Raw genomic sequence first — 57,671 nt, forward strand, 5'->3', positions numbered from 1 at the left:
AGCTGGCAAACGAGCTTTGATCCGTAGATGTCCGAATGGGGAAACCCGGCCCTTTTGGGTCATCCATGACTGAATACATAGGTCATGAGAAGCGAACGCAGCGAACTGAAACATCTAAGTAGCTGCAGGAAAAGAAATCAACCGAGATTCCGGAAGTAGTGGCGAGCGAAACCGGAAGAGCCTGCATGTGATAGCAGTACTCTTAGTGGAACGGCATGGAAAGGCCGGCGACAGTGGGTGATAGCCCCGTACACGAAAAGAGAATTGTGGTACTGAGCATGCGACAAGTAAGGCGGGACACGAGAAATCCTGTCCGAAGACGGGGGGACCATCCTCCAAGGCTAAATACTCGTGATCGACCGATAGTGAACCAGTACCGTGAGGGAAAGGCGAAAAGAACCCCGGGAGGGGAGTGAAATAGAACCTGAAACCGGATGCATACAAACAGTGGGAGCCTCTGAAAATGGGGTGACTGCGTACCTTTTGTATAATGGGTCAGCGACTTACGTTCAGTAGCAAGCTTAACCGCATAGGGGAGGCGCAGGGAAACCGAGTCCGAACAGGGCGCACAGTTGCTGGGCGTAGACCCGAAACCAGGTGATCTATCCATGGCCAGGATGAAGGTGCGGTAACACGCACTGGAGGTCCGAACCCACTGATGTTGCAAAATCAGGGGATGAGCTGTGGATAGGGGTGAAAGGCTAAACAAACCTGGAAATAGCTGGTTCTCCCCGAAAACTATTTAGGTAGTGCCTCAGGTATTACTGACGGGGGTAAAGCACTGTTATGGCTAGGGGGTCATCGCGACTTACCAAACCATGGCAAACTCTGAATACCGTCAAGTATCAGCCTGGGAGACAGACAGCGGGTGCTAACGTCCGTTGTCAAGAGGGAAACAACCCAGACCGCCGTCTAAGGTCCCAAATGACATGTTAAGTGGAAAACGAGGTGGGAAGGCACAGACAGCCAGGATGTTGGCTTAGAAGCAGCCATCATTTAAAGAAAGCGTAATAGCTCACTGGTCGAGTCGTCCTGCGCGGAAGATGTAACGGGGCTCAAACATGTAACCGAAGACGCGGATGTGCAATTTATTGCACGTGGTAGGGGAGCGTTCCGTAGGCCTGTGAAGGTGCATTGTAAAGTGTGCTGGAGGTATCGGAAGTGCGAATGCTGACATGAGTAGCGTTAAAACGGGTGAAAAGCCCGTTCGCCGTAAGCCCAAGGTTTCCTGCGCAACGTTCATCGGCGCAGGGTGAGTCGGCCCCTAAGGCGAGGCTGAAAAGCGTAGTCGATGGGAAACAGGTTAATATTCCTGTACTTTGTATTGGTGCGATGTGGGGACGGAGAAGGGTAGGTCAGCCGGGTGTTGGATGTCCCGGTTCAAGCGTGTAGGTGTGGGGATTAGGCAAATCCGGTCCCCTTTAACACTGAGGCGTGATAACGAGGTCTTCGGACCGAAGTGATTGATCCCATGCTTCCAGGAAAAGCCACTAAGCTTCAGCCAATACGGAACCGTACCGCAAACCGACACTGGTGGGCAGGATGAGAATTCCAAGGCGCTTGAGAGAACTCAGGAGAAGGAACTCGGCAAATTGACACCGTAACTTCGGGAGAAGGTGTGCCTCTGTAGCGTGAAGCGACTTGCTCGTGGAGCGTGAAGAGGTTGCAGTGAAAAGGTGGCTGCGACTGTTTATCAAAAACACAGCACTCTGCCAAGACGAAAGTCGACGTATAGGGTGTGACGCCTGCCCGGTGCTGGAAGGTTAAGTGATGGGGTGCAAGCTCTTGATCGAAGCCCCAGTAAACGGCGGCCGTAACTATAACGGTCCTAAGGTAGCGAAATTCCTTGTCGGGTAAGTTCCGACCCGCACGAATGGCGTAACGATGGCCACACTGTCTCCTCCTGAGACTCAGCGAAGTTGAAGTGTTTGTGAAGATGCAATCTCCCCGCTGCTAGACGGAAAGACCCCGTGAACCTTTACTGTAGCTTTACATTGGACTTTGAAGTGGTTTGTGTAGGATAGGTGGGAGGCTATGAAGCATGGACGCTAGTTCGTGTGGAGCCAACCTTGAAATACCACCCTGACCCCTTTGAGGTTCTAACCTTGGTCCGTTATCCGGATCGGGGACCGTGTATGGTAGGCAGTTTGACTGGGGCGGTCTCCTCCCAAAGTGTAACGGAGGAGCTCGAAGGTCACCTAGGTACGGTCGGACATCGTACTGATAGTGTAATGGCACAAGGTGGCTTGACTGCGAGACTGACAAGTCGAGCAGGTGCGAAAGCAGGACATAGTGATCCGGTGGTTCTGAATGGAAGGGCCATCGCTCAACGGATAAAAGGTACTCCGGGGATAACAGGCTGATTCCGCCCAAGAGTTCACATCGACGGCGGAGTTTGGCACCTCGATGTCGGCTCATCACATCCTGGGGCTGTAGCCGGTCCCAAGGGTATGGCTGTTCGCCATTTAAAGTGGTACGTGAGCTGGGTTCAAAACGTCGTGAGACAGTTTGGTCCCTATCTGCAGTGGGCGCTGGAAATTTGAGGGGGGGCTGCTCCTAGTACGAGAGGACCGGAGTGGACGCATCTCTGGTGTACCGGTTATCACGCCAGTGGTATCGCCGGGTAGCTAAATGCGGAAGAGATAAGCGCTGAAAGCATCTAAGCGCGAAACTTGCCCCGAGATGAGATTTCCCTGGGAACTTGATTCCCCTGAAGGGTCGTTGGAGACCACAACGTTGATAGGTCAGGTGTGGAAGCGCAGTAATGCGTTAAGCTAACTGATACTAATTGCCCGTGAGGCTTGATCCTATAACCTGAGCGTTGTTTCGGGTTGTGTTGGTGACGAGCTCGAACAGAAGTACGAAAGTACGAATCAACCCCAAGTAATACGATACGAACGAATTGAGTCGGTGGTGGGTCAGGGTGAAAACCGGACCGGCCACGCTAAACAGCAGGCTTTGCCTGCAGCTTCTTCCAGAATCAGAGCAGCGACGAATAACAGTCGTGACTCTAACCAGTTACGTCTGGCGACCATAGCGAGTTGGCCCCACGCCTTCCCATCCCGAACAGGACCGTGAAACGACTTAGCGCCGATGATAGTGCGGATTACCCGTGTGAAAGTAGGTCATTGCCAGACACCCCTTTGAACGCCCGGACAGGAACCTGTACCGGGCGTTTTGCTTTGCACCGTCAGGCAGGGCAGGAGCCTGCAGGTCGATACGGCTACGCTGCCCGCCATCATGTTAAAATCGAACTCTTTCTCAAGTTTCAGACGGCGCGGTCCGATCTGAGCGCGCAGCTCCAGGAGTTACGATGTCCGGCAATTCGTTTGGTTTGCTCTTCAGCGTCAGTTCTTTTGGTGAATCACACGGCCCGGCAATTGGCTGCGTGATTGACGGGTGCCCTCCTGGGCTGGAGATATCCGAGGCTGATATCCAGCTTGAACTGGATCGCCGCAAACCCGGCACTTCCCGCCACGTAACCCAACGCAAAGAGCCGGATACCGTCGAGATCTTGTCGGGTGTGTTTGAGGGTAAAACCACCGGTACACCGATTGCCTTGCTGATCCGCAACCAGGACCAGCGCAGTCAGGATTACGGCAAGATCGTCGAAACCTTCCGCCCAGGTCACGCTGATTACACCTACTGGCACAAATACGGTATCCGCGATTATCGCGGTGGTGGCCGTTCTTCTGCGCGTGAAACTGCTGTGCGCGTTGCGGCAGGTGCAGTGGCCAAGAAGTGGCTGAAAGAGAAGTTTGGGGTGGTGATTCGTGGCTATATGAGCCAGCTGGGCGAAATCGAGATTCCGTTTGAAAGTTGGGATCAGGTGAGCGACAACACCTTCTTTGCGCCGAACAACGCCATTGTGCCGCAGCTCGAAGCTTATATGGACCAGATCCGTAGCGAACGTGATTCGGTCGGCGCCAAGATCACCGTGGTCGCTGAGCAAGTGCCGGTGGGATTGGGCGAGCCGGTATACGACCGCCTGGACGCCGATATTGCCTACGCCATGATGGGTATCAACGCGGTAAAGGGCGTGGAAGTCGGAGCTGGCTTTGATAGCGTGGCCCAGCGAGGGTCAGTCCACAGCGATGAGCTAACTCCCGAAGGGTTTGCCAGCAACCATGCAGGTGGCGTACTGGGCGGGATTTCCACCGGTCAGGACATCGTCGTCAATCTGGCCGTGAAGCCGACATCCAGCATCGCGCAAGAGCGTCGTTCGATTGATAAAGCGGGCAATCCGGTCATGATGGCAACAACTGGCCGCCACGATCCGTGCGTCGGTATCCGCGCCACGCCGATTGCCGAGGCAATGCTGGCTTTGGTGTTGATCGATCATGCCCTGCGTAATCGCGCGCAATGCGCCGATGTTGAAGTCAGCACTCCGCGTATTCCCGGCTCAATTGGTGGTGCCGCAACGCGTTAATCACCCTGCGAGAGGTGTATCAGATGAAACGCTATTCACTGATCTGGCTGGTACTGCTGTTGGGTGTGTTGGCAGGGTGCGCCACGCAGCCACCGCAGTTTGTGGCTCAGGTCACGGTCCGGCACACCCTCGCCAGTGATGTCGCTGGCAAACGCTTTGCGTTCTCACACACCGTTTCGCAATCGCAAAGCCTACTGGATAAAACTGCCGAACAGGACGTAGCCGATCAGTTGACGGTGGCAGGTCTGATTCCCGCCGACAACCCGCAACAGGCCGATTGGCTGGTTTCGCTAAGCTACGGTGTCGACAATGGACAGATTGTCGTTACTCAGGAGCCGGTCTGGGGCACCGTGGGTTATGGCGTGTTCTACGATTGGTATTCCACGCCAGGCGGGCGGGTTTACGTGCCCCGATATTATGATCAACCGGGCATCGTGGGTACGCAGTCGATCCAGAGCACGGTGTTTACACGCTTTTTGGCGGTAGATATCACGGATCGCAAATTGCTGGAGCAAGGGCGGTTTGCCAAGTTGTATGAAGGCAAGGCGGTAAATCGCTCGGCCAGTCAGGATCTGGATTGGGCGTTGCCTTGGTTATCGCGCTCGTTGTTTCAGAGCTTTCCCGGATTTTCTGGCACCACCAATACCGTGCGTTTGATATTGCCACCTGCGCAAAAATAAGCGCGCCAGCAAGGTTGGGCGCTTTTCGCTACAATTGCGCCAACTTTTGCCGGACATCAACTTGTGACGCCAGATCAGTATTGCGAAGATAAAGCGGCCCAGAGTGGCTCCAGTTTCTATTACAGCTTTCGCTTTTTGCCGTTGACCCAACGTCGCGCCATTACCGCGCTCTATGCGTTTTGCCGCGAAGTCGACGACGTGGTCGATGAAACCCACGACGAGGGTGTCGCTCGCACCACGCTGAATTGGTGGCGTAATGAAGTCGACAATCTTTATGCGGGTTCTCCGCAGCATCCAGTGACTCGCGCCTTGTTGCCAGCAATCAAAGAGTACGATCTGGCACGCGAGTTGTTTCTGGAAGTCATCGACGGTATGGAGATGGATCTCGATACCGCGCGTTATGCCTCTTTCAAAGATCTGCAACTCTACTGCTATCGCGTGGCGTCGGTCGTCGGCCAAATGGCTGCGCAGATTTTCGGTTACTCGGATCGCAAAACGCTCAAGTATGCACACGACTTGGGGCTGGCGTTTCAACTGACCAATATCATTCGCGATGTCGGTGAAGATGCCCGCCGCGGACGGATTTACCTGCCGGTAGATGAGCTGCAGAAATTCAACGTACCAGCCGCGGATATTCTCAACTTCCGCGAAACAGACGAGTTCCGTGCGTTGATGGAATTCCAGATTCAGCGTGCCGAACAATATTACGCCACCGCCATTGGCGAATTGCCGCCGGTGGATCGCAAGCGCCAGCGTACTGGCCTGGTGATGGCGGCAATTTATCGGGCCACGCTGGAAGAAATCAAACGCGACGGCGTCACCAAAGTGCTGAACCAGCGCCTGAGCCTGACACCGATTCGCAAATTGTGGCTGGCCTGGCGAACTTGGTGGATCGGTTGATCCGCATCGTTCTGAAATGACATCACTGAATATAGCGGTCATCGGCGGCGGATATGCGGGCATGGCGGCCGCAGTGGAACTGGCAGCGCAGGGCATGCAGGTTGCCGTGTTCGAGGCCGGCCCGGTACTGGGTGGCCGTGCGCGCAAAATAAATATCGATGGGCGTGATCTCGATAACGGTCAGCATCTATTGATTGGCGGCTATACCACCTTGCTCGGTCTGATGGACCAGGTGGGCGTGAACCGCAGCGCAGCGCTGTTGAGTACCGCGCTGGATTTGCGCGTGTTGCCAGACTTTCATTTGCGCTGCCCGGATTGGCCTGCTCCTCTGCACCTGCTTGGCGGTTTGCTCGGTGTGCAAGGGCTGGCTTGGCCGGCGCGGCTGGCATTGATACTGGCTATCACCAGAGTCCGGCTGGCGGGTTGGCGGCTAGCTAGTGATACCACCGTGCAGGACTGGCTGGTAAGCCAGAAGCAGCCCGCAGCATTAATCGAGCAATTCTGGAAGCCATTGACCGTTGCGGCGTTGAACACGCCGATTGAAGCGGCGTCAGCGCAGGTGTTGCTCAATACCCTTCGCGATAGCCTGGGCGGTGGGCGAGCGGCCTCCAGATTGCTGTTCCCGAAGGTGGATTTTTCGGCTCTTTTTCCTGAGCCAGCTGCCGAGTTCGTCCAGAACCGTGGTGGTTCGGTGCATGTGGCTTGCGCGGTAAACAGCCTGCAACAGCGCAATGGGCAATGGTGGCTTAATGACCAGACCACATCATTTGATGGCGTGGTGGTTGCGCTGCCACCGCACCGGCTGAGCATGATTGCGGGGCCGGGCGCGGATCACCCGCTGGCTGAATGGGCGAATGTTATTGCGGATTGGGAATTCCAGCCGATTGTGACGCTCTATTACCAATACCCGGCAGAAATTGCATTGCCGCAACCGATGGTGGGGTGCTCAGGTGGTTTGTGCCAATGGGTGTTTGATCGCAATCAAACCCACGGTGAAGCTGGTTTGATAGCGGTGGTGCTCTCGGCCAAAGGCATGCACAGTGGCTGGTCGCAGGCGGAGCTTGCCGACAAAGTTGCCGCCGAATTGACCGATAGTTTTGGCTGGCCGGCACCACAGTGGCAGCGCGTGATCAGCGAAAAACGCGCCACGTTTGCCTGCACTCCCGATCTGGTTCGCCCGCCGAATGCAACGAGTGATGCGTCACTTTGGCTGGCAGGGGATTACACGGTTTCAGATTATCCGGCCACGCTGGAAGGCGCGGTCAGAAGTGGTTTGCAAGCGGCGCGCGGTATTGCGGCTGCTTTGAAAAAAGGATCGTAAGAATGGATTGGAAAACCGCACAGCCCGCAGCGGGCGATTTCAAAGACCGCGTCATTCTGGTGACGGGAGCAGGGCAGGGTATCGGCCAGGCCGCAGCTTTGGCGTTGGCCCAGGCTGGTGCAACTGTGGTGCTGATGGGCCGCAATGAGAAAAAGCTGGCCAAGGTCTATGACGCGATCGAGGCGGCGGGCGGGCCACGTCCTGCCGCTGTGCCGATGGATTTGGCCAAGGCCGGGGAAGCCGAACTGACTCAGCTGGGTGTGGTGCTCAACAAGGAGTTCGGCCGTCTGGATGGCATCCTGCATGCTGCCAATGGCTTTGCGCATCTGTCGCCGCTGTCCAATCAAAAGCTGGATGAGTGGATGGAGCAGTTCCGAGTGAATGTGGCGGCCCCTTTTGCCATGACCCGCGCGCTACTGCCGCTGCTGGCGGCGGCGCCAGATGCGTCGGTACTGGTGTTGGGCGAAACCCACGGACTGGACCCTAAAGCCTATTGGGGTGGTTATGCCGTCTCCAAGGCCGGTCAGCAAACGTGGGTCAAAATTGCGGCGGATGAGTGGGACAATCAAGAGAACTTGCGCATTAATTTGCTGGTGCCAGGTCCGATCCATTCACCGTTCCGCACTAAAACCCATCCCGCAGAAGCCTGGTCTACCTTGCCAGAAATTGCCGCCATCGTGCCCTCGCTGTTGTATTGGCTCGGCCCGCAGAGTCGTGGGCAAAGCGGGAAGGTTTTGCGCTTCAATGAGCTTGCCTAAGCAAGTAACCTAATGTAAATATTTACAGTGTGGGAACTGTGCAACAATCTGGTACTCTCACTACCAGACTACTTGACATTAGTTGCCAAGGCAGTGCCGGTCCTCCAACCGGTTGGGGTGAGCACCCCACATAGCGTCTCCTTCTTATTTGGCTGATGGGCCCCGGTAAAACGGGGCTTTTTTTTGCCTGCTGATCCCGCGATTTTTTTGATGCCCCTGGCGCGCGATAACCCGCCGCGACTGGTAAAATTGCGCGTTAACCCCACCGCAGACCTTCATGGACCTGGAATCTCTCTTTGCAACGGACGGCCCCTTTGCGCAAGCCTTCCCTGGCTACAAGCTGCGTCAGCAGCAGCTGGAGATGGCCCTCGCCGTGCAGTCAGCGATTGAGGAAAAAGGCCAGCTGATTGCGGAAGCGGGTACGGGCACAGGGAAGACCTTTGCCTATCTGGTGCCGGCGATTCTGGATGGTGGCAAAGTGATTGTCTCCACTGGCACCAAGACGCTGCAGGATCAGCTGTTTCAGCGCGATATCCCGCTGGTCCGCGACGTAATGCGCGTGCCGGTCACTGTGGCCTTGCTCAAGGGGCGCGCCAACTATGTTTGCCATTACCACCTTGAGCGCGCCAAACATGAAGGCCGTTTCCTGCGTAAAGAAGATATCGCGGATCTGCGGCTGGTCGAGCGCTATGCCAAGGTAACGCAGTCCGGCGACAAGGCGGGCTGCGCTGGCGTGCCGGAAGACGCGCCGATTTGGCCTTATGTAACGTCCACGCGTGATAACTGCCTGGGTAGTGATTGCCCCAATCACAAGGATTGTTTCGTCCTCAAGGCCCGCAAAGAGGCGCAGGAAGCCGATGTGGTGGTGGTTAATCACCACCTGTTCTTTGCGGATGTCTGGCTGCGCGATGAAGGGGCGGGCGAGTTACTCCCGGCCTGCAACACCGTTATTTTCGACGAGGCGCATCAATTGCCGGAAGTCGCAAGCCTGTTCTTTGGCGAGACGGTGACCAGCGGCCAATTGATTGAAATTGCCCGCGATGCGCGCAGCGAAGGGTTGGTGATTGCCAAGGACTTCGTCAAATTGCCGCAGGCGGCCGAAGCGCTGGAAAAATCCGTACGTGATTTCCGTCTGATATTCAAACCGGAACCGGGGCGTTTTCCCCTGCACCAGGTCAGCGAAATGCCGGGCTTTGCCGAGGCTCTGGCGATCATGCTCGAGTGCCTGACCACGCTGCAAACCCTGCTGGCCGCGCAGGCCGAGCGGGCCGAGTCGCTAGAGAATGCCGCCCGGCGTGCACACGAATTGCGTGAGACGCTGTTGCATTGGCAAGCTGGCGACGATGAAGAGGCCGTGCACTGGATCGATATCCTGTCGCATGGCTTTATGCTGCATGCCACGCCGTTGAATATCGCCAAGGTGTTCCAGAAGCAACTGCGTGCCAATCCACGCGCGTGGATTTTTGCCTCTGCCACATTGGCCGTAAATGGCAAATTCACTCATTACCAACATGAACTGGGTCTGTGGGATGCACAGACCGGGTCGTGGGATAGCCCGTTCGATTACAAAAATCAGGCGGTGCTTTACGTGCCGCCGAATATGCCTGATGCCAATACTCCCGGCTTTACCGCCAAGGTGGTCGAGCGGGCATGGCCGTTGCTGCAGTTGACCCAAGGGCACGCCTTCTTGCTGTTCACCTCGCTGCGGGCCATGCGTGAGGCGCATGAACTGGTTACCGCCTTACTGAAAGAGCACAACCTGGATTGGCCGGTGTTGCTGCAAGGTCAGGGATCACGCACCGAGCTGCTAGATCAGTTCCGCCGCGCCCCTAATGCCATCTTGGTGGCCAGCCAGACCTTCTGGGAAGGTATCGACGTCAAGGGTCAGCAGTTGTCGCTGGTCGTCATCGACAAATTGCCGTTCTCACCGCCGGATGACCCGGTACTGGCGGCGCGGATTGAACAAATGAACAAAGAAGGGCGCAGTGCCTTTGTCGACTACCAGATTCCGCATGCCGCAATTGCCCTGAAGCAGGGGGCAGGTCGCCTGATTCGTGACGAAACCGACACCGGTATCCTGATGATCTGCGACACGCGGCTGGTCGACAAGCCTTATGGCAAACTGCTGTGGAAAAGCCTGCCACCGATGTATCGCACCCGCGAGTTAGACACCGTTAAACGTTTCTTTGAAGCCAAACGCAACCATGCCACGCAGCAAGCCCAGCCGCTCGATCAAGACCAATAACAAGCCCGTTTCCCGTTCTGGCCGAGTGTTCGGGCTGATTTTGCTGCTTCTGCTCATCGGGGCAGTGCTGGCAGGGATTCTGGCCTACAACGTGGTCAGTGCGCCGCAACCGCAGCAAACGCCGCTGGACTTCGAACTGGAGCCCGGCAGTGGCCGCAAGGTGGCCGAGCAGTTGCAGGCGCAAGGGGTGATCGAGTCGCCGCTTGAGTTCCGGCTATTGGCTCGTTTGACCGGGGCCGAGCGCAAACTCAAGGCGGGCAGCTATACCTTGACCCAGCCGATCAGTCTGCTGGATCTGTTGCGCAAGCTCACGGACGGCGATACCGCCATGTTGTCGTTCACGCTGGTGGAAGGCGCGAATTGGCGCACGCTGCGCACCGCGCTGGATGCCAATCCGGACTTGCGCCACGAGACCCAAAATATGAGCGACAGCGACTTGCTGGCAGCGCTCAAGATTGATGCATCCAGTCCGGAAGGGCAGTTTTTCCCGGACACTTACCATGTGGATCGTGGTAGTTCTGACCTGAAACTGCTGGTTCGTGCGCACGAGCGGATGCAAAAGAAACTGGATGCGGCCTGGCAAAAGCGCGCGCCCGACTTGTCTTTGAAAAGCCCGTACGAAGCGCTGATCATGGCTTCGCTAGTTGAGAAAGAAACCGGGCATGCGCCGGACCGCCCCATGGTGGCGGGCGTCTTTCTGAACCGCCTCAAAACCGGCATGCGTCTGCAGACTGATCCGAGCGTGATTTATGGCTTGGGCACCAGTTACAACGGCAGTTTGCGCAAGTCCGATCTTGAGGCGGATACACCCTGGAATACCTACACTCGTGCTGGCCTGCCGCCCACGCCTATCGCCAATCCAGGCGAGGCTGCCTTGCTGGCAGCGGTGCAACCCGCCAACACTCGCGCGCTGTACTTTGTATCGCGCGGCGATGGCAGCTCGCAATTCTCGGAAAATCTGTCCGAGCATAATGCGGCAGTGCGAAAGTACATTCTGAGCGCTCCTGCCAAGCCCGCTGCGGCTTCGATCTCCCCTTAATCCATTCGGATTTTGCATTTGCGACCGCCTGCGGGATGGTTGCAAATGCGAATGTAGTTAAATTTTTCACACTACCAAAAAGTGCTTGCCTTTTTATCTGCGCCAGGCAAAAATCTCGTCCATGTTTTGCGTTGCAGCATCTGCCTTCGTAATCTTCGTTTTGCTTGTGCTGTACTGGATTACCACTATTGAAGTTTGTTGTCTGGTAGCTGAAACTGGCTCTGGCATTGACTCTCAAGCTGATGGTGGCGTGAGGTCCAGATGTGGATAGCCATATGGCATCCAGCGACGCGTGGTTTTTCGGTGTATGTCGGGTCGATTTAAGGCAAGTGGATTGTAGCTTTTAATTGTCGATCACAATGAAATGATCGATTTTTTTCGGCTTGCAGATGTAGCATCTTTATTTCTATTACAGATGGCGCTATTTGCCGCTGAAGATGCGATCGCATTGCATGGTTTGTTGAGTTATTTACCGGAGTAATTTGAGTACGCTACTTCGGGTTACTGGTTTACGCAGCAACGGGGTTGTCGACCGCGCTGGTAATGATGGAGCACGACTGTTTCCTGTCCTACCGATTTTGGCTTGGCACGGCCGAATCGGGAATTCGGAGCCACAACCTCAGGGTTGTGGCTTTTTTTTATCCAGCATCTGCCTGTGCCACATGAACCCCTTAAACAAAAAAACCTGCGAGTTGCAGGTTTTTTTGTTGGTACAACAAGAACAAGTCGTAGCCTTACTGGATGCCGCCACTTGCCAGGAAGCGCTTCTCCAACTTGTGCACGCCGGTGGCCATGACCATGGTCAGCACCAGATACACCAGCGAGATGGTGATATAAGGCTCCCAGAAGCGCGAGTAAACACCCGCAACGGTGCGCGCAGCGTAGGCTAGCTCGGCCAGACCGATGGCCGACACCAGCGAGCTATCCTTGAGCAGCATGATGGCTTCGTTGCCTAGTGGCGGCAGCATGCGACGAAACGCCTGTGGTACCACCACATGGCGCATGGTTTGCCAGTAATCCATACCCAGCGAGCGGGAAGCCTCGGTCTGCCCACGTGCGATGGATTGAATCCCGGCGCGAAAAATTTCGGTGATATAGGCGCCGGCATTCAGAGTCAGGGCCACCAGGCCAGACATGAATGCACCGTAATCCTGGCGCAGCATCATGGCGCGATCGCCGCTAATCAAAATGCCGTCGGTAGGGTGGACCAGCAGAGGCATGACCGCAAAGTGGATCAGCATGATCTGCACAAACAGGGGGGTGCCGCGAAAGAAGGTGACGTAGGCCGTGGCAGGCCAGCGCGCAAAAATTCGTAAAGGCCATTTCCATGGGCCGTGGGTCACATTGGACAGGCGGGCCATCCCGGCAAACAGCCCGATCAAAGTACCAAAAAACACCGCAAACACGGTGATCAACAGTGTCATCTGGGCGCCGTCGATAAACATCTGCCGGTATTCCCAGATCATCTGCAGACGAAAGTGTTCAAGCGGCGGCACTGCGTGTTGCACCTGTTCCCAGAATTGGTTGAAGTCCATGTTGTGTTATCCGGCTCAGGTGAAAAGGTTTGAAAAACAATAATTCATAAAGCACAAACGGGGCGAATCACATGTCTTGTGAGTGTATTCATAAAAAGAAGCGCAAACGGCAACCGCTTGCGCTTCTTGTTTTATAACGCCAAATCCGGGTTATGGCCGATTACTTCGCGCCAAAGTACTTTTTGTAGATCTTGTCGTAGGTGCCGTCAGCCTTAATGCCAGCGATACCCTTGTTCAGCTTGGCCTGCAGGTCTTTGTTGCCTTTCTTCACGGCAAAACCGTAGAACTCTTTTGCAAAAGCGGCATCGTCAATGGTCTTGAGCTTGGCGCCTTTGTTGTTGGTAACGTAGTTCACCACCACGCCGTTATCGGCCACTACAGCATCTACGCCACCAGACAGCAGTTCTTGAATGGCCAGTGGGGTGGATTCAAAGCGCTTGATGTTCGGGCTGGTTTTGCCTTGCAGTTTTTGCACGACTTCATCGCCGGTGGTACCGGTTTGCACGGCTACTTTCAGGTTCTTCAGGTCGGCGAACTTGGTCACCTTGCTGGTGCCGGAAACGGCAATCAGCTGCTTGGCTTCAAAGTATGGATCGGAGAAATCCATGGTTTGCTTGCGTTCATCAGTGATGGTCACTGCCGAGCTGACAATGTCGCGATCACCGGTGGAAAGCGTGGCAAAAATGCCTTCCCACGGAGTGTTGATGAATTTCACGTCAAAGCCGGCTTTGGCTGCAACAGCCTTGAGCACGTCAACGTCAAAACCGACCACTTCTTTCTTGTCGTTCATGGATTCAAACGGCGCGTACGAAGCGTCGGTGGCAACTTGGTAAGTCTTGCCTGCGGCAAAGACCGGGCTGGCCAGAACGACGGATGCGGTGAGAGCAGCAAACAGTTTGCCGAACTTGTTATGCATGGCGAAATACTCCTCGGATAGCCTGGTTGATTTTTTCAAGTCACATTATGAGATCAGGCCAGAACAGGCATAAGCCGCAACTGGTCCTGCGCGCTACTTGGTTTGCTCGCATGGCCTTCGAGCGTAAGTTTGCTGCCCCGCTACCGCAATCAGGAATATCCCCTGGCGCAGTAAGGTTGCTGGGCGGCATTGCCAATGGGCTTGATTAAAGCAATATTTTTACCAGCATGGTGGCTTCCGGGGCCAGGTGTGGCGCTATTGCTGTAAGTCATTTCCCTGGTGTGGCTGTATTAATGGCCTTCTTCAGCGACAGACGCATGCCAGTAGGGGTGATTTGCGCCATTTAGATGCGGATCATGTCGTCATGCAGAAGGCTTTCCGGCTGGTCGAAGAGATGATATTCACCAAAATGGTGCCCGTTACCAAGACCATATGCAGACATGCACCAGCGCCGTCATGCGATCTGTGAAGGGCGAGCCAACACGAGCGTAGCAGCGGGTCGCCCCTGGTTTGGTCTGGGCATAAAAAAACCGCCCGAAGGCGGTTTTTTTCAAGCTGCGAAATACAGCTTAGTTGTTGCGCGTCTCGATTTGCACCAAGGCTTCAGCTGTTTGAGCAGAAGGTGTCTCTGCGGTCGCTGCACGCCGGGTCCTGGTTTCTTCTGCAGTTGCAGTGACAGCCTGGACTGGAGCGGCTGCCGCAACGGTTTCCACTTGTTGCAGTGCTTCGCTCGTGCTGGTCGAGGTAGCGCCGCTGGCCTGGCTGTCGCGACGACGGCGGCGAGCAGGAGCTGCCGGGACTGCCACGGCAGGTTCTGCCGCAAAGTCCTGACGAGTTGCTACCAGAACCAGGCCTACTTCTTCAGGCGTGGCCACAACCAGAGTCGGCGCGGCCGGAGCTGGCTTGCTGGTGGTCACCGATGCGGCCTGTGAGTCATCAAACAAACCAGGTTGCAGTGCTGGCGACGCAGCAACTACCTCGGCGACGGTGGCTTGTACAGTCTCGGCAGCCGGTGCCGGTGCGGCAGGGGGCACTTCCGCTACAACTGCGGGTGCTGCCGGTGCTTCAACGACAGGCTTCGGTTCTGCTGCAACCGGTACCGCAACTGGCTCTGCAGCAACCACAGGGGCTGGAACTGCAGCCGCTGCTGCTGCGATTGGTGCGGTGTTGCTGGCTGCCGTCGCCAATACGGTAACTACTGTTTTCGCAGCACTTGCGGCAACTTCCGGCGCGGCAACTGCCACTGGTGCGGCTGCTACAACTGGTGCTGGTGCGGCTTCAACGACAACCGGAGCTACCGGTGCAACGACTTCCGGAGCAGGTGCGCTTGCCACTGGCTCGGCAATCACTGGAGCAACCGCTTCTGCAGCCACAACTTGTGCTGGAGCAGGTGCTACCGTTGCTGCACTGATTGCTGCAGCCCAGTCGTTTTGCACTGCATCGGGCGTTGCGGCAACGGCGGTTTCAACCACTGCAGGCGCTTGCACTGGGGCAGCGGCTTCGGTGCCCTCTACCTGGTCCGCGGCAATTGCGCCTTCCACATTGGTGGTTTCGGTGCGATCACGGCGATCACGGCGACCACGACGACGACGGCTGCGGCCTTCGCCTGCTTCCGCTGTAGCGGATTGCTCAACCGGCGCGCCTTCTGCTGCGACGGTGCCGACTTGTGCGGTCAGAACTTCTTTCTCTTCCGTTACCGGCTTGGGCGCACGTTCTGGGCGAGGAGTGCGTTCGCCACGGGGTTGGCGTTGCTCTTGTGGCTGTTCAGCGCGTTCGGTTTGCTGACGATCGCCCCGTTCTGCCCGTTCACCGCGTTCGCCACGGTTACGGTCATTGCGCTGCTCCTGGCGAGCGGCGCGGGCGTTCATGTCTTCTTCAATGCGCGGCTTGCCACCACCGGCCGGACGACGCTCGTTCTGACGCTCCGGACGATCGCCAGCCGCGCGGTCTTCACGCTCGGCGCGGGGACCACGGTCATTGCGTTGTTCAGCATTGCGCTCACCACCGCGATCATTACGATCACGACGGCCGCCTTGACGGTTTTCGCCGCCACGGTCATTGCGGTCGTTACGGCCGCCATTGCGCTGACCGTTGGCTTGTTGTAGGCGCTTGGCCGGTTGTGCGGCTGGTTCTGCTGCAGCTGGTTCGCCACGGAAGAAGTTGACGATGCGGCTCCACAGGCTCGCGCTGGCAGGTGCTGCCGCAGCGGCGGGCGCTGTTTCGCGCTGCACCGAAACCGGCGCAGGTTGCGCTGGCGTGATGCCCTTGACCGCAGCTTCCTGGCGCTTGGCCATTTCCTGCTTGGCTTGACCTGGTTGATAGCCTTCTTCCGGCGGTGTTTCCACCATGCGGTAAGACGGCAGTGCTTCGTCGGTCTGGTTCAGGTCATCGTGACGCAGGCGCACCACGGTGTAGTTCGGCGTTTCCAGGTTGATGTTCGGGATCAGCACCACGTTCACTTTCAGGCGCGATTCAACCGTAAACAACTCCGTACGTTTTTCGTTCAGCAAGAAGGTGGCGACATCCACCGGCACCTGCGCATGGATCGCGCCGGTGTTTTCCTTCATCGCTTCTTCCTGGATGATGCGCAGGATGTTCAGGGCGGACGATTCGGTACCGCGAATGAAACCCGTGCCATGGCAGCGCGGGCAAGCAATGTGGGTGGTTTCTTCCAGCGAAGGTTGCAGACGCTGGCGAGAGAGTTCCATCAAACCAAAGCGGCTGATCTTGCCGGTCTGCACGCGGGCACGGTCAAAGTGCAACGCTTCACGCAGGCGGTTTTCAACTTCGCGCTGGTTCTTCGGGTTTTCCATGTCGATGAAGTCGATGACGATCAGGCCGCCGACGTCGCGCAGACGCAACTGGCGGGCGATTTCATCAGCCGCTTCCAGGTTGGTGCGAGCAGCAGTTTCTTCGATGTCCGAACCCTTGGTGGCACGAGCCGAGTTCACATCGATGGAATACAGCGCTTCGGTCTTGTCGATCACGATGGCGCCGCCGGAAGGCAGGTTCACTTCACGGGCAAACGCGGTTTCAATCTGGTGTTCGATCTGGAAACGCGAGAACAGTGGTACGTCGTCTTGATACAGCTTCACGCGATTGACGTTGCCCGGCATCACGTGGCTCATGAACTGACGAGCTTGTTCGTAGATGTCGACCTTGTCGATCAGCAACTCGCCGATATCGGGCTGGAAGTAATCGCGAATGGCGCGGATAACCAGGCTGGATTCCTGATAGATCAGGAAAGCGCCGGTCTGGCCACCTGCAGCACCTTCAACAGCGCGCCACAGTTGCAAGAGGTAGTTCAGATCCCACTGCAGTTCTTCGGCGCTGCGGCCAATGGCGGCAGTACGCGCGATCAGGCTCATGCCTTGCGGGGTTTCAAGCTGGTCGAGCACGGCGCGCAGTTCCTGACGCTCATCACCCTCAATGCGGCGCGATACGCCACCGCCACGCGGGTTGTTCGGCATCAAGACCAGGTAACGACCGGCCAGACTGATATAGGTGGTGAGGGCAGCGCCCTTGTTGCCGCGTTCGTCCTTTTCAACCTGGACGATCAGCTCCTGGCCTTCGCGCAGGGCGTCGCCTGGGCGAACCCGGCCGCCTTCGCTGGCGTCAGCATAGTAGGAGCGGGCAATTTCCTTGAAGGGAAGAAAGCCGTGGCGCTCGCAGCCATAGTCTACAAAGCAGGCTTCGAGACTGGGCTCGATGCGGGTAATGACACCCTTGTAGATGTTGGACTTGCGTTGTTCTTTGCCAACGGTTTCGATGTCGAGGTCAATCAGTTTCTGACCATCAACAATGGCAACGCGCAGCTCTTCAGCTTGCGTTGCATTGAACAGCATACGTTTCATTTATTCTGGCTCCCGCACGCACTCGCACGGCGGAAACCCGGGGCAACAACGCCCGCAGTCCGTCAGTCAGGACGCCACTATTCAATAACCACCGGTTGTAAGGCGGGGGCAGGGCGGTAAAAGAACGGAACAGGGTGAGGGCGTGTGTGCAATCTCCTTGCTACGCGCCCGCTTCTGGCGGACGTCGGAAAAAACCGGGTGTGGGTATAGCGCAAGCTTTGGTGGAGCTGGCGGATAATAACCTTGTGAGTGCGTGAATCTGTTAAATGCGTTTTCGTCGCTGCTTGGGTCCAGTTGCGGACTCGGTCAGCAGGCAGATGTCACAAGCGCCTCGAAATCCACAGTCGTAAGCTGTACACTTCGTCTCTTTGCCAATGGCATCGCCGCCTGCATCAGCATCCAGTCAACATAAAATGAAATTGTTGAATTGGCTGCGTTCATTGCGGTGAGCGAGATTAACCGCTTCCCAAATCCGGGGTTCGAAGCGAGCACGTCAGGCGATTCCCGCGCTACATTCCGTGCCTTCGACCAGTGTCGATACAGCGGAAACGGTACGATGAAGTACGGCGGGAAGGCGATCGCCAGCGTATGCAGGGCGTTGAACCAAAGAACGGGAAATTGCGTTGCAGCGGGCTTCGCGGGCAGTTGGCCGGCGAATGTCACATCAATGTCATGCTGCAACGTGTCACAGAGTATAAGTCAATATGTCTCAGACTAGCAAAGCGTCTGTCAACTTTATCGAAATCACCGAAGAACAAGCCGGACAGCGGCTTGATAACTTCTTGTTGCGTGAGCTCAAAGGTGTTCCGAAAAGCCGCGTTTACAAGATCATTCGCGGCGGTGAGGTGCGCATCAACAAGGGTCGGGTAGACGTGACTTATCGGCTGGAAGCAGGCGATATTTTGCGCGTGCCGCCAGTGCGTGTGGCCGATGCGCCTGATACTGCGCCAGCGCAAGCGGCCAGCCATCGCGTGCATCTGGATATCCTGTTTGAAGACGACGCCATTCTGGCCATCGACAAGCCGGCTGGTCTGGCTGTGCATGGCGGTTCTGGCGTGAGCTTTGGCTTGATCGAATTGCTGCGCGCGCAGCGTCCGGACGCGAAATTCCTGGAACTGGTGCACCGGCTGGATCGCGAGACCTCCGGCATTTTGCTGGTCGCCAAAAAGCGCAGCGCGCTGGTCAAGCTGCATGACATGCTGCGTGACAATCATCGTATCGATAAGCGCTATCTGGCGATGGTCGCTGGTGTCTGGCCTGATGACAAACGCCATCTGCGCTACAAACTCTTCAAATATACGACGCCCGCTGGCGAGCGCCGGGTACGGGTGACGCCGGATGGTCAGGAATCACACACGGTGGTGTATCGCCGCCGGGTGGGGCAGCAATATTCGCTGGTGGAATGCGAGCTGAAAACCGGCCGCACGCACCAGATTCGCGTGCATCTGGCCACGGCAGGTTTTCCAATTCTGGGTGATGAAAAGTACGGCGATTTCACGCTCAACAAGCAATTGCCGCGCGAAGGCCTCAAGCGGATGTTCCTGCACTCCTGGCAACTGACGCTGGAACACCCACTCACTGGCGAAACCATGAAGCTTGAAGCACCGGTTCCCATTGAGCTGGCGAAATTCGTTGACGACAACACCGCACCGGCTGCTGTTAAAAAAGAAGCTGCGGTTGCGCCCAAACCCAAAACGTCTCCTGCCAAACCTAAAGCAGCCAAGTGAGCCAGCGCATGCCCCAACGTTTTGATTTGCTGGTGTTCGACTGGGACGGCACGTTGATGGACTCAACCGGGACCATCACTCAGGCCATCCAGAGCGCTTTTGGTGATGTGGGTCTGGACGTGCCATCACACGAACAAGCCAGTTATGTCATCGGCTACGGCTTGAAAGAGGCCATGCAGTACCTCGCACCGGGCGTGGATGATGCAATGGTGGCGCGGATTGTCGACGCTTATAAACATTACTATCTGGCGCGCGACCAGCACCTGGTGTTGTTCGAGGGTGTGGCCGAAGCATTGCCCAGGTTTCGCGAAGCGGGCTTCATGCTGGCGGTGGCGACAGGTAAATCGCGGGCCGGGCTGGATCGTGTGCTCAAAGCCACTGGCCTGGCGCATTTGTTTGAAGTAACCCGCACTGCCGACGAGGCTTTTTCCAAGCCGCATCCGGCCATGCTTGAATATATTCTGGACTTCACCGGCGTCATGCCCAATCGCGCCGTAATGATTGGTGACACCACGCACGATCTGCAATTGGGCAAGAACGCGGGGACGGCCAGTATCGCCCTGAGTTGCGGCGCGCATCCAACCCCGGCGTTGCTGGTTGAACAACCGCTGGCGCACTTTGATCGTTTCTCCGAGCTTGCTACATGGATATTGAACGAAGCCTGAGCACCCAGGAAATTTGCGACAGTACGGCCTTGGTCGAGCGCGGATTGGGTCAGCGTTTTACCGTGACACTGTATGGTGAGCCGCGCGAAGCCTTTGCTGTGCGCTATCGCGGCCACGTGTATGCCTATCTGAATTCCTGTGCGCACATTCCGATTGAACTGGATTACCAGCCCGGCGAGTTTTTTGATCTGAGCCACAACTATCTTGTGTGCGCCACGCACGGTGCCTACTATGCGCCGGAGACCGGCGTTTGCCTGGGTGGGCCATGTCCGGGCCGCCGATTGCAACCGGTGGCGGTGAACGAGACCGGCGGCAAGGTATACTGGCTTGCCAATGTCATTGAATGACCATTGTTCCGGCCTGAACCGCAGCCGCCAGCCGGCTGTGCAACGATTGAATCCAACAGAGACTTGAAACCATGCAGGAACAACAACCCTGGGAACGCCAGGTACTGACCGATCTGTTGCAGGCCGGTCTGAAAGAACAACGTCGGGCGCGTCGCTGGAACATTTTCTTTCGCCTGCTGGGCTTTGGTCTGCTGATTGTGATCATCGGCCTGTTTATGGGCTGGTTTGGCAACAAGGAGCTGGAAAGCGTCAGCACCGGCCCGCATACCGCCATGGTTTCCATGAACGGCGAAATTGCTGCCGATGGCGAGGCCAATGTCGAGAACGTACTTGATGGCCTTACTCAGGCCTATGACGATAAAAATACCAAAGCAGTGATTCTGAGCGTCAATAGCCCGGGTGGCAGCCCGGTGCAGGCGGGTCAGCTGCATGACGAAATGGTGCGGCTCAAGCAAAAGTACCCGAACATCCCCTTGTATGTGGTTATCGGCGATATCTGCGCGTCTGGCTGCTATTACGCGGCAGTGGCGGCTGATCGTATCTACGCTGATAAAGCGTCGATGGTCGGGTCGATCGGCGTGTTGATGGATGGCTTTGGCTTTACCGGCACCATGGAAAAACTCGGCGTCGAGCGCCGTTTGCTGACCGCTGGCGTGAACAAGGGTTTTCTTGATCCGTATTCGCCGCTGAGCCCAGAACAAAAAGGCAAGGCACAAGCCATGCTGGACGAGATTCATCAGCAGTTTATTGATACCGTCAAAGCCGGGCGCGGCAAAAAGCTCGCGCTGGATAACCCGGACCTGTTCTCCGGTCTGGTATGGACTGGCACGACCGGCATCAAACTGGGTCTGGTCGACGCGCTGGGCTCGGTTGATAGCGTAGCGCGCGAGGTAATCAAAGTGCCGGACGTGGTCGATTTCACGCCGCAACCAGGCTATTTCGACCGCTTTGCCCGTCGTATTGGTGTGGCGGCGGCGACGCAACTGGGTAGCCAGTTGAAAGTATCGATCCATTAAAAGGTTTGATTGTTTTATCTTTGATTCATTCACTTGTTGAGTTGGTTAACCAAGGCAGAGCGCGATGGCACGCAGAAAGCGGGAGGAAGAGCATGAAAATCATGAACGCTGGCTGGTTTCCTACGCCGACTTCATGACCCTGCTGTTTGCCTTTTTTGTGGTGATGTACGCGATCTCCTCGGTGAATCAGGGCAAGTACCGGGTGTTATCCAACTCGCTGATCAATGCTTTTCAGAACACCAACAAACCATTAATCCGGGTAGCGTCACAGGCAAGCTCGCAGATCGCCATCGCCCGGCCGATCCCGGATAACAAAGCATCCGATGTTCATCTGGAAGAGCAAACCCGGCAGATGCGGGGAATGGCCTCGGACTTGCGCACCTTGCTGGAGCCGCTGATCCAGCAAGGCAAAGTGCGCGTCACCCAGTCCCGGCGCGGCATCGCGGTAGAAATCAGTAACAGCGTACTGTTTGATACCGCCAAAGCCGTGTTGCAGCCGGATTCTGTTGCGGCACTCAAAGCCGTGGCCCAACGGATTGCCAGTACCAGCAACCTGATTCAGGTAGAAGGCAATACCGACAACCAGCCGATCAAATCTACCCAGTATCCGTCGAACTGGGAGTTATCCTCCGCGCGCGCCGCGTCGGTGGTGCGTTTGTTTGTCGATACCGGCATCACCCCCGAACGTATGGTGGCAATTGGTTATGGCGAGTATCGACCGGTCGAATCCAACGACTCGGTCGATGGCCGCGCTCGCAATCGTCGGGTGACCATCAATATCCTGGCCGACAGCCGCGATGATGTGGCCGTGCTGCCGGGGCCATCGCCTACCGCTGCACCGGCTCCGGCGCCTTAGCCGTTTATGGCTTCAGTCTTTTTGCGCGATCCCCATGTGGTCTGGCGGACCACACAACTGTTATTTCGCAATGCCCGGCTGGCGCAGGTTACCAGTCTGATCAATGCCAGCTGCCTGGCGTTTGCCTTGCGTAATGACATTGCACCAGCAGTGCTGTTCAGTTGGTGGGCGGTTATGGCGCTGATCCTGCTGAGCCGTTTGTGGCTGGCCGAACGCTATCGCCAATTGCAGCCTGGCCCGGAGCAAGCGCGCTATTGGCAAGGACGATTCTTTGTTGGCGTGATGCTCGGAGGTGTGGGCTGGTTTGTTGGCTGCTTGTGGTTTGGCATGCAGGTTTCCGAAACGGCCCGCTTTTTTATCGCCTTGTTACTGGCCGGAATGGCCGCCGGCTCCTTGCCTATTCTGGCACCATCGCGTTGGGCGTTGCGGGTCTACGTGGCTTTGCTGATCTCGCCGATGTTGGTGTTTGCAGTAGTGCATCCGGGTCGTTTTGGTACGATGTTTGGTGTGCTGCTGCTGATGTTTATCTTCACCCTGCTGCGCAGCGCCAGTGAATACCATCATGTCTTGATCGAAACCATTGGCCTGGATCAGGAAAAAGGCCGACTGGTGGCCGACCTTAAAGCCGCAACCGAAGAGCTGGAACGAGTAGGGCGGGCCAAGGATGAGTTCCTCGCCGCGATCAGTCATGAAATCCGCACTCCCATGAACGGCATCCTGGGCATGGCGCAGTTGCTGGCCAGCCAGCCATTGCCGGTATCGCAGCGCGAACAGGTGGAGGTGATCCGGGCCTCTACCGACGCGCTGCTGGCGCAAATCAATGGCGTGCTGGATTACTCCCGCATTGAAGCCGGGCACCTGGAACTGGCTCCCGCACCGTTTGCGCCGCAGCAAGTGCTGGACGATCTACAGCGCATGTTTTTGCCGCAAGCCCAAGCTCAGGGTTTGCAGTTTATTTGCCACATGCATGACGATGTCCCGGCCGTATTGCTCGGCGACGCGACTCGCCTCAAACAGATTCTGGTGAACCTGGTCGGCAATGCCCTTAAATTCACCCGGCACGGACAAGTGGTAATCAACCTTGCGGTGCGCGAACGCTGGGAAGGACATGTCATGCTGGTCGGCACCGTCAGCGACACCGGTCCGGGGATACCGCCGGAAAAGCGCGAATCGATTTTTCTGCCGTTCACCCAGGCAGATAGTGGTGTCGCGCACAAATACGGCGGCAGTGGATTGGGGTTGAGTATTTCGCGGCGTCTGGTGGGATTGATGGGCGGACGCTTGTGGGTGCAAGACAATCCGGCTGGTGGCAGTGTCTTTGGCTTTACCGCTCAACTGGGCGTTAGCGGTGAGCCACTGCCGCACGATCCTGTCACTCTGCCCGGACACGCGCTGGACGTACTGGTGGTGGACGATAACGCCGTGAACTGCCTGGTGGCGCGGCGCTTTCTGGAAAAACTCGGGCATCGCGTCACCGTGGCTCACGATGGCGATGCGGCGCTGGCGCTGGTCATCGATCAGCCATTTGATCTGGTGCTGATGGATGTGCAGATGCCGGTTATGGATGGCCTTACCGCGGCCTGGCATATCCGGCAACTGGAACGCGAGATTGGTGCCAAGCCGGTGCGCATCGTAGCGCTCAGCGCCAATACTTCCGAGGCTGATCGCGAAGCGTGCATGGTGGCGGGGATGGATGACTTTCTCGAAAAACCAATGCGGCAGGTAGAACTGGCGGCGCTGCTCGGGCGGTTGTAAATCCGCTTTGGACGGAAAGGCTCAACGTCACGGCTGAATTGCGCCACCACCCAGTGCTTGCAGCAACGCAGCAGAATCAGTCAACCGGTCGGCCTGGGCCCCCAGCAGATCCATGCGCGTTTGCAGCTGCTGGCGCTGGCTATCAAGCAATTGCAAATGACTGACGCCACCGGCGGCATAAAGCTGATGCGTAGTGGCAAGGCTGAGATCACTGGCCTGAGCCGCCTGATCGTGGGCCGCGAGCGCCGTACTATCCAGTTCCAGCGCCCGCAAGGCATCAGCCACTTGCTGCAAAGCTTGCAGCACGGTTTGCTGATAAGCCGCGCTGGCTTCATCCCATGCGGCTTGCGCTCCACGTTTGCGGGCCTGCAGTTCTCCGCCATGAAACACTGGCTGCATCAGGTTTAGCCCGATATTCCACACGTTCAGACTATTGGCCAGATCACCGGCGCTGCTGCGTTCCGAGCCCGCGCTGCCCGACAAAGTGAATTGCGGATAAAGATTGGCCGTCGCCACGCCCACGTTGGCGCTGGCCTGATGCATGAGCGCTTCCGCCGCACGGATATCCGGTCGCTGGCGCGCCATGGCCGAGGGCAAGGTAAGTGGCAGATGCGCGGGCAAAGTGAGTTGCTGCAAGTCGATGCTGGTTTGGCTCATGTCCGCCGGAGCCAGACCCAGATACACCGCCAACTGATGATTGAGTTGAGCCAGTTGTTTTTGCAGCGGCGGCAGCGTAGCCGTACTTTGTGCCACCAATTCACGCTGTTTCTGCAAATCCAGATTAGAAATGCCGCCCGCCGCATAACGGGCTTGCATGATCTCCAGTTGCTGCTGTTGGGCGGCCAGCAATTCTTGGGTCGTGGCAATCTGCGATCGCAAGGTGGCTTGGCGAATCGCCGCCGTTACCACATTTCCGGCCAGGCTCAGCCGTGCGGCGGCCAGTTCAAATGCCTGGTAATCGACCGTTGCACTGAGCGCTTCCAGTTGGCGCTGATTGGCGCCAAACAAATCGAATGTATAAGAAACGTTCACCGAGGCGTTGTACAGATTGAACGGCGGCGGGTTGGGGATGTTGGAAATCCCGAATGCTTCCAGATTCACCTGCTGGCGCTGGGCTCCGGCTTTCAGGTCCACCTGCGGATATCGCGTGGCGCCGGTCTGAGCCGTCAGATTCTCTTGTGCCTGAAGCAAGCGCGCTTTGGCCTGGTCCAACTGCAGATTGTTTGCCAGCGCTTGTTCAACCCAGACATTAAGTTGCGCCGATCCAAACAGCGTCCACCACTGGGCGTCGATGTTATCTGCCGGGTCCAGTTGCTGGCTGTTCCCCTGAGCCCCTGGTGTTTGTGAAGCTTGCTCACCCGCCACGTAATGCGGATTGGCCGGTGCGGCCGGAGTGACAAAATCCGGGCCGACTGCGCAGCCAGCGAGGGTAAGCACCAGGCTTAGCGCAATACGGCGAGAGGATACGGCTGCTTTGGTCATGGTTTCAATCCAGCGTGTTGCGATAGAACTTCACGGCGATGGCCATGACCACTGCGGTGAACAACATCAGCGGCCAGAGGCTGGGCCACAGGTCATTCCAGCCATTGCCTTTGAGCAAAATCCCGCGAATCAGCCGGTTGAAATACGTCAGCGGCAAGACATTGCCAATGTATTGGGCCCAGACCGGCATACCCTGAAAGGGGAACATAAAACCAGAGAGCAGAATATTGGGCAGAAAATAGAACACGGTGAGTTGCATGGCCTGCAGCTGATTCTGCGCGAGGGACGAGAGCGTAATCCCCACCATCAGGCTGGCGGCAATGAACAGCAACGCAGCGCAATACACCGCAATAAGGCTGCCGACGATAGGGACGTGGAATACAAAATATGCGCCCAGCAAGATGATGGTGGCCTGCAGCAGCCCGATCACAATGTAGGGCACGATCTTGCCGGTGATCACTTCAATCGGGCGCACCGGCGTGGCGAGCAGGTTTTCCATGGTGCCGCGCTCGCGCTCGCGGGTCATGGCAAGGCCAGTCATCATGACCAGCGTCATGGAGAGCACCACGCCCATCAGGCCCGGTACCACGTTGTATTGGGTAATGCCTTCCGGGTTGTAGAAACGGTGCACATCAACCGAAAAAGCGGGTGCCGTGTTATTCAGCCGTGCCAGCGGACCTTTCAGGTCTTTGCTGGCGACGGATTGCACCAGTTGCGAAAGGGCGGCCAGAGCGGCGGACATGGCAGTCGGGTCGGTGGCGTCGGCTTCAATCAACAGCGAGGGTTTATCGCCGCGTACCAGGCTGCGAGTGAAGTCGGGCGGAATATTCAGCACAAACAGTACTTTGCCTTGTGCCAATGCGGCTCGCCCGGCGCTTTCATCAGGTAATTCGCCAACAATGTGGAAGTAGTCCGAGTTGCGCAGCGCCGCCACAAAACTGCGAGTGAACTCGCTGTTGTCCTGGGCAATGATGGCCGTGGGCATGTGATGCGGATCGGTATTGATGGCAAAGCCGAATAGCAGCATCTGCATGATGGGTACGCCGACAATCATGCCGAAGGTGACGCGGTCGCGCTTCAGCTGCAAGAACTCCTTGAGCACGATGCTCCACCAGCGCGCCAGCGAGAAAGCATGAGATGAGCGACTCATTGCTGCTTGTCCCCGAAGTTATCGGTGGAGCGCTTCATCATGTAGATGAAGACGTCTTCCAGGCTGGTGGACGCGGCTCCCAGTTGCAAGTGCTCGCGCTGTGCCACGTCGCGTAATGTGCGTTCCAGTAGTTCTGCCTGTTGGCCGCTGACATGCAAGGTGCTGCCAAAAGCCACGGTTTGATCTACGCCTGGTTGGTCACGCAGGGTTTGCGAGAGATGGACCAGGTTTTCGCCATGCAAAGACCATGTATGGAGTTGTTGGCTATCAATAATCTCTTGCGCCGTACCTTGTGCCAGCAGGCTGCCATAAGCCAGGTAGGCCAGTTTGTGGCAGCGCTCGGCTTCATCCATGTAATGCGTGCTGACCAACACGCTGATGCCTTTTGCGGCCAGCCGATGCAATTCTTCCCAGAAGTCGCGGCGGGCGGTGGGATCGACCCCGGCGGTGGGTTCGTCCAGCAGCAACAGTTGCGGTTCGTGCAACATGCAGGCGGCCAGTGCCAGCCGTTGTTTCCAGCCGCCAGACAGCGAGCCCGTCATTTGTTTGGCGCGTGACGCCAGCCCTAGGTTTTCCAGTGCTTTATCTACGGCCTCTTTGCGATTGGGCATTTCGTACATGCGGGCGATGAAATCCAGGTTCTCACGGATGGTCAGATCATCCCAGTACGAGAATTTCTGCGTCATGTAGCCGACATGGCGCTTGATCTCGTTACTTTGCTTGAGAATGTCATAACTCAGGCAGGTGCCGCTGCCTGAGTCGGGCGTCAAAAGCCCGCACATCATGCGAATCGAGGTGGTTTTGCCACTGCCATTGGGCCCCAGAAAACCGTAGATCTCGCCACGCCACACCTGCATGTCGAGGTCTTTCACCACGTGCTTGTTGCCAAAGTGCTTGTTCAGGCCACGCACGTCGATCACCAGTGTGTCGTCGGGTGACTCAGCCATGCCAGCGCACCTCAACCGGTTGGCCCGGGTGTAAAGCCGGGGCATCGTGTACGGCAGGGTGGGCTTCGATCAAAAAGACCAGCTTGTTGCGATTTTCATTGCTGTAGATCACCGGCGGCGTGTACTCCGCCTCGGTAGCGATGTAGCTGATGCGGGCGGTTATATCCGCTTTGCAGCCATCGCAATGTATGGTCACCGCTTGCCCGGTTTTCAGGCTGCCCAAGCTGGTTTCAGGCACAAAGAAGCGCACTTTGACGTTCTCTGGCGGCAACATGCGCACAATCGGATTACCGGCAGCGACCCATTCGCCTGGCTGATACAGCGTGTCGAATACGAGTCCGCTGCGGGTGGCGGCCACCGTTTTCTGCCCCAGTTTCCAGTTGGCCTGATCCAGCGCGGCTTGCGCGGCGGCGACTTGCGCGCTCTGCGCAGTCAATTGCTGCTCGCGGCCCGGCAAGCTATCCACCTGCAACTGGCTCTGCAACTGCTGTACCTGGGCGGTGGTGGAATCTACATTGGCGCGGGAATCATCCAGTTGCTGACGCGCAATCCCGCCAGCCTGAAACTGCGTTTCGTCGCGCGCCAACTGGATTACTGCACGTTTCTGCGCGGCCTGGGCTTGCGCCAGTTGCGCTCGGGTGACGCTGACTTCTGCCGGGCGTTTGCCGGTACGGATATCGGCCAGTTGGGCGGTCGCCGTTTTCAGTTGTTGCACCGCCTGTTGTTGCGCGGCGGCTTCGTTCTGGGCTTCGAGTGCAAATAACAGCTGCCCACTTTCAATGTTTTGCCCGCGCTGGACTGATAGTTGATCCAGTCGCCCCGCTTGCGATGAGGAGACGTAAACAAACTCACCCTCAACATAACCTTGCCACGATCCGGGATCGGGCTTGCTGCAGGCACTGAGCACGGTGAATGCCGCTAAAACGAGTAACAAACGAGGAGATTGCGCAAAAGGCATGGTTACTCCGGATGCGACGTGGGTTGAACGGCGAGCCCGTGGGCCAGTAATGCGGTGACGTGGCGGATCAACACTGAGTTATCAATGCTTTGCATGCCCGGTAGCTGGCGCCAGATACCAGCCGTGGCGAGCGGCATCATGGTCATGGCCAGTGTTGAAATAAAAAGCAGGCGCGGTTCAATGTCTGGATTGACGCTGCCGTTTTGCTGCCCGGCGCGCACGATTTGCGCCAGTTGGGCCACTTTGCCGAAAGGCAGTCGCTGCAACATGCGTTCACGCAGCAGACCACCATCGCTGAGCACCTCGCGTACCCACAACGGGGGCATCCATGGCATTGCCTGCGCACCCAGCACCACCCGTTCGACCATGCCACTGACAATTTCCAGGGGCGTAGCGGATGCCGCAACAGGCTGCCAGACCAGTTCGACGAATTGCAGAATTCGTTCTTCTACCAGTGCATCCAGTAGCTGATCGCGATTCTTGAAGTAGTAATGGACCATGGCCGATGTCACACCCGCTTCGCGTGCAACCTGGGCTAGCGTGCTGGCGGCGATGCCTTGCCGGGCAAATAGCCGCGTCGCCGCATCGAGCAAGGCTGCGCGGGCGTTCTGGTCGGGGAGGGTGGCGGGGCGGCCACGCTGGCGAGGCGAGCTGGTCATGTAATCAATCTAATTAACTAGTTAGTTAATTACAAGAAATTTGCTCGCAAAAACTGGCGGCCATGCGAAGAGAAGTGGATTGATTGCGCTGACACAAAAAAGCCACGAAATATCGTGGCTTTGAAGTCATGCGATTGCCGGGCTGTTGGGGAGTTAGTCGTGCATCTTGCCGGCGCGCTGGCCGCGCTTGAAACGCAAGGTCAGCAACAGCATGACCACTGACACAAATAGTCCGAAGCCAATGATGATCAGGTGCATGGGTGGAATACCGCTGGCAGAAAACTGATCTTGCACCAGTTCGCTGGCATTGGCTGGTAACGCAGTGCTCAGATAGCGGACCATCAATGCGTGGATGCCCACCATGACCAGAATGCCGATGTTTTCATTGAAGTTTTGCACGGCAATTGAATGTCCGGCGCCCATCAACATATGACCGCGATGTTGCAGCATGGCGTTGAGCGGCACCACAAACCAGCCAGACAAAGCGCCGACGATAAACATCAAAACAGCTGAAACCAGTGGGCTGTGCACCACCAGCATGCTCATTACCGACACACCCATGAATATCCCGGCCGGCAACACAGAAAACGCACGTTTGAGCGGCACAAAACGTCCAGCCAGGATCGCGCCAAAGGCTGTGCCGAAGGCCACGACAGCGACCAGGCGCGTGGCTTGTTCCATGCTGTAATTGAGCCAGATGACCGCCCAGTTCAGCACTACCAGCCGCATCGTCGCCCCGGCGCCCCAGAACAGGGTGGTGACCGCCAGCGACAACTGGCCTTGCGGGTCTTTCCACAGACGGCGCACGCACCACCAGAACTCACGCACCAGGAATAATGGGTCCAGGTGCAGTGGTTTGAGGTGAACCTTCAGTTTGGGGATATACAGATTGAGCCAGCCTGCGGCCAGGTACATAAACATGATCGCGCACATGGCAAATTGCGACGGCGACAGATACTGGCCCAGCGTCAGTGTGTCGTACCAGTCACTGGCGCGGCTGCCGACCAGCACGCCGCCCAATACCGTGCCAAAGATGATGGCGCCAACGGTAGCGCCTTCGAGCCAGCCATTGGCTTCAACCAGTTTTTCATGCGGCAGGTATTCAGTGATCAGGCCATATTTGGCGGGGGAGTACGCTGCAGCGCCGAAGCCGACTATGGCATAAGCCACGATGGGCGGCGCGCCAATCAGCATGCACACGCAACCGAGGAGCTTGATGCCGTTGCAAATCATCATCGCGCGACCCTTGTGCATGGAGTCGGCGAACGAACCGGCGAACGGTGCCAGTACTACATATGAAACCGTGAAACTCCAGAGCAACATGGATAGATGCCACTCTGGCGCGCTGTTCTCGCGTAGCAGTGCCAGGGCCGCAATAAACAGGGCGTTGTCAGCTAGCGCAGAAAGGAATTGTGCGCCGAGGATGATGAAAAAACCGCGATTCATACCCGCTACGGAGCCTGTTTAGATGATCGGATTTATGGGTCTGGTAGCGCAAGCCCAGCGCCAGTGCGGGCTGCCGGGGCGGTCGTCACCATGTAACGACGGTCGGTTTTATATCATGTTTGACACAAAGGTGCCGACTTATTGCCAATGCCGTTGAGCCTGAAAAGCGAAACCTTTGCCTGTAGTGGGAATCTGATCCTGACAAACGTAGCGGCATCAGGCGTTGTTCTGGAATATCACGTGATATAGTGTGGACCATTACGACAAGGGGTAAACCCCTGAACGAGCCACAGGTCCTGATACACAAGATACATAAGCGACACAGCCTGGTCTGTATTTTAGTCGCTTCAAGTCCGCCGCCAGTGGCCCGATTGGAGTCATTGGCAAGGTCCAAGGTTCGGTCAATACGCATGGATATTCTGCAATATCTTCTTCCTGTTTTCACTGACTACGGCTACTTCGCCGTTTTTGGTGTTCTGCTGGTCTGCGGTTTCGGTGTTCCCATTCCCGAAGACATCACTCTGGTAGCGGGCGGGATCATTTCCGGTCTGGGCTATGCAGACGTGCACACCATGTTCTGCGTGGGCATGGCGGGCGTACTGGTGGGTGATTCGATCATGTTTTTTATCGGTCGCCACTTTGGTACTCGCGCCCTCAAATGGCGCTGGGTTGCGCATGTCCTGACCCCCGAGCGTTACGCCGCCGTCCAGGATAAATTTCGTCGTTATGGCAATCGCGTGTTGTTTGTAGCGCGTTTTCTGCCAGGTTTGCGCACCCCGATCTATCTTTCTGCCGGCATGTCCCAGTGTGTGCCGTTCTGGCGTTTTTTGCTGGCCGATGGTTTGGCGGCGCTGATCAGCGTGCCGGTATGGGTCTATCTCGGTTATTACGGGGCCTTCCAGCGCGACTGGCTGCACCACGCCATCAAGCAAGGGCAAACCGGCATGTGGTTGCTGTTAGCCGCACTGGCCACGCTGACTCTGATCTGGTACATCAGACACAAGCGCCATCAGCACCATTGCAAGGCACTGCCGAGCAAGATGCTGCGCGAGAAATAATCAGATCCGAACACGCCCAGACCAACAACGCGGTTTCCAAAATGACTCGCCCCATCCAGGCTCTCGTCCATACCCAGGCAATTTCCCACAATTATCAGGTCGTTAAACGCAATGCCCCGCACAGCCGGGCATTTGCAGTGGTCAAAGCCAATGCCTATGGGCATGGCTTGCAGCGCGCCGCTACTGCGCTGCAAGCGGCTGACGGATTTGGCATTCTGGAGTTCGATAACGCGCTGGCGTTGCGCCAATGGGGACTGCAACAGCCCATCTTGCTGCTGGAAGGGGTGTTCAGCCAGTCCGAGCTGATTGAAGCCGCTCGCCAGGACTTGCGTATCGCCATTCACGAGCCGGGTCATCTGGTCTGGCTGGAGCAAACCACGCTGTCCCGGCCTGTGCATGTCTTTCTCAAGCTCAATACCGGAATGAACCGGCTCGGTTTTCCGGCGGAACAAGCGCACGACCTTGTTGCCCGCCTGCAAAAACTGCCTAATGTGGCCAGCATCACGCTGATGGCCCACTTTGCGACCGCAGATGAGCCAGCCAAAGGCATAGAAAAACAACTGACTCGTTTTGCCAGCGCCACGTCCGGGCTTGATCTGCCGATCTCACTGGCTAATTCCGCCGCTACCCTCGCGTATCCGCAAGCGCAACACAATTGGGTGCGTCCGGGCATTGTGCTGTACGGTTCGACCCCGTTTGAGGATCGAACTGCCGAACAATTGGGTTTGCAAGCGGCAATGACACTGCAAGCGCAAATCATTGCTGAACAACATCTGCAAGCGGGCGATGCCGTCGGTTATGGGGCAACGTTTGTTGCTGATAAACCAATGCGGATTGGCGTTGTGGCCTGTGGTTATGCCGATGGTTATCCGCGTCATGCACCTACTGGAACGCCGGTGCTGGTCGATGGGCAGCGCACCCGCCTGATTGGGCGTGTTTCCATGGATATGCTTACCGTCGATATCACCGACCTGCCGCAGGCTCGCATTGGCAGCCCGGTTGAATTGTGGGGTAAGGGCTTGCCGATTGATGATGTCGCACGCGCTGCGGGCACCATTGGTTATGAGTTGATGTGTGCAGTTGCTCCTCGCGTGCGGGTGGTTGAGGGTTAAACGCGCAGGCAACGCGCGAATAAATAGTGCTTACAAGGTGGGCCTGTCATGAAACAGGCTCGAAAAGCGCGGCTTTCTTGATATAGAATGCTTCGCTTAGTCAAATAAACCGGATTTTTCCGTTTCCCAACCAGCAGGTTGCATATGGCATTGATTGTCCAGAAATACGGCGGCACTTCAGTTGGCACGCCGGAGCGTATCAAAAACGTGGCCAAACGCGTCGCCAGGTTCAAGGCACAAGGTCACGATCTGGTCGTGGTTTTGTCCGCAATGAGCGGCGAAACCAACCGCCTGATTGGGCTCGCCAAAGAAATGCAGGCTAATCCTGATCCGCGCGAACTGGATGTGATTGTATCGACCGGTGAGCAGGTCACCATTGGCCTTCTGGCCATGGCACTTAAAGAGATGGGTATTGATGCCCGCTCCTATACTGGGGCCCAGGTCAAGATTCTGACTGATAGCGCATTCACGAAAGCCCGCATCCAGTCGATTGACGACGAAAACATGCGTGCTGATCTGAACGCCGGTCGTGTAGTGATTGTCGCTGGCTTCCAGGGTGTAGATACCGAAGGCAATATCACCACGTTGGGTCGTGGCGGTTCGGATACCACCGGCGTGGCACTGGCCGCTGCGTTGCGCGCGGACGAATGCCAGATCTATACCGATGTCGATGGCGTTTACACCACTGACCCGCGTGTTGTACCCGAAGCGCGCAAGCTCAAGACAATTACCTTTGAAGAAATGCTGGAAATGGCCAGCCTGGGTTCAAAGGTGCTGCAAATCCGCTCGGTCGAATTTGCCGGCAAGTACAACGTGAAACTGCGCGTGCTTTCCTCGTTCCAGGACGAAGGCGAGGGCACGCTGATTACTTTCGAGGATGACTCCAACATGGAAAAACCCGTCGTTTCCGGCATCGCGTTCAATCGTGACGAAGCGCGTATCAACGTGACCGGCGTGCCTGACAAACCAGGCATTGCATACCAGATTCTGGGTCCGGTGGCTGACGCCAATATCGACGTGGATATGATCATCCAGAACGTGGGTCAGGAAGGCACGACCGACTTCAGCTTCACCGTTCCCAAGAACGACCTGCCACGTACCATCAAGGTGCTGGAAAGCGTGCAAGACCACATCGCCGCACGTAGCGTTTCTGGCGACGACAAGATCTGCAAGATCTCCATCGTTGGCGTGGGCATGCGCAGCCATGTGGGCGTGGCTTCCACCATGTTCCGCACGCTGGCCGAAGAAGGTATCAATATCCAGATGATCTCCACCTCTGAAATCAAGATTTCGGTCATCGTGGACGAAAAATATCTGGAACTGGCCGTGCGCGTGCTGCACAAGGCATTCGGGCTGGATCAACCGGTCTGAATCTAGGTCACTTCAAGTGATTGCAGGTAAAAACGGCAGCGCTGGCTGCCGTTTTTTATTGCCGGATGATTTTGCGAGCCTGCGCCAATCTGCCTGTGCAAGGCGATTACGGTTGAGTGATACTTGAGTGATGCCGAAACGTTGGGCATCCCGGCCCAGCCCGCAAAAAAGTGCGTTTTGCAGCGGTGCTTTCCTTGACGCCCCCAAGGCCACAAGGTATTATCCCGCTTCCCTTGACGGAGATGTGGATGAGTGGCTGAAATCACTTCCCTGCTAAGGAAGCATACGGGCTTAAACCTGTATCGAGGGTTCGAATCCCTCCGTCTCCGCCAACGGTCCTTGCAGTAATCCGTTGCGGCAAGTGGCAGTAAGTTGTTAGTAGTAAAGTGTTGTGACAGTGCGCCCGTAGCTCAGTTGGATAGAGTATCTGGCTACGAACCAGAGGGTCGGGCGTTCGAATCGCTCCGGGCGCACCATTCACACACAGTCCATTGCGCAAGCAAGCCTCGTCCCCATCGTCTAGAGGCCTAGGACACCGCCCTTTCACGGCGATAACCGGGGTTCGAATCCCCGTGGGGACGCCATCAAACCTGATGGCTTTCATTTCTCTGCCGCCCGGCAATCTAGTAATTCCTAAATATCCCTGTTTTTCCTGTTGTTTACCCTGTAGTTACTCATAAAGTACCGGCTCGCACCTACTCGTCTGCAATTGTCCGTGCCCAAGCTTTCTCAATGCTGCTTGGTGGTAATGGAGAGCCAAAGTACACTGAGTCGTATTCCTTATTAGAAAAACATGCCCATGCCTGGTTTGTCTCAAGCCATTGTCTTGCTTGCCGCCGCTGTGTTGGTGGTGCCCATACTCAAACGGCTGGGGCTGGCGTCGGTGCTGGGTTATCTGGCCGCTGGCATCCTGATCGGGCCGTGGGGCTTGCAGCTCGTCCATCAGCCAGAAGAAATCCTGCATACCACTGAATTTGGCGTGGTCCTGCTGATGTTTGTGATCGGTCTGGAACTGCAACCGTCACGCTTGTGGGTGTTGCGTCGTTCGGTCTTTGGTCTGGGTGGAGCGCAGATGCTGGTGTGCAGCGTGGCCATCGGCGCCATCGCATTTGCTTTTGGCTTGCCACCGGCTTCAGCACTGGTGGTGGGAATGGCGCTTTCTCTTTCCTCCACCGCATTTGTTTTGCAAATGCTGGCCGAAAAGAACCAGCTCACTACGCGATACGGCCGCGATGGTTTTGCGGTGCTGCTGTTTCAGGATCTGGCGACGATTCCTTTGCTGGCATTGATTCCGTGGCTAGCCCCGGTGAAAAGCGGCGTGGCTGGCGTGCCTGTGTGGATATCGCTGGCGGTGTTGATTGGTGTCGTGGTGCTCGGGCGTTTGCTGCTGCGGCCGGCGTTTGCCTTGGTGGCCCGTGCAAAAAGCACCGACCTTTTCACCATGGCGACCTTGCTGGTAGTTACCGGCACCGCCTGGTTGATGGAACGCGCCGGTTTGAGCATGAGTCTGGGGGCGTTCGTCGCTGGCGTGCTGCTGGCCGATTCAGAATTCCGTCACGAGGTTGAAGCCAATATCGAGCCATTCAAAGGCGTGCTGTTGGGCTTGTTCTTTGTTGCGGTCGGCATGGCGGCCAACCTGGGCTTGCTGATGGCTAATCCGCTGGGTGTGGTCGCGCTGGCCAGCGGTTTGATGCTGGTAAAAGGCATTTTGCTCTTTGGTATTGGCCGGGTTAGCGGCCTGCAAAACCACGTAGCACGACGCTTTGCCATCTATCTGTGCCAGGGCGGTGAATTTGCCTTTGTGCTGCTGGCACTGGCCGAAGGCAACCGCGTTTTGCCGGGCGATGTCGCCGACGTACTCAGTCTGAGTGTCACTTTATCCATGGCATTGACGCCTTTTGTGGTGATGGCTTACGAGCGCTTTGTGGTGCCGCGGCTGGAAGCACGGCAAGTGCGAGAGTTTGATGCGGTACCCGACGAAGGTCATCCGGTTATCGTCGCTGGGTTCGGGCGGTTTGGCCAAGTGGTGACGCGGATATTGCGGCTGCGCAAAATTCCGGTCACGGTGCTCGAGGCCAATGCTGATCAAGTCGATTTCGTGCGGCGCTACGGCAACAAAGTGTATTACGGCGATGCTTCCCGGCCTGATTTGCTACGCGCAGCAGGTGCTGACAAAGCGCGGCTGGTGGTATTGGCGATTGACGACATCGAAGCATCGGTCAAAACCGCCGAAACGCTCCGCCGTGAGTTTCCGCATCTCAAAGTCTATGCCCGCGCCCGCAATCGTTTTCATTACTACCGCTTGATGGAAGCCGGGGTAGTGGTGGCCACGCGGGAAACCTTTGCATCCAGCGTGGGCTTGGGTGTAGACGTGCTGGAAGGGCTGGGCGTGACGCGAACCGAGGCTGAGCGTACCGGCGCATTGTTTGTCGAGCACGATGAGCGACTGTTGCAGCGGCAACTGGCGATTCATCAGGATGAAGCGCAATTGATCCAGGCCAGCCGTGACGCCATGAAGGAACTGGAAGGGCTGTTTGAAGCGGATCAGCTGACAGAAGCGGCGATTGAGGCCAAGCAACCAGCTACTTGATAGGCGGGAAATATCGGGTTCGGCGGGTGTGGGTGCCCATCATGGTCCGGGCATGTATGATGTAACTCAAACATTTGTTTGCGGTCCGGCAGCGCACTCAAGCTTGCGCAGCCCACTGTCGACATTCATTTCAAGACCTCAGGGACTCCGGTTACAGCGTGACCAACGACAAACCGAACGGGCGCAAGCCGACTATTTCTGATGTAGCCAGGCTGGCCGGCGTTTCCCGCGCGGTGGCCTCACGAGCGCTATCCAGCGAGCCGCGCCCGGTGGCCGACGAAAAGCGCAGCCGGGTAGTGCAGGCCGCACAAAAACTCGGCTTTAAACCGAATCTGCTGGCGCGCAGCCTGACCACCAAAACGGTCAACCTGGTAGCCATTGTGGTTAACCATATTCATGATCTGAGCGATCTGGATTTGTTTGATCATTTGCTGAGCGAAATCCAGGCGATCGGTAAACAAGTCATTCTGATCCGGGTTGGCTCGGTTGATCGTATCGAAGAGTTTTTACGCAATGGCATCGCTTATCACGTCGATGCAGCCCTGGTATTTTCGGATTTCGCCGACGCGCCAACAGTGCGACGCATGTTCAATACCGATCTGGTCTTGATGCTCAATGGTCGGCACGACGCGCTATCTCCAGCCGTGCTGGCCGATGAAGCGACCGGCATTCGTGGTGCCGTGGTTGATGCTGCCGCCAAAGGCGTGCGTACGGCCGCCTTGGTGACCGGCCGCGCCACCTCCACAGTCGAAGAAACGCGCATTGCCAGTTATCGCAAGCAATTCGCGCTGCATGGCATTACGCTGTTGCAGGTCGCGCAGGGTGATTACTCCTATCAAAGTGGCCATGCCGTGGCCGCAAGTGTGACTTCTGGCCAATGTCCCGATGCGGTGTTCTGCACTTCGGATGCCATGGCAATGGGTATTCTGGATGTATGTCGGGCGGATTTTCCGCAGAGCAAACCGACGCGCTTTCGCTTGTATGGGTTTGATGATTTATCGCTGACCGTGTTTGATGCCTACCCGATTTCATCGATTGGTTTCGACAAGACACAGTACGTGAAAGAAGTGCTGCGTTTCCTGATGGTGCCGGACGCATTTGCACCGGGCATGCCCCCCGTACTCGTTCCCACGCGCTTTGTGCCACGCCAGACTGCCTGACCGCACTCCAATGCATGAAAAAGCCCGGCCACCTTTTGGGTGCCGGGCTTTTTTGTCCTCTTACCCGCTATGGGTAAGAGGTTATTTCTCAGTCAAGGATGGAGGATTTGCGGTCTTGCCCTTTATGGGCAAGATGTACCGCATTCTCTTTTCCGTTAACGATGGTGGGTTTGCGGTCTTGCCCTTTATGGGGAAGATCTACCGCATTCACTTTTCAGTTAATGAAGGTGGGTTTGCGGTCTTGCCCTTTATGGACAAGATCTATCACATTCACTTTTCGGTTAACGAAGGGGATTTGCGGTCTTGCCCTTTATGGGCAAGACCTATCGCATTCACTTTTCAGTTAACGAAGGGGATTTGCGGTCGTGCCCTTTATGGGCAAGATCTACCGCATTCACTTTTCAGTTAATGAAGGTGGGTTTGCGGTCTTGCCCTTTATGGGCAAGATCTATCGCACTTACTTCCGTTAACGATGGTGGGTTTGCGGTCTTGCCCTTTATGGGCAAGACCTATCGCATTCACTTTTCGGTTAACGAGGGTGGGTTTGCGGTCTTGCCCCACCATTTCTTGTAGTTGGCTTCATACGCGCCAGATTTGGCATAGTCCGCTACAAAGCTGTTGATCCATGCCAGAAATTTCGGGTCGCCCTTGGCAATGCCGATACCAATCGGGTCGTTGGAATACAAGCCCGGTAGCGTGATCAAAGCATCGTTTTTGGTGGCCAGGTAATCCACCAGCGACGAATCCTCGATCCCCGCGTCTACGCGTTTTTGTTGCAGCAGCAACACGCCTTCAGGGGCGAAGTTGTCGGTGTAGACCAGCTTGGCGGCTGGGACTTCACGGCGGATAAAGGTCTCGCCGGTACTGCCGCGACCCACCACAATCTGCTTGCCCGCCAGACCTTTCAGGTCCTTGATTCCCGAGCTTTTCTGCACGATAACGCGCAATCCGGCGCGGTTATACGGGCTGGAAAAATCGATGGTCTTGGCGCGCTCTGGTGTGATCGACACATTGGCCACTACCAGATCAAGCTGACCAGATACCAGCATGGAGATCCGGGCATCGCCCGAGACATCCGTGTATTCAACCTTCACGCCCAGCTTGTCGGCAATACGCTTGGCCACGTCCACGTCATAACCCACCGGGTCGTTATGGGCGTCACGAAACCCCACTGGCTCGCCGCCCAGCGAAACGCCGATGCGCACTACGCCGCGCGCTTTGATGTCTTCCAGCTTGCCCGCAGAAGCGGTGGTGGCGGTGAACGCCATGCCAGCAACGAGCGCGAAGGCAGTGATTTTTGTCAGAATGCGTCTCACAGAAGTACTCCTTGTCAGTTTTACGGCGATGAGTGGGGTGTTCAGATACGTACCGATGTCCGTAGTTCCGGTTCGGACATCGAGGGTTCCCAGAACCAGTATTTGATTTCTTCCTGGCACTTGAAATTGACGACCAGATGGTTGCCTTTGGCGTCCAGCGCGTGAATCACCACACCGGCCAGAAAACCTTCTGACAACTCGGATAACTCTTCCACGGCAAGGCTCACAGCGTCCTTGAGCGAATAGCCCAGGCGCAAGGCCAGCACAATGCTGCGTGAAGTGCCACAGCGCACGGTCATTTCGCCGGTGTGAGTACACGCCGCCGCGCCATAACGGCTATCGGCATAAAATCCGGCCCCCGCGATGGGTGAATCCCCCAGGCGGCCCGGATATTTCCAGGCCCAGCCGGATGTAGACGTTACGCTGTGAATGCCTTTGCTGGCGTCTTGCGCCAGAAACACCGTGGTATCGCGCACGCGTTCTGGGTCGGTAATGGTGCGGCTGAGCGGAATCAGTGGCACATCGGGAAACTTTGCCAGTTCGGCAGGAGAGAGTTCTTTTTCCAGCCGCTCCCACCACACGCGCTTGCTGTCATCAAACAAGGTGGGTTCTGGCGTGAAGCCGGTTTCCAGGGCAAAGCGGCGGGCACCGTCGCCAGTCAGCATCACGTGTGGCAGGCGCTTCATTACTTCATGCGCCACTGCGGCGGCGCTGAGGATATCGGGCAAGGCACCTACCGAACCAACCTGGCGAGTGGTGCCATCCATCACGCCGGCATCGAATTCCATCTTGCCCAGCATATTGGGCCAGCCGCCGTAGCCGACGCTGCGCACTTTCACTTCACGTTCAACCTTGCTGATGCCCGCCACCATGGCATCGATACCCGGTGCGCCGTCTTTAAGCATTGCTACTGTGGTCGGAAAACCCGGCCACGCCTCTGAGTTAGCCAGCAGAATCATCGGGACTAGTCCTTGCGCATATTGGATAGAAATTGAGCGACCCGCGGGTTTGCCAGCCCGCCATCGGCGGCAAAGAACTGGGCGGTGGGCAGATTCACCACCAGCTTGCCTTTGTCCAGAAACACAATGCGCGACGAGATGGTCCGCGCGAACTCGACCTCGTGGGTGACGAACACCATGGTGGTGCCTTCCATTGCCAACTTGGCCAGAATACGCAGCACTTCGGAGGTCATTTCCGGATCAAGCGCGCTGGTGACTTCGTCCAGCAGCAAATAGCTCGGGTTGACCGCCAACGCACGGCAAATGCCTACACGCTGGCGCTGCCCGCCGGACAACTGCGCCGGATAAGCATCGGCCCGATCACCCAAGCCAACCGATGTCAGCAGGGCGCGGGCGTGTTCTTCTGCCTGTGCTTTGGGTGTCTTGAGTACTTCAATCGGTGCCAGAGTCAGGTTCTGCAGCGCTGTCATGTGCGGGTACAGATTGAACAACTGGAACACCGTGCCGGAGCGTTTACGTGCTTCGGCCAGTTCTTTGGGTTTGGAAACATCAAACCCATCGACAGTGATCTTGCCGCCATCCAGTTTTTCCAGGCCGTTGATACAGCGCACCAGCGTGGATTTGCCGGAACCGCTGGATCCCAGAATCGACACCACTTCGCCCGGCTCGACCGTAAAGTCGATGTCGTCCAGCACGGTGACGTTGCCAAACTTCTTTTTGGCGCTTTCTACTTTTATCATTTCAAAGCCCTTTCCAGGCGCTGTGAGCACGCAGCCGCGCTTCAAGGCGACCACCAAAATATGCAATTGCCTTGGAGCACAGCCAATACAGCACGCCGATCAAGGTCCACACAATGAATGGCTTGAGCGTGCGCAAATTGAGAATGTTGCCGATCTTGGTCAGGTCCACGACGCCAATGGCCGACACCAGCGATGTCACCTGCAACTGGTTTACCGCCAGGCCAATCAGCGGGCCGATGGCAAAGGCGCTGGCTTGGGGCGAGATCACTTTGCGCAGAATCTGCCAGCGGCTCAGCCCAAATACCCGTGCGGCTTCCACTTGATCGCGTCCTACTGATTCAATGGCAGACACCGCAATCACATAGATAAATGCGGCGGTATTGCCCGAAAGCGTAATCACCGCCGCTTCAACTGGTGTGACATTGATTTTGGCAAATACCGGCAGGCCAAAAAACACGAGGAACAGCTGCACCAGCACCGGTGAGTTTTTGAGGATTTCGGTTAGCGTGGTGACTAGCGGCACCGCTACCGGAATGCGATAAAAGCGGAGGGTGGCCCAGCTCAAGGCCAGCACCAGGCCAATGGCGAAGGTCACCACAAACAGCAGTACGGAAACGCCCAGCCCCTGTGCCAGCAGCACCAGGTCGTACGAGGTAAACGCGGAGTAATCCATCAGGAAACACCTTCCAGATTGCCGTGATTAAGCCGGCGATGCAGCATGCCAATGGCAATCGAAACGGAATAAGTCAGCACGGCATAAACCACGAGCAGCACGAAATACACTTCAAACGGGCGGAAGGTATCTGACGCCACAATCTTGGCCGAACCGGTCAGTTCGTTGAGCGTGATGGTGGAAAGGATCGAAGAGGTAAGGATCAGATTGATCAGCACCGAACCCAGCGGGCGGATTGACGTACGCAGGGCAATTGGCATCACAATCTTGCTGAAAATGGTGTGCTTGGCCAACCCGCTGACCTGGGCTGCTTCGATAATCCCCGGGTCGATAGCCAGGATGCCGGAACGGATCACGTTGGAGGTATATGCGCCACCGGCAATCGACAGTGCAATTACCCCGGTGGTGAAGGCATCAATGTACAGCCCCAGCACCGGCAGGCCGTAATAGAAGAAAAACATCTGCACAATGAAGGGCACATTGCGAAAGATATCCACGTAGATATTGGCCAGAATTTGCCATGGCCGCGACGATGAAGTCGACGCAATGGCAACCAGCGCCCCGGTGATAAAGCTGCCAGCCAGCGCCAGGGCACAGGCCTCTACGGTGAGGATGGCGCCGTCGCGCAGCATGTCCAGATGCGGTAGTAGAACGGCAAGATCAAACTGCATGGTTTTTGCCCCAAGTGAAACCGGTTTCAGTTTATGGCGTAGCCATGACGAGCGTCAAGCCGAAGGCCAAAGAAGACTGTTACAGCGCGAGGGTAAGACGGGGTGGAGCAGGTAGAACAAGAGAAGGGCGCAAGACAAAAACGAGACTGGGCGCGCTTTTCACTGGCAGATGAGGCGATGCCGCAGACGTTGCGGTCATACAACGCGGCAGATCCATAGCAGGCGAGAGAGGGCGCAGACATACCGCTTTATAGCCGCCGATCACTCGTTGCGACACAGGGTATGGGTGATCGGCCAAATACGAAAATCGGCAGGGGTTTGCCATGGCCACACCGTGCACTGCCAGGTCGCGGATGTGCGTTCATAAAAACAAACACGGCCTGGAACGGCCGTGGTGCAGAACAAGGCTGAATGAACATCGCGCAAACCCCAGAGCTGATGCAGAACCAGCCCTGGGGTCTGCGCGAAGTGAATCAACGCTTCTTCAGGTATTTGCGGATGTCGATGGCCACTGCGGTCACGATGATGAGACCCTTGAAAATCTGCTGCCAATAGACCGATACACCAAGAATAACCAGGGCGTTGTTGAGGAAGGTCAGGATCAGCACGCCCGTTACGATCCCCCCGACTGTCCCTATCCCCCCGGAAGTGGAGACCCCGCCGATCACGCAGGCGGCAATCGCATCCAGTTCCCATGTAAACCCGAGGTTATTGGTTGCACTACCCTGACGAGCGGCCTGGAGCGAACCGGCCAGACCATACAGGGCGCCAGCGATCACATAGACCGTGATCAGCGTGCGGTTAACGTTCACCCCGGAAACGGTAGCCGCATCCGGGTTCGCGCCGATCGCATAAATATTTTTGCCGGTGGTGGTCAGGTTCAAAAGCACCCACATCAACACAATGACTACTGCGGCAATGATCACGATATACGGCAATCGGAAATCGCCGTAGATGTTGATGGCGCCATTGGAGATCATGGTGAAATCGTCACGCAGCCCACCAATTGGTGTGGCACCGTGGGGAGGGCGGTCAACGTACAGCGAAGTCGCGCCGTACACGATCACCATTGTTCCCAGCGTGGTGATAAAGGGGACCACCTTCAGATAGGCCACGATCGCGCCATTCATGAGGCCGACGATCACGCCCGCCAGAACGGCCAGCAGAATCGGAAGCCACAACGGCGAGACGGGCAGATCTGGAAAGACTTTGCTGGCGTAGTCGGCACGTTGCAGCATGGATGCAGCGATACACGCGGTCAGCCCGACGACCCGGCCTGCGGAAAGATCCACACCCTTGGTCAAGAGGATCGGCCCTTCACCGAGCGCCAGAATCACGTAGACGGACGAGATCATCAAAACGTTGATCAGGTTCGTCACATCCAGAAACGAGGGCTGGATAAAGCCAGTAACCAGAATCAGCGCCAGGAGCACGAAAATCATGGCGCGCTTTACCGCCATCTCCTTGAACTGGGTCAGCCTGGAGCGGCCTGGTGCTTTTATTTCAAACTTTGTCATTCGAATCTCCTTGTGTCATGAATTGGGTCGAGAGATGCATGATCTTTTCCTGTGTCGCTTCAGCTCCCGGCACGATGCCGGTCACTCGACCTTCGCACATGACCATGATTCGGTCGGACATGCCCAGAATTTCGGGTAGTTCGGACGAAATCATGATGATGGCCTTGCCGCGCTGTGCCAATTCAGTGATCAACGTGTAAATCTCGTATTTGGCGCCGACGTCGATACCGCGGGTCGGTTCGTCAAGAATCAGTATTTCCGGATCAGTCAGAAGCCAGCGCGAGAAAACGACTTTCTGCTGGTTTCCGCCTGAGAGGTTCTGAATGAGTGTGCTGCTTGAAGGCGTCTTCACGCGCAGCGTGCGGATACGCTCCTGAACGTCGGCCTCGCCGGACTTCAGATCCAGCAGCCCCAAACGCCTGACGTAATGACGCCAGTGCGCCATCAGGGTGTTATCGAAGACCGGAAGGATAGAGAAAATGCCGGTGGTGCGACGTTCCTCGGTGAGGAGGGCCATTTTGTTTTTTTGCGCGTCAGCGGGGGTGCGAATGGTCTTGGGTACGCCGTTCATCAATATCTGGCCAGAAGCGACGGGGCGCATGCCAAAAATCGCCTCCATCAACTCGGTTCTTTGCGCGCCAACCAAACCGCTGACCCCAAGAATTTCGCCGCGTTTCAACTCAAAAGAGGCATCTTTGAACGACTTCGGGTTGGGCGACGTGAAATTCTTGACCTCCATCAGCACTTCGCCCGGGATATTGGCCCGTGGGGGGAAGCGGTGGGTCAGATCGCGCCCGACCATGCGACTGATGATCAGGTCGGTGGTCAATTCACTGGACGGATACGTGCCCACTTGACGGCCGTCGCGCATGATCGTGACCTCGTCGGCAATCTGGAGGATTTCTTCCATTTTGTGCGAGATGTAAATGATCGAGACGCCATCGGCCTTCAGCTTGCGGATGATCTGAAACAGGTGCCCGACTTCTTTCTCCGACAGGCTGGAGGTGGGCTCGTCCATGATGATGATGCGCGAATGGTAAGACACCGCCTTGGCGATTTCGAGCGACTGGATCTTGGATACCGACAGATTGGTGACCCAGAGTCTGGGGTCCAGATCCATTTGCAGATCAGCGAAAAGTTTGACGGTATCGTCAAACATTTTTTTATGGTCAACAAACTTGAAAGGGCCGATTCCGTGCGTGGGGTAGCGCCCAAGCCACAGGTTTTCCATCACACTCCGATGAGGGATCGGGTGCAATTCCTGGTGGATCATCGAAATGCCCGCATCAAGCGCTTGCTTGGAATTGGCGAATACTTTGGCTTCGCCATTCAGGACAATGGTTCCCGCATCGACCTGGTACATGCCGAATAGGCATTTCATCAGTGTTGATTTGCCAGCCCCGTTTTCACCCATCAGCGCATGGACGGTGCCCGGGCGAATGTTCAGGCTGACTTCGTTCAAGGCCTGAACACCAGGGAAGCTTTTGGATATCCCGCGCATTTCCAGGATATTGGTTACTTCGGGCATGAGACAGAACTCCCGTTCTTCAAAATAACGGGGCCCGATGTCGCGGATGCCCCGTGTAGCTCAACTTGGCTGAAACCTTATTTCACGAATTTCGCGTAGTTATCCTTGGTGACCTTGGTATAAGGAACCCAAACATAGTGGCCTTGCGGGTTAGGCGTACCGTCAGCATTGGCCAGAGGCGCAACAGTCTTGAGGGTCTTGGCACCAGCGCCCAATTGGGAGGCCAGATCGAAGGTCGCTTTGCCCTGGTTCGCGGCATCGTTCAGCACTGTACCCAGCAAGGTGCCTTGCTTGAGCGCATCAAGTGCAGGCGGTGTTGCATCTACACCAACGACCGGGATGTACTTTTTGCCCGGACCGAAATAACCCGCAGCCTTCAGTGCCTCGATCGCACCCAGAGCCATATCGTCGTTATTGGCGAACACTACTTCGATCTTGTCGCCGAACTTGGTCAACCAGGCCTGCATTTTGTTCTGTGCATCACCACGGTTCCACATGGCGGTATCTTCAGCCAGGCTTTGAACCTTGATGCCCGCTGCCGTGAGTGCCTTCACCGAGTACTCGGTGCGGTACTTGGCATCGGTGTTGGCCGGGTCGCCAATCAACATGACGTACTGCAGAACACCATCTTTGTTCTTGTCGGCTTCAGGATGCTTTTTCCAGTAGTCGGCAACAATTTCGCCTTCCATGGTGCCGGAAGCCTGTGCCTTGGCGCCTACGTAGTAAGCCAACGGATATTTGGCCAGATCGGCCGCGTCGGGCTCACGGTTGAAGAAGACGATTGGCACCTTCTTGACCGCAGCTTTCTGGATGACAACGTTGGCAGCTGTCGGCTCGACCATGTTCAGCGCCAGTGCGTTGTAGCCTTGGGACAAGAACAGGTCTTGAATATCGTTGACTTTGGATTGGTCGCCCTGACCGTCCTGGACGGAAATGGGGACGCCAGCCGATTTGGCTTCCGATTCAATCTTGCCTCGAACATAAGACATGAACGTATCGTCGAACTTGTAGATGGTTACACCAATCTTGGGGGTCGGTGCGGCAAGCGCGCCCGTGCTGGCAACCGCAAGGGTGAGCAATAACGTGGTGGCCTTATTCATAAAAACTCCTGACGATGAACAAAAATGTAGTGAATCGGAGGGTTACTACGAAAACTTTGGAGCGAGGCAAAAACTACCCCCCGGTTTTATCAATGTCAATAATGCGTATAACCTAATTCGCATAAAAAAATACGCGGATATTCCTCATAAAAAAGACGGAATGTCCATGAAAACACTCATCTTTTATGCCTTGTTTCACATGTTGTACCTAAAAAATAAGTAATAAAAAAACTTTATAACTGATATAACCTATGCTTTTCTGTGTTGCGCCGGGCGCGACAGACCCAGCACCGTGGCCCGGATGATTGCGGGCGGGGAAAAACGCAACTGTGCAAAGAGATGGGCTGATGACGATGAAAGCGCCGAACAAACGGGTAACCATGTCAGATATTGGCAGGCAGGCTGGCGTCTCTCAGGCCAGTGTGTCACTGGTGTTGAACGATGCACCGGGGACGCGCATCTCGGCCGCCACCCGTGAAAAAGTGCTGAAAGTAGCGCGTGAGCTGGGTTATTCGGCGCCGTTGCGCGCAGAGTCAGCGCCAGCGATCATCGGTTTGCTGATCAACCATCTGGCCATGACGCCGCATGTCGCTGCACTGCTGGAGGGCGCCCGGGATGAGGCGGCCTCCAGCAATTGCATGCTGGCCACCATCGCCACCCACGGTGATGAACAGATCGAAAACGAGGCGCTCAACTATCTCTTGAGCCGCCCCTTGAAGGGCATCATTTACGCCACACTGCTCACGCAGGAGGCCAACCCGCCAGATCGCCTGAGAGACGTGCCGACAGTCATGCTCAACTGTCACTATTCAAAGCAGCACTACCCGAGCGTTGTGCCCGCCGATATCGCCGGTGGCGTTGCAGCCACGACCGCCTTGCTGGATGCAGGTCATCGCCGAATCGCATTTATCAGTAGCGGTGAAGACTGGATTGAAGGATCGCGTGATCGCTTGCTTGGCTACCGGCAAGCGCTGGCAACGTACGACATCGCTGTAGACCCAGCGTTGATCGTTTCGCCCGAGCAGACCCATTCGGAAGGGTGGACCCAACGCGGCGGGCGCGAGCAGACGCACGCGCTGCTGGATCTGCCCTTGCCGCCCACGGCGATCTTCTGCTTTTGCGACCGGATGGCGCTGGGCGCGTACGAAGCGATCAAATCGCGTGGTTTGCGGATACCCGAAGACATTTCGGTCATTGGTTTTGACGATGAAGTATTCGCCAGCAGCATGGAGCCGCCCCTTTCTACGCTGGTGTTGCCCCACGAAGAGATGGGGCGCTGGGCCGTGGCGCGTCTGCTGGATTTCGACCCCGTGGCAGACCGGCAACGTAAACATCGAACAGTAAAGATTGAATGCCCGCTCGTGCTCAGGGGGTCGATTGCGCGCCTGAACACATCAGCCAGCCAGCCGATAGCGCCAGCGCGCAACTGACTGGCCAAAGCTGGATTGTGGGACCGAACAATTTTCAAGGTTGATCAACAGGAGAAATTCAGATGGCACCTTACCTGGCTAACCCCTCGCGTTACGACGAGATGCCTTATCGCCGCAGTGGCAACAGCGGCCTCAAACTCTCTGCGGTTTCGCTGGGTTTGTGGCACAACTTTGGCGGGGTGGACCGATTTGAAAACGGCCGCGACATTGTTCGCACCGCGTTCGACAACGGCATTACCCACTTTGATCTGGCCAACAACTACGGACCGCCCCCGGGCTCTGCCGAAGAGGCTTTCGGCCAGCTACTGCGTGCCGATCTGGCACCCTATCGCGATGAACTGATTATCTCTACCAAAGCCGGCTACACCATGTGGCCTGGCCCTTACGGCGACTATGGTTCCCGCAAGTATCTGGTGGCCAGCCTGGACCAAAGCCTGAAGCGTCTGGGTTTGGACTATGTCGATATTTTCTACCACCATCGGCCAGATCCTGATACGCCGCTGGAAGAAACCATGGCCGCTCTGGCCCAAATTGTTGCCAGCGGGCGCGCACTGTATGTGGGATTGTCCAATTATCCTGCGCCGTTGTTACGCCGGGCCGCGCCCATACTGCGCGAACTGGGCACGCCATGTGTGCTCCATCAGCCTCGTTACAGCATGCTGGATCGCTGGATTGAACCTGCCCTTTTGCCCGCACTGGCCGATGAGGGTATTGGCTGCATTGCCTTCTCGCCGTTGGCGCAGGGCGTTCTCACCGATCGTTATCTGAAGGGCGATATTCCGGATGATTCGCGCGCGGCGCGCCATGGTTTTTTGAAGCCCGAACAAATCACCGCAGAGCGTCTGGACGTTGTACGTGCGCTCAACGCTATGGCTCTGGAACGCGGACAGACCTTGGCACAAATGGCGTTGGCCTGGGTGTTGCGCCATTCGGGCATGACTTCGGTATTGATCGGCGCCAGCAGGCCGTCCCAGGTACATGACGCAGTGGCAGCGACGAAGGCCGCGCCCTTTGAGCCGGCGTTGCTGGAGAAGATCGACCAGTTGCTGGCCCCGCTTGCGTGAATTGGCGTGCAATGGTTTGAATCGGCCCGGTTGGCAAACAACCGGGCCGAGGGGACTCAGATTTGCAAAGGTGTCCAGAGACAGTTCAGCGGTGGGACATTGCCGGAAGAGGGCGGGCGAAGCGTGAAGCCCACCGCTTGTCGCAAAGGGTTACCTCCCATATATCCCCAATTCCCGCTGAAACCGCGCCTCATCCAACGCGCTCACCGCCGCCAGCAACTGCTCTCGCCAAACCGCCACGCCCTCATCCTGCCGGGGGGTAAGCGCACTGATCTGAAGCAGCGCTGGCGAAAGCCCCAGCGCTTGAATTGACTCTGCCACCTCCGTCTCACCGCGCGCCAACACCCGGCTGGCAATCAGCAGGTCAATGCGCGCCATTGTGGTCAACGCATGCTGGTCTTGCGCCTGGTCCAGGCGGGTAGCCACAGCTGTGGAGCCGGTGTGTTGTGAGACCAGATCGAGGGTTCCCAGCACCTTTGCCGCGCTATGTCCCGCGCCAATCAAAGGGGTAGCGGCACTCAGCCGCGTAAAGCGACGGGCGCGTTGGCGTAATTGGGCGGGCAACTGTTCAGGGGTCGCGTCGTCCGCCCGCGTGAATTCGCCCAGTTCGGTGTGAAACACCTCCCAACTGCTTGCCGACAAAGTGCCCGGGCTGGACAGCAAAGCGGTCACGCTGTCGGCCAGGCTATGTTCCAGCGCTTCGTCGATGGCATGGCGGGTGGCTGCAGGCAGGGCAGTGATCAACGCATCGTGCTGTTGCAGCCAGCTATCCAGATCCAGCGCGGCATAGGCGAAAGCAAAGGCTTCGATGACCTGGGCCAACGGCCATTGCCGCTGACGGGTCAGGTCGTGCGCAAAGCTGATCCCGGCGCGGTCGACTATTTCGTTGGCCAGGCGCGTGCCGATAATCTCGCGCGCCAGCGCGTGCTGCGCGAGACCCAGACTGCGAACATGTTGTGGGAAGTAGCGCGTCAAATAGTACTGATGCCACGGTTGCAGCGAGATTTCCTGATTGATGAAGGCACCTTTTACCGCCATCTTGGCGTAGGCCAGTACCACCGCCAACTCAGGTTCAACCAGCCGTTGTTGCTCCCGCGCAGCCAGGGTGCTGTTGCCGGGCAGCTGTTCCAATGCCCGATCCAGATTGACGCTGTTTTCCAGTTGCTTGAGCAAGGCGGCAGGGTCTGCAATCAAGCCTGGCACGTGGCGATGACGCATGATGCGGCGGGCTTGGGCACGATTGGTCGCCAGCACGGCTTGCTCGACGGCAGGCGCCATCGATGCCAGTAACGATGAGGTGGCAGGGGCAGCCAAGGCCGCTTGTTGCAGCAAAATTTTCAGATTCACTTCATGGTCAGAGCAATCCACGCCCGCGGAGTTATCCACTGCGTCGGTCAGCACGCGCACGCCTTGCTCGGCCAGCGCAATACGCGCGGCCTGGGTCAGACCAAGGTTGCCCCCTTCCACCACCATGCGGGCGCGGATTTCCGGGGCGTCCAGGCGAATGCGGTCATTGGCGCGGTCGCGTACTTGTTCGTGGGTTTCGCTGGCCGCCTTGATATAAGTGCCGATACCACCGTTGTACAGCACGGTGACGGGCGCGGCCAGAATGGCGCGGATTAACGCTTCCGGGTTTAATTTGCTGTCGCTGATGCCCAGCGCTTGCTGGATTTCTGGCGAGATCGGGATATTGCGCTCGGTGCGTGCCCAGATACCGCCGCCTTGCGACAAGAGCGTTTGGTCGTAATCGGCCCACGATGAGCGTGGCAGCGCAAACAGCCGTTCACGCTCGGCATAGGCGCGGCTGGTTTCGGGGTTCGGGTCGATAAAAATATGACGATGATCGAACGCGGCAATCAGCCGAAGGTGCGGCATCAGCAGCATGCCGTTGCCGAAAACGTCGCCGCTCATATCGCCAATGCCCACCGCGGTGAACGCATCGCGGGTCCAGTCGATGCCGATTTCGGTGAAGCGGACTTTTGCGGTTTCCCACGCGCCTTTGGCGGTGATGCCCAGCTTTTTGTGGTCGTAACCATTGGAGCCGCCCGAGGCAAACGCGTCGCCCAACCAGAAGCCGCGCTCAATCGAGATGGCGTTGGCGGTATCGGAGAAACTGGCGGTGCCTTTATCGGCTGCGACCACCAGATACGGGTCGGCGGCATCGTGGCGTACCATATGTGGCGGATGGTTGATCTGGCCACCGATATTGTTGTCGGTCAGGTCCAGCAGAGCGTTAATGAATGATCTGTAGCAAGTGATGCCTTCCTCGGCGATAGTCTCGCGACTGGCATCAAACGGCAGTAATTTGCAGACAAAACCGCCCTTGGCGCCGGTGGGTACAATCACCGCGTTTTTGACCAATTGGGCTTTGACCAGCCCAAGTACTTCAGTGCGGTAATCTTCGCGCCGGTCCGACCAGCGCAAACCGCCACGCGACACTGGGCCACCGCGCAAATGCACGCCTTCAAAGCGCTCGGAAAACACAAAAATCTCGCGGAACGGGCGCGGTTTGGGCAGGAAATCCAGCGACTGCGCATCGAGCTTGAATGCCAGATACGACGGCAGTGGATCGTGTGTGCTGTGCTGAAAGTAGTTGCTGCGCAGCGTGGCAGCGACCAATTGGCGCAGCTTTTCCAGCAGGTCTGCAGCATCGGCATCCTGCAGGGCGGTAATCACGCGCTCCAGTTGCTTGCCGGTGGTTTCTTGCAGTTCGTCACGTGCCAGCAACGGGTCGAGCCGGGCATGGTGATACGCCAACCATGCGCGCACCGCAAAGGGTTGCCGGCGCAGACAATCGGCCATATAGCGCAAGCTCATGTGCCAGCCAGCCTGGCGCAGATAACTGGCATAAGCGCGGATCAGCATGATCTCGTGCGCGTTCAGCCCGGCCACCACGGCCAACCCGTTCAAACGGCCATCTTCAGCTTCTGCAGTAAACAGGCGGCGCAGGAAATCGGCCAGCTTTTCGGATTGGTTGAGCGCGCCCAGCTGGGCGGAGGAGGCTTCATCCAGCCACAGCATGGAGCGATGCGTGAACTTGCCGGCGCGCTCTTGTTGTTCTTCGCGCTCCACGCTCAGACCCATGTTGTGCAGGGCTGGCAGCAGAGCGGATAAAGCGGGGATAGAGGGATGTTGTTCTATCGCAATGCCTTGTTCGGCATCACGTTGCACCAGAGTGACTTTGAGCGAGTGGGTAGACTGCAAGACGCTGGAATTCATGGTTTGTGACCAGTGACAGAGGTGAAGACATTGTCATGGACGCAATGGGGGTGTGCTTGCTGGAAAGCGACAGGTTGTTTGTGTCAAAACGTCATTTTTGAGCGGAAATGAGAGGGTGTAGGGGATAGTCGCAAGGGGATGTTGCGTTTTTGGGGAGGGGCGGTGATGGGGCGGTAGGGCGGGTGAAACCCGTTCGGTCGTAGGCCGGATGGAACGAAGTGGGAATCCGGGGCGCGATATCGGCAAATACAAATCCCGGGGCTTGTTGATGCATTGCCACCCCGGAGTCTCGCTTCGCTTTATCCAGGCTACGAAACTAGCCAGCAGACGGTGTGCTCTACCTCCCCTGTAAGGCGCCAAGCGAAGCACGATTGAGCCGGGGTTTCGGGTGACGCCTGTCCGACGCCCGCTTGCGGGCTAGTTCGTCGACCCGCCGGGGCAATTGGGCGGGAGAGCGGGTATCCAGCCGCAGGCTGGGCGCCGGTTCGGGGCCGCCTTCTTTTTGGTTATTTATCCCGGTTTACCGGGACACTTTCTTGGCGAAGCAAGAAAAAGTAACGTGCCCCCGGTCACCACCGGGTATCAACACATCCCGTGCCGTAGGCACTCAAGCTTTTGTAGGTGAAGCAACAGTCCAGTAGCCCGGATGAAGCATTAGCGAGAATCCGGGGTGGCGATGTATCAACGACTCAACTGCTCCGAAGATTGCTTGCGCGAATCCGGGGGACGATCTCAATCAACCGCCTTCCTCCTTCAATCGCTTCACATGCTTGTAAACCGTCGCCCGCCCCATCCCCAGTACATTTGCCACATAATCCGCCGCGCTTTTGCGCTGAAACGCCCCTTCGGCATACAGCGCTTCCACCAGTTGCTGTTTGTGATCGCGGCTCAATGTATTCAGCGCCAATTGCCGCTCCGCCAGCCAGCGGTGCAGAAAACTGTTGATCCGCTCTTGCCAGTCGTCTTTGAACAGTTCCGCAGGTTGCGCGATGATCCCTGCGCCTTTGATGAACAAATCCAGCGCGCCGCGCATGTCGTCAAAAACCGCGATATTGAAATTGATGCACATCATGCCGATAGCGACGTGCTGGTCGTCGAAAAGAACTGTGCTGACCGAGCGCATGCGTCGACCGTCCCAGTTCAGCTTTTCATATGGGCCAACCACCTGTTGCTGGCTGGCGTGTTCGATTTCTTCCAGTGCCGAATCGTCGCCGATGACGCGTTTGGATAAATTGTTCGCCAGGTGAACAATACGTTGTTCTTGCAGGTCGTGAATGACCACCTCGGCATAGGGGAAAAACAGCGTGGCGATGCTGTCAGCGACGTGCCGATAGCGGGTGAGCAAAAGCGCTTTGCCAGGTGCTGGAGTTTTGCTGGGCATGGTTGGGCCTGTGGAAGCACAAGAGGGCGGGGGGCGGTTGTTAGCTGAATGAGGGCGACCAGCGTGGCGCTGCGGGCGAACCTGCAACACCAGCCTGAGCATGGTCAAACCGGTGTTCCAGATTTACTCCCCGCGATTTACGCGCTCAACACCTGATGCAGCGCGTAGGCGATGGCCACGTCTTCCAGTCCCAAGCCAATCGAACGAAAGAACACATGCTTCTGGTAATCCGGCTTGTTACAACGCTGGTTAACCAGATCAGCCAGATCGCCAACCACGCTGGCGCTCGACCAGCCGCGCTCAGCAGCGGCGATAACCATTTCACCGGCGCTGCCTGGCGTGGTGAGTTTGTAATCGCAGTAGACATCCATGCCCGGCAGTGCGGAGGGTGGGATTTCATGGGCGCGGACCACGTTGGTGCTGATCGAGGTAATCAGCGCCGGTTTGGTCAGATGCGCCATATCCAGCACCGGCGTACCGGATGACGTACACAGCATGACTACATCGGCATCGTTTACGCAGGCAGCGGCCGAGGCGGCAATCTGCACGCGGCTATCGAGCGCCTGCAAAGTCGCTTGCCGTTCGGTGTCGGCATGCAGGTCGGGCGAAAACACGCTGATATCTGACCATTCACGCAGGCTGGCTACATGGCGTAAGTGCGCCTGACCGACGGCGCCGGAACCAATCAACGCCAGTTTGCCCGCGTGTGTCGGGGCCAGATAGTCGATGGCGAGCGCGGTGGCGCCAGCGGTGCGTTCGGTGGTCAGTTGGCCGGAGTCACACAGCAACAGGGGCTGGCCGGTTTGCATGGATATCAAGGTGGTCCAGGCGGTGATGACCGGGCGCCCGGGGGTGACGATATAAGGCGAGAGTTTGGCGCCGAACACACCGGCATGCGCCAGCACACCCAGATAAGTAATGAAGTCCCCCGCATCTTGCGGAAACAACGTCAGCGATTGTGGTGGTTGCACGGCCATGTTCTGGCCCAGTGCCCGAAAGGTGTCTTCCAGTACCTGACGAACATTGAGCCGCGGCAGCAGGGCACGCACGGTAGCGGCGTCGGCGATGCGCGGAGCGCAGAGTGCTGCTGTATTCATACTTCATTACCTTTTCTGGGTGATGCAAAAACTGTGTTCGGGGTCAGGGTTAACGGGTTGATCGGCCAGTGAGGCCCGGCGTTGTTGCCTAGAAATCCAGCAGCAGTTTGCCCGGTCGACGCTCCGCTGGCGGTGTATGGCCCGCCACAAACGCGGCGCGCTGACCTGGCCTTACCAACCGGTGCAATTGACGCACCACCAGCACGCCGTCCACTTCGCTGTGGACCGGAACCCGCTCGTTGAATAACTCGCCATCAATGGTGACGATCTCGGCAATCACTTCGCCCTTTTCCACCTGCTGGCCGGGGTCTTTCAGATAAACGATTACGCCGGAGCAAGGGCAGGGGATATGCACTGCCGCTTCCAGCGGATAGACCTGTGCTGCGCCGTGGGGCCGTGGACGGCCACTGCCACCTTCATGATTGAGCACGCTTTCCTGGGTGAGGAAATCAAGAATAGCCTCGGCGTCGCTTTGTGCCAGCTCATCGCTGATATCAATCTGGCCGCGCAATTCGACGGTGGCCGCAAAACCGGCGTTTTCAGCGCTGAACAATCCGGCTGCTTGCAATACGCCCCAGGCATTGGCATGCATCTGGTCAAATGAGCCACCACCGGCATCCAGTTCTTCGACCAGCACCACGGGCGAGCCCAACTGGTTGGCCAGGTTGCAGGCGCGGGTGGATTGCAGGCGCGAGGAATACAAATGGGCGATGGCGTCGGTGTCGCAATGCAGATCAAGCATGATGTCATGCGCCATAGCTAGCCGGGATAGTTCGAGCTTCATCGCCCCGGTAACGTGCCGTGGTGGCAGTTGCTGATCCAGTTGCTGCTGGAAAAACGCCTTCCAGTCACGCGTGGTCATGCCTTCGCCTTTACCTGCGTTGAGATGCTCACGTACGGCATCGGATAGCTGCGGGAAGTTGCGGTTGAAGTTCTCGCCGTTTTCCAGATCAAAGCGTCCAACCACCGGGCCAAACACCCGCTGTGCCATGCCGATCGGGTTGGCGTACGGCACCAGCGTAATGGAACCGGCGATGGCGCCTTGCTGGTCCAGTTGTTTCAACAGCAATAACAGATGCTGGATCACCAACAGGCCGGGGTGTTCGTCACCGTGTAGACCAGCCTGGATGTATGCACTCTTGCCCGAGTGCGGATTGCCAAAAGTATGGGTAATCAAGCGGGGAGCAATGCCAGGCCCCATGCCTGGCAGCGCAATTTCTTGTTTAAGGTAGCTCATAGGGTTTCCTCGATACCGTAAGAATTGACACTTCTGCATCGTCCTGGCGCTTGGGTGATCTTGGGCGCCCCGGGTGTTTTGCTTTGCCTCGCACCAGCACGTTCGGTATCGTGATTTGGAATTTATATCCATTGTGGACAAAAATTATCAATTTCACAATGCCGCTACCGGGCAAATTCATGCTGCAAGAAAGCGCTGGCTACGCTTTCAGCATATGTGAAATTTTCTGGCTTACCGGTTTAGTTTTTTGTTGAAAAAAACCAGGAAAATCAATGGTTCATTGTGGTCTGCATGCCATGGAGTTTTCTTGCGGTGCAACAAAAATGGCCGTTGCATTGCTGCAGAAAGTTTCCGGCGCCACCGGTCATGAATGGTTCAGTTGCGATAGTTTTCGTCGTGAACGCGCAAGATCGCGGTCGGCGGCTACTGGCAGTATTCCTGGAATCGAATCAACCCTGTTTGCGCATGGTTTCGTCAGGCTTGCCCGGCGGTGTTCATCTGCTTGTATGCGTAGCAAGTGGCACGGCGAATTTGTGTGAATACAAGAAAGCAGTCAAAACGCAGTTAACAAAATCCAAATAAAAATAGTCTGCGGTGACGCGGCGTAAATCGGAAACGATAAAAGCCGCTTAATCAGCGACAGGTACGGTCTTGCAAAGAACCGGGGGTGGCTTACTGCTGGCAAGGGTAATTTTCCCGCACCTTGAGCGCGATAAACGGCGCCAGAGGTAGTGGAAGTCCGAATTGTCAGAATCGCCCTGTCCCGGCATCGTGTGCGGTTATACAGTGCAAGCTGGCTCATGCAGAGTCAGTCGCGTTGTGTGCCGTACGCTTTTAATTTGTGGTCTGGAGGAAAACATGAACTGGAAAATGGCTTTTTGCGTTGGCGCGACTGCGCTGGTAGGTCTGACGGGTATCGCTCACGCCCAGGATACCTTGCGTATCGGTCTGGAAGCATCCTACCCCCCGTTTGAAAGCAAGTCCCCAGAGGGCAAGCTGGAAGGCTTTGATATCGACGTCAGCAACATGATTTGCGAACGCATGAAGGTCAAGTGTGTGTTCGTTGAGAACGCATTTGACGGTTTGATTCCGGCGCTCAACGCCCGCAAGTTCGATGTGATCAATTCCGCCATGAACATCACCGCCAAGCGCAAGCAAGCGATTGATTTCAGCGCACCGGTTTACGTTGTGCCTATCCAAATGGTTGCCAAGAACGGCTCCGGCCTGCAACCCACCGTGGCCAGCCTGAAGGGCAAGACCATTGGCGTGGCGCAAGGCACTTCGCAAGAAGATTTCGTCAAGGCGCATTGGGCGACCGCAGGCGTGAAGGTCCAGTCTTACCAGGCTCAGGATCAAATCTGGAGCGACTTGCTGTCTGGCCGCGTTGACGCTGCCGTGCAAGAATCGCAAACCGCGCAGGACAGCTTCCTGAGCAAGCCAGCTGGCAAGGATTACGCCTTTGCTGGTGCACCGCTGACCGATCCGGTCACGCTGGGTGAAGGCACTGGCCTGGCCGTGCGTAAAGGCGACAAGGCTACGCACGACAAAGTGCAAGCCGCCATTGATTCGCTCAAGAAAGACGGTAGCTTGAGCAAGTTGTCGCTGAAATATTTCAAGCGCGACATCATCGCCAAGTAATCGGGACCGGGGCTGATGGCGCGTGTCGTCACCCCGATCTACCGCCCTGATTGGCTACCATCACGATCAAGCGCAAGCCTGCGCGGTGGGCCGATCAAACCTGCAGTTGCCATTTCTGACGCAAC

Annotated in this window: 43 protein-coding genes, 3 tRNA genes and 2 rRNA genes (1 of these 48 running past the window's edge); 26 read left to right on the top strand and 22 right to left on the bottom strand. The window is 56.9% G+C overall.

Annotation, left to right across the window (positions count from 1 at the left end):
* The 9 genes from N7220_RS15395 to mltG all read left to right on the top strand — a co-directional run.
* Nucleotides 1-2,809, top strand: a 23S ribosomal RNA gene (locus N7220_RS15395); it begins 83 nt to the left of the window's first position.
* Between the two features lie 214 nt (nucleotides 2,810-3,023).
* Nucleotides 3,024-3,137: ribosomal RNA gene (rrf, locus tag N7220_RS15400) — 5S ribosomal RNA — on the top strand.
* Between the two features lie 176 nt (nucleotides 3,138-3,313).
* A complete protein-coding gene (gene aroC / locus N7220_RS15405) occupies nucleotides 3,314-4,429 on the top strand; it encodes a chorismate synthase (RefSeq protein WP_283148403.1) in 1,116 nt (371 codons plus the stop codon).
* Between the two features lie 23 nt (nucleotides 4,430-4,452).
* The gene (locus N7220_RS15410; RefSeq protein ID WP_283148404.1) at nucleotides 4,453-5,109 is read left to right on the top strand and encodes a DUF4136 domain-containing protein; all 657 of its coding nucleotides are present in this window, start codon (nucleotides 4,453-4,455) and stop codon (nucleotides 5,107-5,109) included.
* Nucleotides 5,110-5,172: 63 nt separating this feature from the next.
* Nucleotides 5,173-6,009: a presqualene diphosphate synthase HpnD gene (gene hpnD / locus N7220_RS15415; RefSeq protein ID WP_283148405.1), complete on the top strand. Its 837-nt coding sequence runs from the start codon at nucleotides 5,173-5,175 to the stop codon at nucleotides 6,007-6,009.
* A gap of 16 nt (nucleotides 6,010-6,025) precedes the next feature.
* Nucleotides 6,026-7,330 carry a hydroxysqualene dehydroxylase HpnE gene (gene hpnE, locus N7220_RS15420; protein WP_283148406.1) on the top strand — a complete coding sequence of 435 codons (1,305 nt, stop codon included), beginning with the start codon at nucleotides 6,026-6,028 and terminating at the stop codon, nucleotides 7,328-7,330.
* Nucleotides 7,331-7,332: 2 nt separating this feature from the next.
* Nucleotides 7,333-8,088 carry an SDR family NAD(P)-dependent oxidoreductase gene (locus N7220_RS15425; RefSeq protein ID WP_283148407.1) on the top strand — a complete coding sequence of 252 codons (756 nt, stop codon included), beginning with the start codon at nucleotides 7,333-7,335 and terminating at the stop codon, nucleotides 8,086-8,088.
* 277 nt (nucleotides 8,089-8,365) lie between these two features.
* Nucleotides 8,366-10,333 (top strand): DNA repair helicase YoaA, encoded by a 1,968-nt coding sequence (gene yoaA / locus N7220_RS15430; protein WP_283148408.1) that lies wholly within the window; start codon nucleotides 8,366-8,368, stop codon nucleotides 10,331-10,333.
* On the top strand, nucleotides 10,293-11,372 hold the full coding sequence (gene mltG, locus N7220_RS15435) for an endolytic transglycosylase MltG (protein WP_283148409.1): 1,080 nt from the start codon (nucleotides 10,293-10,295) through the stop codon (nucleotides 11,370-11,372). The genes yoaA and mltG overlap by 41 nt, the downstream gene beginning before the upstream one ends.
* A gap of 734 nt (nucleotides 11,373-12,106) precedes the next feature.
* Here the strand turns inward: mltG and N7220_RS15440 are convergent.
* The 4 genes from N7220_RS15440 to N7220_RS15455 all read right to left on the bottom strand — a co-directional run bounded on the left by N7220_RS15440 (nucleotide 12,107) and on the right by N7220_RS15455 (nucleotide 18,340).
* Nucleotides 12,107-12,907: an amino acid ABC transporter permease gene (locus N7220_RS15440; protein WP_283148410.1), complete on the bottom strand. Its 801-nt coding sequence runs from the start codon at nucleotides 12,905-12,907 to the stop codon at nucleotides 12,107-12,109.
* Between the two features lie 160 nt (nucleotides 12,908-13,067).
* Nucleotides 13,068-13,823, bottom strand: a complete 756-nt coding sequence (locus N7220_RS15445) for a basic amino acid ABC transporter substrate-binding protein (protein ID WP_283148411.1) — start codon at nucleotides 13,821-13,823, stop codon at nucleotides 13,068-13,070.
* Nucleotides 13,824-14,392: 569 nt separating this feature from the next.
* Entirely contained in the window at nucleotides 14,393-17,677 is a 3,285-nt protein-coding gene (locus tag N7220_RS15450) for an Rne/Rng family ribonuclease (protein ID WP_308446555.1), read from the bottom strand.
* Nucleotides 17,678-17,983: 306 nt separating this feature from the next.
* On the bottom strand, nucleotides 17,984-18,340 hold the full coding sequence (locus N7220_RS15455; RefSeq protein ID WP_283148412.1) for a hypothetical protein: 357 nt from the start codon (nucleotides 18,338-18,340) through the stop codon (nucleotides 17,984-17,986).
* Nucleotides 18,341-18,381: 41 nt separating this feature from the next.
* Between N7220_RS15455 and N7220_RS15460 the strand changes: the two genes are divergently transcribed.
* The 6 genes from N7220_RS15460 (at nucleotide 18,382) to N7220_RS15485 (ending at nucleotide 24,043) form a co-directional block, all read left to right on the top strand.
* Nucleotides 18,382-19,404, top strand: coding sequence for an RluA family pseudouridine synthase (locus N7220_RS15460; protein ID WP_283148413.1), 1,023 nt, complete (start codon nucleotides 18,382-18,384; stop codon nucleotides 19,402-19,404).
* Nucleotides 19,405-19,412: 8 nt separating this feature from the next.
* Nucleotides 19,413-20,069 (top strand): HAD-IA family hydrolase, encoded by a 657-nt coding sequence (locus N7220_RS15465; RefSeq protein WP_283148414.1) that lies wholly within the window; start codon nucleotides 19,413-19,415, stop codon nucleotides 20,067-20,069.
* The gene (locus N7220_RS15470; RefSeq protein WP_283148415.1) at nucleotides 20,048-20,416 is read left to right on the top strand and encodes a Rieske (2Fe-2S) protein; all 369 of its coding nucleotides are present in this window, start codon (nucleotides 20,048-20,050) and stop codon (nucleotides 20,414-20,416) included. The genes N7220_RS15465 and N7220_RS15470 overlap by 22 nt, the downstream gene beginning before the upstream one ends.
* Before the next feature lie 71 nt (nucleotides 20,417-20,487).
* The gene (locus tag N7220_RS15475; protein ID WP_283148416.1) at nucleotides 20,488-21,432 is read left to right on the top strand and encodes a S49 family peptidase; all 945 of its coding nucleotides are present in this window, start codon (nucleotides 20,488-20,490) and stop codon (nucleotides 21,430-21,432) included.
* A 64-nt stretch (nucleotides 21,433-21,496) separates the two neighbouring features.
* Nucleotides 21,497-22,288, top strand: coding sequence for a flagellar motor protein MotD (motD, locus tag N7220_RS15480; RefSeq protein WP_283148417.1), 792 nt, complete (start codon nucleotides 21,497-21,499; stop codon nucleotides 22,286-22,288).
* A gap of 6 nt (nucleotides 22,289-22,294) precedes the next feature.
* Nucleotides 22,295-24,043: an ATP-binding protein gene (locus N7220_RS15485; RefSeq protein ID WP_283148418.1), complete on the top strand. Its 1,749-nt coding sequence runs from the start codon at nucleotides 22,295-22,297 to the stop codon at nucleotides 24,041-24,043.
* 27 nt (nucleotides 24,044-24,070) lie between these two features.
* Here N7220_RS15485 and N7220_RS15490 read toward each other — a convergent pair whose 3' ends face one another.
* The 6 genes from N7220_RS15490 to lplT form a co-directional block, all read right to left on the bottom strand.
* Nucleotides 24,071-25,525, bottom strand: a complete 1,455-nt coding sequence (locus N7220_RS15490; RefSeq protein WP_283148419.1) for an efflux transporter outer membrane subunit — start codon at nucleotides 25,523-25,525, stop codon at nucleotides 24,071-24,073.
* Between the two features lie 4 nt (nucleotides 25,526-25,529).
* Complete coding sequence (locus N7220_RS15495) at nucleotides 25,530-26,675, bottom strand: ABC transporter permease (RefSeq protein ID WP_283148420.1); 1,146 nt, start codon at nucleotides 26,673-26,675, stop codon at nucleotides 25,530-25,532.
* Nucleotides 26,672-27,622, bottom strand: a complete 951-nt coding sequence (locus N7220_RS15500) for an ABC transporter ATP-binding protein (protein ID WP_283148421.1) — start codon at nucleotides 27,620-27,622, stop codon at nucleotides 26,672-26,674. The genes N7220_RS15495 and N7220_RS15500 overlap by 4 nt, the downstream gene beginning before the upstream one ends.
* Nucleotides 27,615-28,580, bottom strand: coding sequence for an HlyD family secretion protein (locus N7220_RS15505; protein ID WP_283148422.1), 966 nt, complete (start codon nucleotides 28,578-28,580; stop codon nucleotides 27,615-27,617). The genes N7220_RS15500 and N7220_RS15505 overlap by 8 nt, the downstream gene beginning before the upstream one ends.
* 2 nt (nucleotides 28,581-28,582) lie before the next feature.
* Nucleotides 28,583-29,239: a TetR/AcrR family transcriptional regulator gene (locus N7220_RS15510; RefSeq protein ID WP_283148423.1), complete on the bottom strand. Its 657-nt coding sequence runs from the start codon at nucleotides 29,237-29,239 to the stop codon at nucleotides 28,583-28,585.
* 153 nt (nucleotides 29,240-29,392) lie between these two features.
* A complete protein-coding gene (gene lplT, locus N7220_RS15515; RefSeq protein WP_283148424.1) occupies nucleotides 29,393-30,685 on the bottom strand; it encodes a lysophospholipid transporter LplT in 1,293 nt (430 codons plus the stop codon).
* Between the two features lie 410 nt (nucleotides 30,686-31,095).
* On the opposite strand from lplT, the gene N7220_RS15520 reads away from it, so the two are divergent.
* The 8 genes from N7220_RS15520 (at nucleotide 31,096) to N7220_RS15555 (ending at nucleotide 37,976) form a co-directional block, all read left to right on the top strand.
* On the top strand, nucleotides 31,096-31,743 hold the full coding sequence (locus tag N7220_RS15520) for a DedA family protein (RefSeq protein ID WP_283148425.1): 648 nt from the start codon (nucleotides 31,096-31,098) through the stop codon (nucleotides 31,741-31,743).
* Nucleotides 31,744-31,784: 41 nt separating this feature from the next.
* On the top strand, nucleotides 31,785-32,855 hold the full coding sequence (gene alr / locus N7220_RS15525; RefSeq protein WP_283148426.1) for an alanine racemase: 1,071 nt from the start codon (nucleotides 31,785-31,787) through the stop codon (nucleotides 32,853-32,855).
* Between the two features lie 144 nt (nucleotides 32,856-32,999).
* Nucleotides 33,000-34,226: an aspartate kinase gene (locus N7220_RS15530; protein WP_283148427.1), complete on the top strand. Its 1,227-nt coding sequence runs from the start codon at nucleotides 33,000-33,002 to the stop codon at nucleotides 34,224-34,226.
* A 238-nt stretch (nucleotides 34,227-34,464) separates the two neighbouring features.
* Nucleotides 34,465-34,558: transfer RNA gene (locus N7220_RS15535), tRNA-Ser, on the top strand.
* Between the two features lie 67 nt (nucleotides 34,559-34,625).
* Nucleotides 34,626-34,702: transfer RNA gene (locus N7220_RS15540), tRNA-Arg, on the top strand.
* 32 nt (nucleotides 34,703-34,734) lie between these two features.
* Nucleotides 34,735-34,810 (top strand) — tRNA-Glu (locus N7220_RS15545).
* Between the two features lie 215 nt (nucleotides 34,811-35,025).
* On the top strand, nucleotides 35,026-36,816 hold the full coding sequence (locus N7220_RS15550; RefSeq protein ID WP_283148428.1) for a monovalent cation:proton antiporter-2 (CPA2) family protein: 1,791 nt from the start codon (nucleotides 35,026-35,028) through the stop codon (nucleotides 36,814-36,816).
* Nucleotides 36,817-36,974: 158 nt separating this feature from the next.
* Nucleotides 36,975-37,976, top strand: a complete 1,002-nt coding sequence (locus tag N7220_RS15555) for a LacI family DNA-binding transcriptional regulator (protein WP_283148429.1) — start codon at nucleotides 36,975-36,977, stop codon at nucleotides 37,974-37,976.
* Nucleotides 37,977-38,494: 518 nt separating this feature from the next.
* Here the strand turns inward: N7220_RS15555 and N7220_RS15560 are convergent.
* The 8 genes from N7220_RS15560 to N7220_RS15595 all read right to left on the bottom strand — a co-directional run bounded on the left by N7220_RS15560 (nucleotide 38,495) and on the right by N7220_RS15595 (nucleotide 46,480).
* Nucleotides 38,495-39,292 (bottom strand): transporter substrate-binding domain-containing protein, encoded by a 798-nt coding sequence (locus N7220_RS15560; RefSeq protein WP_283148430.1) that lies wholly within the window; start codon nucleotides 39,290-39,292, stop codon nucleotides 38,495-38,497.
* Between the two features lie 41 nt (nucleotides 39,293-39,333).
* Entirely contained in the window at nucleotides 39,334-40,251 is a 918-nt protein-coding gene (locus tag N7220_RS15565) for a glycosylasparaginase (protein ID WP_283148431.1), read from the bottom strand.
* Between the two features lie 5 nt (nucleotides 40,252-40,256).
* On the bottom strand, nucleotides 40,257-40,991 hold the full coding sequence (locus N7220_RS15570) for an amino acid ABC transporter ATP-binding protein (protein ID WP_283148432.1): 735 nt from the start codon (nucleotides 40,989-40,991) through the stop codon (nucleotides 40,257-40,259).
* A 1-nt stretch (nucleotide 40,992) separates the two neighbouring features.
* Nucleotides 40,993-41,664, bottom strand: a complete 672-nt coding sequence (locus N7220_RS15575; protein ID WP_283148433.1) for an amino acid ABC transporter permease — start codon at nucleotides 41,662-41,664, stop codon at nucleotides 40,993-40,995.
* Complete coding sequence (locus tag N7220_RS15580; RefSeq protein ID WP_283148434.1) at nucleotides 41,664-42,335, bottom strand: amino acid ABC transporter permease; 672 nt, start codon at nucleotides 42,333-42,335, stop codon at nucleotides 41,664-41,666. The genes N7220_RS15575 and N7220_RS15580 overlap by 1 nt, the downstream gene beginning before the upstream one ends.
* Nucleotides 42,336-42,808: 473 nt before the next feature.
* Nucleotides 42,809-43,852, bottom strand: a complete 1,044-nt coding sequence (gene mglC / locus N7220_RS15585) for a galactose/methyl galactoside ABC transporter permease MglC (protein ID WP_283148435.1) — start codon at nucleotides 43,850-43,852, stop codon at nucleotides 42,809-42,811.
* Nucleotides 43,839-45,380 (bottom strand): sugar ABC transporter ATP-binding protein, encoded by a 1,542-nt coding sequence (locus N7220_RS15590; RefSeq protein ID WP_283148436.1) that lies wholly within the window; start codon nucleotides 45,378-45,380, stop codon nucleotides 43,839-43,841. The genes mglC and N7220_RS15590 overlap by 14 nt, the downstream gene beginning before the upstream one ends.
* Nucleotides 45,381-45,457: 77 nt before the next feature.
* Nucleotides 45,458-46,480: a galactose ABC transporter substrate-binding protein gene (locus N7220_RS15595; protein ID WP_283148437.1), complete on the bottom strand. Its 1,023-nt coding sequence runs from the start codon at nucleotides 46,478-46,480 to the stop codon at nucleotides 45,458-45,460.
* Between the two features lie 347 nt (nucleotides 46,481-46,827).
* Here N7220_RS15595 and N7220_RS15600 point away from each other — a divergent pair, with 347 nt between their 5' ends.
* Nucleotides 46,828-47,910 carry a LacI family DNA-binding transcriptional regulator gene (locus N7220_RS15600; RefSeq protein ID WP_283148438.1) on the top strand — a complete coding sequence of 361 codons (1,083 nt, stop codon included), beginning with the start codon at nucleotides 46,828-46,830 and terminating at the stop codon, nucleotides 47,908-47,910.
* Nucleotides 47,911-47,972: 62 nt separating this feature from the next.
* Complete coding sequence (locus N7220_RS15605) at nucleotides 47,973-48,974, top strand: aldo/keto reductase (protein WP_283148439.1); 1,002 nt, start codon at nucleotides 47,973-47,975, stop codon at nucleotides 48,972-48,974.
* A 150-nt stretch (nucleotides 48,975-49,124) separates the two neighbouring features.
* Here N7220_RS15605 and N7220_RS15610 read toward each other — a convergent pair whose 3' ends face one another.
* The 4 genes from N7220_RS15610 to N7220_RS15625 all read right to left on the bottom strand — a co-directional run bounded on the left by N7220_RS15610 (nucleotide 49,125) and on the right by N7220_RS15625 (nucleotide 55,908).
* Complete coding sequence (locus N7220_RS15610) at nucleotides 49,125-52,193, bottom strand: NAD-glutamate dehydrogenase domain-containing protein (protein ID WP_283148440.1); 3,069 nt, start codon at nucleotides 52,191-52,193, stop codon at nucleotides 49,125-49,127.
* 736 nt (nucleotides 52,194-52,929) lie between these two features.
* Nucleotides 52,930-53,574, bottom strand: a complete 645-nt coding sequence (locus tag N7220_RS15615) for a helix-turn-helix transcriptional regulator (protein WP_283148441.1) — start codon at nucleotides 53,572-53,574, stop codon at nucleotides 52,930-52,932.
* A 137-nt stretch (nucleotides 53,575-53,711) separates the two neighbouring features.
* Nucleotides 53,712-54,671, bottom strand: coding sequence for an ornithine cyclodeaminase family protein (locus N7220_RS15620; RefSeq protein ID WP_283148442.1), 960 nt, complete (start codon nucleotides 54,669-54,671; stop codon nucleotides 53,712-53,714).
* Between the two features lie 88 nt (nucleotides 54,672-54,759).
* Entirely contained in the window at nucleotides 54,760-55,908 is a 1,149-nt protein-coding gene (locus tag N7220_RS15625; protein WP_283148443.1) for a succinylglutamate desuccinylase/aspartoacylase domain-containing protein, read from the bottom strand.
* 858 nt (nucleotides 55,909-56,766) lie between these two features.
* Between N7220_RS15625 and N7220_RS15630 the strand changes: the two genes are divergently transcribed.
* Nucleotides 56,767-57,546 (top strand): ABC transporter substrate-binding protein, encoded by a 780-nt coding sequence (locus N7220_RS15630; protein WP_283148444.1) that lies wholly within the window; start codon nucleotides 56,767-56,769, stop codon nucleotides 57,544-57,546.
* Nucleotides 57,547-57,671: the final 125 nt, after the last annotated feature.

Source organism: Silvimonas soli, from assembly GCF_030035605.1.
GTDB lineage: Bacteria > Pseudomonadota > Gammaproteobacteria > Burkholderiales > Chitinibacteraceae > Silvimonas > Silvimonas soli.

Coding starts and splice junctions, on each gene's coding strand:
- yoaA (WP_283148408.1), top strand. CDS start 8,366: ATGGACCTGGAATCTCTCTTTGCAACGGACGGCCCCTTTGCGCAAGCC.
- N7220_RS15495 (WP_283148420.1), bottom strand. CDS start 26,675: ATGAGTCGCTCATCTCATGCTTTCTCGCTGGCGCGCTGGTGGAGCATC.
- N7220_RS15595 (WP_283148437.1), bottom strand. CDS start 46,480: ATGAATAAGGCCACCACGTTATTGCTCACCCTTGCGGTTGCCAGCACG.
- N7220_RS15615 (WP_283148441.1), bottom strand. CDS start 53,574: ATGCCCAGCAAAACTCCAGCACCTGGCAAAGCGCTTTTGCTCACCCGC.
- N7220_RS15625 (WP_283148443.1), bottom strand. CDS start 55,908: ATGAGCTACCTTAAACAAGAAATTGCGCTGCCAGGCATGGGGCCTGGC.
- alr (WP_283148426.1), top strand. CDS start 31,785: ATGACTCGCCCCATCCAGGCTCTCGTCCATACCCAGGCAATTTCCCAC.
- N7220_RS15550 (WP_283148428.1), top strand. CDS start 35,026: ATGCCTGGTTTGTCTCAAGCCATTGTCTTGCTTGCCGCCGCTGTGTTG.
- N7220_RS15505 (WP_283148422.1), bottom strand. CDS start 28,580: ATGCCTTTTGCGCAATCTCCTCGTTTGTTACTCGTTTTAGCGGCATTC.
- mltG (WP_283148409.1), top strand. CDS start 10,293: ATGCCACGCAGCAAGCCCAGCCGCTCGATCAAGACCAATAACAAGCCC.
- N7220_RS15530 (WP_283148427.1), top strand. CDS start 33,000: ATGGCATTGATTGTCCAGAAATACGGCGGCACTTCAGTTGGCACGCCG.
- N7220_RS15450 (WP_308446555.1), bottom strand. CDS start 17,677: ATGAAACGTATGCTGTTCAATGCAACGCAAGCTGAAGAGCTGCGCGTT.
- N7220_RS15500 (WP_283148421.1), bottom strand. CDS start 27,622: ATGGCTGAGTCACCCGACGACACACTGGTGATCGACGTGCGTGGCCTG.
- N7220_RS15475 (WP_283148416.1), top strand. CDS start 20,488: ATGCAGGAACAACAACCCTGGGAACGCCAGGTACTGACCGATCTGTTG.
- N7220_RS15590 (WP_283148436.1), bottom strand. CDS start 45,380: ATGCCCGAAGTAACCAATATCCTGGAAATGCGCGGGATATCCAAAAGC.
- N7220_RS15465 (WP_283148414.1), top strand. CDS start 19,413: ATGCCCCAACGTTTTGATTTGCTGGTGTTCGACTGGGACGGCACGTTG.
- N7220_RS15620 (WP_283148442.1), bottom strand. CDS start 54,671: ATGAATACAGCAGCACTCTGCGCTCCGCGCATCGCCGACGCCGCTACC.
- N7220_RS15410 (WP_283148404.1), top strand. CDS start 4,453: ATGAAACGCTATTCACTGATCTGGCTGGTACTGCTGTTGGGTGTGTTG.
- N7220_RS15610 (WP_283148440.1), bottom strand. CDS start 52,193: ATGAATTCCAGCGTCTTGCAGTCTACCCACTCGCTCAAAGTCACTCTG.
- N7220_RS15510 (WP_283148423.1), bottom strand. CDS start 29,239: ATGACCAGCTCGCCTCGCCAGCGTGGCCGCCCCGCCACCCTCCCCGAC.
- mglC (WP_283148435.1), bottom strand. CDS start 43,852: ATGACAAAGTTTGAAATAAAAGCACCAGGCCGCTCCAGGCTGACCCAG.
- N7220_RS15570 (WP_283148432.1), bottom strand. CDS start 40,991: ATGATAAAAGTAGAAAGCGCCAAAAAGAAGTTTGGCAACGTCACCGTG.
- N7220_RS15600 (WP_283148438.1), top strand. CDS start 46,828: ATGACGATGAAAGCGCCGAACAAACGGGTAACCATGTCAGATATTGGC.
- N7220_RS15565 (WP_283148431.1), bottom strand. CDS start 40,251: ATGATTCTGCTGGCTAACTCAGAGGCGTGGCCGGGTTTTCCGACCACA.
- N7220_RS15630 (WP_283148444.1), top strand. CDS start 56,767: ATGAACTGGAAAATGGCTTTTTGCGTTGGCGCGACTGCGCTGGTAGGT.
- N7220_RS15425 (WP_283148407.1), top strand. CDS start 7,333: ATGGATTGGAAAACCGCACAGCCCGCAGCGGGCGATTTCAAAGACCGC.
- hpnE (WP_283148406.1), top strand. CDS start 6,026: ATGACATCACTGAATATAGCGGTCATCGGCGGCGGATATGCGGGCATG.
- motD (WP_283148417.1), top strand. CDS start 21,497: ATGGCACGCAGAAAGCGGGAGGAAGAGCATGAAAATCATGAACGCTGG.
- N7220_RS15460 (WP_283148413.1), top strand. CDS start 18,382: ATGTCTCAGACTAGCAAAGCGTCTGTCAACTTTATCGAAATCACCGAA.
- N7220_RS15605 (WP_283148439.1), top strand. CDS start 47,973: ATGGCACCTTACCTGGCTAACCCCTCGCGTTACGACGAGATGCCTTAT.
- N7220_RS15575 (WP_283148433.1), bottom strand. CDS start 41,664: ATGGATTACTCCGCGTTTACCTCGTACGACCTGGTGCTGCTGGCACAG.
- aroC (WP_283148403.1), top strand. CDS start 3,314: ATGTCCGGCAATTCGTTTGGTTTGCTCTTCAGCGTCAGTTCTTTTGGT.
- N7220_RS15445 (WP_283148411.1), bottom strand. CDS start 13,823: ATGCATAACAAGTTCGGCAAACTGTTTGCTGCTCTCACCGCATCCGTC.
- lplT (WP_283148424.1), bottom strand. CDS start 30,685: ATGAATCGCGGTTTTTTCATCATCCTCGGCGCACAATTCCTTTCTGCG.
- N7220_RS15440 (WP_283148410.1), bottom strand. CDS start 12,907: ATGGACTTCAACCAATTCTGGGAACAGGTGCAACACGCAGTGCCGCCG.
- N7220_RS15485 (WP_283148418.1), top strand. CDS start 22,295: ATGGCTTCAGTCTTTTTGCGCGATCCCCATGTGGTCTGGCGGACCACA.
- N7220_RS15520 (WP_283148425.1), top strand. CDS start 31,096: ATGGATATTCTGCAATATCTTCTTCCTGTTTTCACTGACTACGGCTAC.
- N7220_RS15580 (WP_283148434.1), bottom strand. CDS start 42,335: ATGCAGTTTGATCTTGCCGTTCTACTACCGCATCTGGACATGCTGCGC.
- N7220_RS15470 (WP_283148415.1), top strand. CDS start 20,048: ATGGATATTGAACGAAGCCTGAGCACCCAGGAAATTTGCGACAGTACG.
- N7220_RS15490 (WP_283148419.1), bottom strand. CDS start 25,525: ATGACCAAAGCAGCCGTATCCTCTCGCCGTATTGCGCTAAGCCTGGTG.